50 protein-coding genes, 1 tRNA gene and 2 pseudogenes (2 of these 53 cut by a window edge) are annotated in these 56,156 nt (G+C 71.6%); 28 read left to right on the top strand and 25 right to left on the bottom strand.

All coding sequences use genetic code 11. From position 1 onward, the window contains the following. Positions 1–710 carry the 5' portion of an SURF1 family protein gene (locus ACWCRJ_RS15040; RefSeq protein ID WP_450939684.1) on the bottom strand. Its footprint begins 118 nt before the window's first position, so 710 of the gene's 828 nt are visible here — the first part of the coding sequence; its start codon is at positions 708–710; the stop codon falls past the left edge of the window. 75 nt (positions 711–785) lie between these two features. After that, on the bottom strand, positions 786–1,178 hold the full coding sequence (locus tag ACWCRJ_RS15035; RefSeq protein ID WP_450939683.1) for a nuclear transport factor 2 family protein: 393 nt from the start codon (positions 1,176–1,178) through the stop codon (positions 786–788). Between the two features lie 131 nt (positions 1,179–1,309). Here ACWCRJ_RS15035 and ACWCRJ_RS15030 point away from each other — a divergent pair, with 131 nt between their 5' ends. Further along, the gene (locus tag ACWCRJ_RS15030; RefSeq protein ID WP_450939682.1) at positions 1,310–3,139 is read left to right on the top strand and encodes a prolyl oligopeptidase family serine peptidase; all 1,830 of its coding nucleotides are present in this window, start codon (positions 1,310–1,312) and stop codon (positions 3,137–3,139) included. Positions 3,140–3,193: 54 nt separating this feature from the next. Here the strand turns inward: ACWCRJ_RS15030 and ACWCRJ_RS15025 are convergent, their stop codons facing one another. Together ACWCRJ_RS15025 and ACWCRJ_RS15020 are read right to left on the bottom strand one after the other, a co-directional pair. Further along, the gene (locus ACWCRJ_RS15025) at positions 3,194–3,850 is read right to left on the bottom strand and encodes a sigma-70 family RNA polymerase sigma factor (RefSeq protein WP_450939681.1); all 657 of its coding nucleotides are present in this window, start codon (positions 3,848–3,850) and stop codon (positions 3,194–3,196) included. Positions 3,851–4,135: 285 nt separating this feature from the next. After that, positions 4,136–4,885: a hypothetical protein gene (locus tag ACWCRJ_RS15020; RefSeq protein WP_450939680.1), complete on the bottom strand. Its 750-nt coding sequence runs from the start codon at positions 4,883–4,885 to the stop codon at positions 4,136–4,138. Between the two features lie 399 nt (positions 4,886–5,284). Here ACWCRJ_RS15020 and ACWCRJ_RS15015 point away from each other — a divergent pair, with 399 nt between their 5' ends. Beyond that, complete coding sequence (locus ACWCRJ_RS15015; RefSeq protein WP_450939786.1) at positions 5,285–7,204, top strand: NAD-binding protein; 1,920 nt, start codon at positions 5,285–5,287, stop codon at positions 7,202–7,204. Between the two features lie 174 nt (positions 7,205–7,378). On the opposite strand, the gene ACWCRJ_RS15010 is transcribed toward ACWCRJ_RS15015, so the two are convergent. Together ACWCRJ_RS15010 and rpmF are read right to left on the bottom strand one after the other, a co-directional pair. Then, positions 7,379–8,533 carry a GTP-binding protein gene (locus ACWCRJ_RS15010; RefSeq protein WP_450939679.1) on the bottom strand — a complete coding sequence of 385 codons (1,155 nt, stop codon included), beginning with the start codon at positions 8,531–8,533 and terminating at the stop codon, positions 7,379–7,381. Positions 8,534–8,543: 10 nt separating this feature from the next. After that, positions 8,544–8,714 carry a 50S ribosomal protein L32 gene (rpmF, locus tag ACWCRJ_RS15005; RefSeq protein ID WP_450939678.1) on the bottom strand — a complete coding sequence of 57 codons (171 nt, stop codon included), beginning with the start codon at positions 8,712–8,714 and terminating at the stop codon, positions 8,544–8,546. Between the two features lie 204 nt (positions 8,715–8,918). Between rpmF and ACWCRJ_RS15000 the strand changes: the two genes are divergently transcribed. Together ACWCRJ_RS15000 and ACWCRJ_RS14995 are read left to right on the top strand one after the other, a co-directional pair. Beyond that, on the top strand, positions 8,919–9,908 hold the full coding sequence (locus tag ACWCRJ_RS15000; protein WP_450939677.1) for a permease: 990 nt from the start codon (positions 8,919–8,921) through the stop codon (positions 9,906–9,908). Then, the gene (locus tag ACWCRJ_RS14995; protein WP_450939676.1) at positions 9,905–10,621 is read left to right on the top strand and encodes a TIGR03943 family putative permease subunit; all 717 of its coding nucleotides are present in this window, start codon (positions 9,905–9,907) and stop codon (positions 10,619–10,621) included. Before ACWCRJ_RS15000 ends, ACWCRJ_RS14995 begins: the two co-directional genes overlap by 4 nt. 219 nt (positions 10,622–10,840) lie before the next feature. Here ACWCRJ_RS14995 and ACWCRJ_RS14990 read toward each other — a convergent pair. After that, a pseudogene (locus ACWCRJ_RS14990) lies at positions 10,841–11,066 on the bottom strand (hypothetical protein); the annotation flags it as partial. A gap of 486 nt (positions 11,067–11,552) precedes the next feature. On the opposite strand from ACWCRJ_RS14990, the gene ACWCRJ_RS14985 reads away from it, so the two are divergent. After that, a complete protein-coding gene (locus ACWCRJ_RS14985; RefSeq protein ID WP_450939675.1) occupies positions 11,553–12,515 on the top strand; it encodes a hypothetical protein in 963 nt (320 codons plus the stop codon). Between the two features lie 34 nt (positions 12,516–12,549). Here the strand turns inward: ACWCRJ_RS14985 and ACWCRJ_RS14980 are convergent, their stop codons facing one another. Further along, complete coding sequence (locus ACWCRJ_RS14980; RefSeq protein WP_450939674.1) at positions 12,550–13,842, bottom strand: helix-turn-helix domain-containing protein; 1,293 nt, start codon at positions 13,840–13,842, stop codon at positions 12,550–12,552. Positions 13,843–14,486: 644 nt separating this feature from the next. Between ACWCRJ_RS14980 and ACWCRJ_RS14975 the strand changes: the two genes are divergently transcribed. From ACWCRJ_RS14975 to ACWCRJ_RS14965, 3 genes and pseudogenes are all read left to right on the top strand, one after another. Next, complete coding sequence (locus ACWCRJ_RS14975) at positions 14,487–15,080, top strand: RNA polymerase sigma factor (protein WP_450939673.1); 594 nt, start codon at positions 14,487–14,489, stop codon at positions 15,078–15,080. Position 15,081: 1 nt separating this feature from the next. Beyond that, positions 15,082–16,029: a CU044_5270 family protein gene (locus ACWCRJ_RS14970; RefSeq protein WP_450939672.1), complete on the top strand. Its 948-nt coding sequence runs from the start codon at positions 15,082–15,084 to the stop codon at positions 16,027–16,029. A gap of 412 nt (positions 16,030–16,441) precedes the next feature. Further along, a pseudogene (locus ACWCRJ_RS14965) lies at positions 16,442–16,729 on the top strand (replication initiator); the annotation flags it as partial. Positions 16,730–16,744: 15 nt separating this feature from the next. On the opposite strand, the gene ACWCRJ_RS14960 reads toward ACWCRJ_RS14965, so the two are convergent. The 3 genes from ACWCRJ_RS14960 to ACWCRJ_RS14950 form a co-directional block, all read right to left on the bottom strand. After that, positions 16,745–16,818, bottom strand: a tRNA-Pro gene (locus ACWCRJ_RS14960). A gap of 29 nt (positions 16,819–16,847) precedes the next feature. Then, positions 16,848–17,681, bottom strand: coding sequence for a Pr6Pr family membrane protein (locus ACWCRJ_RS14955; RefSeq protein WP_450939671.1), 834 nt, complete (start codon positions 17,679–17,681; stop codon positions 16,848–16,850). A 168-nt stretch (positions 17,682–17,849) separates the two neighbouring features. Continuing rightward, a complete protein-coding gene (locus tag ACWCRJ_RS14950; RefSeq protein WP_450939670.1) occupies positions 17,850–18,779 on the bottom strand; it encodes a metallophosphoesterase in 930 nt (309 codons plus the stop codon). Between the two features lie 369 nt (positions 18,780–19,148). On the opposite strand from ACWCRJ_RS14950, the gene ACWCRJ_RS14945 reads away from it, so the two are divergent. Then, positions 19,149–19,616 carry a GatB/YqeY domain-containing protein gene (locus ACWCRJ_RS14945; protein WP_046917968.1) on the top strand — a complete coding sequence of 156 codons (468 nt, stop codon included), beginning with the start codon at positions 19,149–19,151 and terminating at the stop codon, positions 19,614–19,616. A 239-nt stretch (positions 19,617–19,855) separates the two neighbouring features. Here ACWCRJ_RS14945 and ACWCRJ_RS14940 read toward each other — a convergent pair whose 3' ends face one another. Continuing rightward, complete coding sequence (locus ACWCRJ_RS14940; RefSeq protein ID WP_450939669.1) at positions 19,856–22,177, bottom strand: transglycosylase domain-containing protein; 2,322 nt, start codon at positions 22,175–22,177, stop codon at positions 19,856–19,858. A gap of 668 nt (positions 22,178–22,845) precedes the next feature. Here ACWCRJ_RS14940 and wblA point away from each other — a divergent pair. Beyond that, the gene (wblA, locus tag ACWCRJ_RS14935; RefSeq protein ID WP_013001830.1) at positions 22,846–23,184 is read left to right on the top strand and encodes a transcriptional regulator WblA; all 339 of its coding nucleotides are present in this window, start codon (positions 22,846–22,848) and stop codon (positions 23,182–23,184) included. Between the two features lie 543 nt (positions 23,185–23,727). Here wblA and ACWCRJ_RS14930 read toward each other — a convergent pair. Then, positions 23,728–25,092 carry an ArsA family ATPase gene (locus tag ACWCRJ_RS14930; protein WP_450939668.1) on the bottom strand — a complete coding sequence of 455 codons (1,365 nt, stop codon included), beginning with the start codon at positions 25,090–25,092 and terminating at the stop codon, positions 23,728–23,730. Next, positions 25,089–26,066: an ArsA family ATPase gene (locus ACWCRJ_RS14925; protein ID WP_450939667.1), complete on the bottom strand. Its 978-nt coding sequence runs from the start codon at positions 26,064–26,066 to the stop codon at positions 25,089–25,091. Before ACWCRJ_RS14925 ends, ACWCRJ_RS14930 begins: the two co-directional genes overlap by 4 nt. Positions 26,067–26,353: 287 nt before the next feature. Between ACWCRJ_RS14925 and ACWCRJ_RS14920 the strand changes: the two genes are divergently transcribed. From ACWCRJ_RS14920 to ACWCRJ_RS14900, 5 genes are all read left to right on the top strand, one after another. Continuing rightward, a complete protein-coding gene (locus tag ACWCRJ_RS14920) occupies positions 26,354–26,512 on the top strand; it encodes a DUF4177 domain-containing protein (protein ID WP_005476015.1) in 159 nt (52 codons plus the stop codon). Then, positions 26,509–26,976 carry a RidA family protein gene (locus ACWCRJ_RS14915; RefSeq protein ID WP_005476014.1) on the top strand — a complete coding sequence of 156 codons (468 nt, stop codon included), beginning with the start codon at positions 26,509–26,511 and terminating at the stop codon, positions 26,974–26,976. The genes ACWCRJ_RS14920 and ACWCRJ_RS14915 overlap by 4 nt, the downstream gene beginning before the upstream one ends. A 61-nt stretch (positions 26,977–27,037) precedes the next feature. Next, positions 27,038–27,907 carry an NUDIX hydrolase gene (locus tag ACWCRJ_RS14910; protein ID WP_450939666.1) on the top strand — a complete coding sequence of 290 codons (870 nt, stop codon included), beginning with the start codon at positions 27,038–27,040 and terminating at the stop codon, positions 27,905–27,907. Continuing rightward, positions 27,904–28,059 carry a hypothetical protein gene (locus ACWCRJ_RS14905; protein WP_450939665.1) on the top strand — a complete coding sequence of 52 codons (156 nt, stop codon included), beginning with the start codon at positions 27,904–27,906 and terminating at the stop codon, positions 28,057–28,059. The genes ACWCRJ_RS14910 and ACWCRJ_RS14905 overlap by 4 nt, the downstream gene beginning before the upstream one ends. Next, the gene (locus ACWCRJ_RS14900; RefSeq protein ID WP_450939664.1) at positions 28,056–28,886 is read left to right on the top strand and encodes an MBL fold metallo-hydrolase; all 831 of its coding nucleotides are present in this window, start codon (positions 28,056–28,058) and stop codon (positions 28,884–28,886) included. The genes ACWCRJ_RS14905 and ACWCRJ_RS14900 overlap by 4 nt, the downstream gene beginning before the upstream one ends. Positions 28,887–29,020: 134 nt before the next feature. Here the strand turns inward: ACWCRJ_RS14900 and ACWCRJ_RS14895 are convergent, their stop codons facing one another. Further along, positions 29,021–29,845, bottom strand: coding sequence for a nucleotidyltransferase domain-containing protein (locus tag ACWCRJ_RS14895; protein WP_450939663.1), 825 nt, complete (start codon positions 29,843–29,845; stop codon positions 29,021–29,023). Between the two features lie 245 nt (positions 29,846–30,090). Beyond that, positions 30,091–30,765 (bottom strand): Crp/Fnr family transcriptional regulator, encoded by a 675-nt coding sequence (locus ACWCRJ_RS14890; RefSeq protein ID WP_005476003.1) that lies wholly within the window; start codon positions 30,763–30,765, stop codon positions 30,091–30,093. 341 nt (positions 30,766–31,106) lie between these two features. On the opposite strand from ACWCRJ_RS14890, the gene nth reads away from it, so the two are divergent. From nth to ACWCRJ_RS14875, 3 genes are all read left to right on the top strand, one after another. Further along, the gene (gene nth, locus ACWCRJ_RS14885) at positions 31,107–32,198 is read left to right on the top strand and encodes an endonuclease III (RefSeq protein ID WP_450939662.1); all 1,092 of its coding nucleotides are present in this window, start codon (positions 31,107–31,109) and stop codon (positions 32,196–32,198) included. A 133-nt stretch (positions 32,199–32,331) separates the two neighbouring features. Continuing rightward, entirely contained in the window at positions 32,332–33,063 is a 732-nt protein-coding gene (locus ACWCRJ_RS14880; RefSeq protein ID WP_450939661.1) for an NUDIX hydrolase, read from the top strand. Positions 33,064–33,183: 120 nt separating this feature from the next. Further along, entirely contained in the window at positions 33,184–34,383 is a 1,200-nt protein-coding gene (locus tag ACWCRJ_RS14875; protein WP_450939660.1) for a MarP family serine protease, read from the top strand. Positions 34,384–34,434: 51 nt separating this feature from the next. Here ACWCRJ_RS14875 and ACWCRJ_RS14870 read toward each other — a convergent pair whose 3' ends face one another. From ACWCRJ_RS14870 to ACWCRJ_RS14845, 6 genes are all read right to left on the bottom strand, one after another. Continuing rightward, entirely contained in the window at positions 34,435–34,614 is a 180-nt protein-coding gene (locus tag ACWCRJ_RS14870; protein ID WP_005475995.1) for a hypothetical protein, read from the bottom strand. 175 nt (positions 34,615–34,789) lie between these two features. Then, entirely contained in the window at positions 34,790–35,752 is a 963-nt protein-coding gene (locus tag ACWCRJ_RS14865; protein WP_450939659.1) for an alpha/beta fold hydrolase, read from the bottom strand. Then, positions 35,749–36,228 carry a phage holin family protein gene (locus tag ACWCRJ_RS14860; RefSeq protein WP_450939658.1) on the bottom strand — a complete coding sequence of 160 codons (480 nt, stop codon included), beginning with the start codon at positions 36,226–36,228 and terminating at the stop codon, positions 35,749–35,751. Before ACWCRJ_RS14860 ends, ACWCRJ_RS14865 begins: the two co-directional genes overlap by 4 nt. 51 nt (positions 36,229–36,279) lie before the next feature. After that, positions 36,280–37,683 (bottom strand): Na+/H+ antiporter NhaA, encoded by a 1,404-nt coding sequence (gene nhaA, locus ACWCRJ_RS14855; RefSeq protein ID WP_450939657.1) that lies wholly within the window; start codon positions 37,681–37,683, stop codon positions 36,280–36,282. A 134-nt stretch (positions 37,684–37,817) separates the two neighbouring features. After that, positions 37,818–39,776, bottom strand: a complete 1,959-nt coding sequence (gene acs / locus ACWCRJ_RS14850) for an acetate--CoA ligase (RefSeq protein ID WP_450939656.1) — start codon at positions 39,774–39,776, stop codon at positions 37,818–37,820. A 170-nt stretch (positions 39,777–39,946) separates the two neighbouring features. Beyond that, positions 39,947–42,319 carry a SulP family inorganic anion transporter gene (locus ACWCRJ_RS14845; protein ID WP_450939655.1) on the bottom strand — a complete coding sequence of 791 codons (2,373 nt, stop codon included), beginning with the start codon at positions 42,317–42,319 and terminating at the stop codon, positions 39,947–39,949. A 264-nt stretch (positions 42,320–42,583) separates the two neighbouring features. Here ACWCRJ_RS14845 and ACWCRJ_RS14840 point away from each other — a divergent pair, with 264 nt between their 5' ends. Beyond that, the gene (locus ACWCRJ_RS14840) at positions 42,584–43,924 is read left to right on the top strand and encodes a hypothetical protein (protein ID WP_450939654.1); all 1,341 of its coding nucleotides are present in this window, start codon (positions 42,584–42,586) and stop codon (positions 43,922–43,924) included. A 90-nt stretch (positions 43,925–44,014) separates the two neighbouring features. Here the strand turns inward: ACWCRJ_RS14840 and ACWCRJ_RS14835 are convergent, their stop codons facing one another. Then, the gene (locus ACWCRJ_RS14835) at positions 44,015–44,995 is read right to left on the bottom strand and encodes an ATP-binding protein (RefSeq protein WP_450939653.1); all 981 of its coding nucleotides are present in this window, start codon (positions 44,993–44,995) and stop codon (positions 44,015–44,017) included. Positions 44,996–45,095: 100 nt separating this feature from the next. Here ACWCRJ_RS14835 and ACWCRJ_RS14830 point away from each other — a divergent pair, with 100 nt between their 5' ends. Continuing rightward, positions 45,096–45,929, top strand: coding sequence for an oxidoreductase (locus ACWCRJ_RS14830; protein ID WP_450939652.1), 834 nt, complete (start codon positions 45,096–45,098; stop codon positions 45,927–45,929). Positions 45,930–46,320: 391 nt separating this feature from the next. Here the strand turns inward: ACWCRJ_RS14830 and ACWCRJ_RS14825 are convergent, their stop codons facing one another. Further along, a complete protein-coding gene (locus tag ACWCRJ_RS14825; protein WP_450939651.1) occupies positions 46,321–47,157 on the bottom strand; it encodes an HAD family hydrolase in 837 nt (278 codons plus the stop codon). A 564-nt stretch (positions 47,158–47,721) separates the two neighbouring features. Between ACWCRJ_RS14825 and ssd the strand changes: the two genes are divergently transcribed. The 7 genes from ssd to ACWCRJ_RS14790 all read left to right on the top strand — a co-directional run bounded on the left by ssd (position 47,722) and on the right by ACWCRJ_RS14790 (position 53,205). Beyond that, positions 47,722–48,816 carry a septum site-determining protein Ssd gene (gene ssd, locus ACWCRJ_RS14820; RefSeq protein ID WP_450939650.1) on the top strand — a complete coding sequence of 365 codons (1,095 nt, stop codon included), beginning with the start codon at positions 47,722–47,724 and terminating at the stop codon, positions 48,814–48,816. 100 nt (positions 48,817–48,916) lie between these two features. Further along, a complete protein-coding gene (locus tag ACWCRJ_RS14815) occupies positions 48,917–50,131 on the top strand; it encodes a TadA family conjugal transfer-associated ATPase (RefSeq protein ID WP_450939649.1) in 1,215 nt (404 codons plus the stop codon). 14 nt (positions 50,132–50,145) lie between these two features. Next, on the top strand, positions 50,146–51,000 hold the full coding sequence (locus tag ACWCRJ_RS14810; RefSeq protein ID WP_450939785.1) for a type II secretion system F family protein: 855 nt from the start codon (positions 50,146–50,148) through the stop codon (positions 50,998–51,000). Then, on the top strand, positions 50,997–51,788 hold the full coding sequence (locus ACWCRJ_RS14805) for a type II secretion system F family protein (RefSeq protein WP_450939648.1): 792 nt from the start codon (positions 50,997–50,999) through the stop codon (positions 51,786–51,788). The genes ACWCRJ_RS14810 and ACWCRJ_RS14805 overlap by 4 nt, the downstream gene beginning before the upstream one ends. Positions 51,789–52,035: 247 nt before the next feature. After that, positions 52,036–52,209 (top strand): DUF4244 domain-containing protein, encoded by a 174-nt coding sequence (locus tag ACWCRJ_RS14800; RefSeq protein WP_199845522.1) that lies wholly within the window; start codon positions 52,036–52,038, stop codon positions 52,207–52,209. Continuing rightward, positions 52,196–52,627 carry a TadE family type IV pilus minor pilin gene (locus ACWCRJ_RS14795; protein ID WP_450939647.1) on the top strand — a complete coding sequence of 144 codons (432 nt, stop codon included), beginning with the start codon at positions 52,196–52,198 and terminating at the stop codon, positions 52,625–52,627. Before ACWCRJ_RS14800 ends, ACWCRJ_RS14795 begins: the two co-directional genes overlap by 14 nt. Then, entirely contained in the window at positions 52,624–53,205 is a 582-nt protein-coding gene (locus ACWCRJ_RS14790) for an Rv3654c family TadE-like protein (protein WP_450939646.1), read from the top strand. Before ACWCRJ_RS14795 ends, ACWCRJ_RS14790 begins: the two co-directional genes overlap by 4 nt. 117 nt (positions 53,206–53,322) lie before the next feature. Here the strand turns inward: ACWCRJ_RS14790 and ACWCRJ_RS14785 are convergent, their stop codons facing one another. Next, entirely contained in the window at positions 53,323–55,797 is a 2,475-nt protein-coding gene (locus ACWCRJ_RS14785; protein WP_450939645.1) for a DEAD/DEAH box helicase, read from the bottom strand. 83 nt (positions 55,798–55,880) lie between these two features. Here ACWCRJ_RS14785 and bldG point away from each other — a divergent pair, with 83 nt between their 5' ends. Beyond that, positions 55,881–56,156, top strand: partial view of an anti-sigma factor antagonist BldG gene (bldG, locus tag ACWCRJ_RS14780; RefSeq protein ID WP_005475923.1) — the 5' portion only. 66 nt of this gene lie beyond the right edge of the window; 276 of the gene's 342 nt are visible here — the first part of the coding sequence; it begins with the start codon at positions 55,881–55,883; its stop codon lies off the right edge, out of view.

Here is a 56,156-nt window from a genome sequence, read left to right as displayed (position 1 = left end):
CGGAGCAGCCGGAACCACATGAAGACGACGAAGCCGGCGAAGACGAACCACTCGCCGGTGTAACCGAGGTTCTGGAAGGCCTTGAGGTCGAGCCCGGTGTCCTGCGGGGCGGTCGCGGGCACGGCCTTCATGCCCGAGTCGGCCTTGTCGAGCGTGATCCAGGCGTCGTACAGGTCGTCCGGCACGAGGTTCACCAGCGCCGCCGCGCTGATCGCCGACGTCTGCCCGGCCGGGAGCCCGCCCTGCACGGGCACGCCGTTCGATCCCGGGGTCTCGGACGCCTGCAGCGAACCGGTGACGGTGACCTCCCCGGAGGGCGCGGCCGGGACGCGGCCGGCCTTCGCGGCGCCGGGCAGCCAGCCCCGTACGACGGGCAGGGCCTTGCCGTCGCCGGTGCGCAGCAGCGTCAGCACGTAGAAGCCGTTCCGGCCGTCCAGTTCACGGTTCGGCACGAGGAGCTGCTCGCCGTACCGTCCGGTGACGGTGGCCAAGGCGCCCGAGGTCTCCTTGTCCACCGGCAGCAGTTCCGTCAGCGGGCGTGCCGGGGCCCGGTCCGCCGGGTCGATCCGCTCGGTGGCCGCGCGATGGTCCTGCATCCGGTCCTCGAAGCGGCTCAGCTGCCACGACCCCATGAACACGCAGAAGGGGATGGCGAGCAGCACGAAGACGTTGATCCCCCACCATCGGGGCGTCAGCAGAAACCGGTACACGCCTTCCACCGTACGGTGCCCGCGCCGGTCGCCGGGCTGCGGGGTCGGCCCCCGCGGCCCGCGGTGTCACCCGCCTCAGTACCGCTCGACGAGGTGCTCACGCCCGGTCGGCGGCTCGTACGGCTCGGGCCAGAAGTCGGTGACGGCCGCTATCCGGCCGTCGTCGTCCCCGGTGAAGAAGGAGATCGCGTACATCTCCTCCAGCCCGACCGTGACGTGCGTCCAGCTGACGACCTGCCCCGGTTCCGCGACGATCCGATCGATCCTCGCGTGCCAGTCGCCCGGGTACTCCCGGTTGAACTCCACGTACCGCTCCCTGCCGCGTATCCGCTCCCGCGTCTGCGGCAGCTCGTACACGACGTCCTCGGCCAGCGTCTCGGCGAACGCGGCCCAGTCCCGGCCCTCGGCGGCGGCCCAGAAGCGCTCGACGGCCCGGCGCAGACCGGTGTCTGTGGTAGTTGAGGTCATGGGGCGAGTCTGCACCCGGCCACTGACAATCGGCCCGGCCGAACCGCTCCCGCGGCGGTCGCGGGCCGAAGTTATCCACAGGCTGGGGGCCTCGGCGGCACATTGTCGTGTGGGCGGGGCAATATGGGGCCATGACTGAGAGCAACGGGGCCACCCCGCAGCAGCAGAGCGGATCCATGCCCGACTGGGAGAAGCGGTTCCGGGCGCCGAGGGTGTCCCTGCCCGACTGGGCGGAGGACGCGCCGCACCGCTCGCTGTTCGTCTCCAACGCCACGGGCACGTACGAGTTGTACGCGTGGGACCGCGCCACCGGCGAGCAGCGCCAGGTCACGAACCGGGCCAACGGCACGACGGACGGCGTGCTCTCGCCCGACGGCGAGTGGATCTGGTGGTTCGACGACAAGGACGGCGACGAGTTCGGCGTCTGGCGCCGTCAGCCGTTCCACGGCGGCCCGGACGAGGAGGGTGCCCCGGGCCTGGACCCGTCGTACCCGGCGGGCCTGGCCCTCGGCCGCGACGGCCGCACGGCGATCGTCGGCCGCTCCACCGACGAGGAGGGCTCCACGATCCATCTGTCCCGGCAGGGCGAGGCCCCCGTCGAGATCTACCGCCACCGCGAGTCGGCCGGCGTCGGAGACCTCTCGCACGACGGCTCGCTGATCGCGATCGAGCACACCGAGCACGGCGACGCGATGCACTCTGCGCTGCGCGTGGTCCGGCCGGACGGCAGGACGGTCGCCGAGCTGGACGACACCAAGGGCGGCACGATCGAACTGGGCCTGGAGGTGCTGGGCTTCGCCCCCGTGCTCGGTGACACCCGGCTGCTCATCGGCCATCAGCGGGGCGGCCGTTGGGAACCCCTCGTGTGGGACGTGTCCTCGGGCGAGGAGACCGACCTCGGCCTCTCCGGCCGGCTGGAGGGCGACCTGAGCGCCGAGTGGTATCCGGACGGCTCCGCCCTGCTCGTCGCCCACAGCTTCGAGGCCCGCAGCGAGCTGTTCCGCTACGACCTGGCCTCCCGTGCCCTGGAGCGCGTGGACACGCCACGCGGCACCGTCTCCGGGGCCACGGCCCGCCCCGACGGCAGCGTCGAGTACCTGTGGTCCTCCGCCGCCGAGCCGCCGGTCGTCCGCTCCACCACGGGCGGGGTCGTCCTCGACCCGCCGGGTCTGAAGTCACCCGGCTCGGTGCCGGTGGAGGACGTCTGGGTGGACACACCCGGCGGCCGCGTCCACGCCCTGGTCCAGCGCCCGGCCGGGGTCGACGGCCCGTATCCGACCGTCTTCGACATCCACGGCGGCCCGACCTGGCACGACAGCGACGCCTTCGCGGCGGGCCCGGCCGCCTGGCTGGACCACGGATACGCGGTCGTCCGAATCAACTACCGGGGCTCCACCGGCTACGGCCGCGCCTGGACCGACGCCCTCAAGCACCGGGTCGGCCTGATCGAGCTGGAGGACATCGCCGCGGTCCGCGAGTGGGCGGTGACCTCCGGTTTCGCCGACCCGGACCGGCTCGTCCTCACCGGCGGTTCCTGGGGCGGTTACCTCACCCTCCTCGGTCTCGGCACCGAGCCGGACGCCTGGACCCTCGGCATCGCCGCCGTCCCCGTCGCGGACTACGTCACCGCGTACCACGACGAGATGGAGGCGCTCAAGGCCATGGACCGCACCCTCCTGGGCGGTACGCCCGAGGAGGTCCCCGAGCGCTTCGAGGCCTCGTCACCCCTGACGTACGTCGACGCGGTGAAGGCCCCCGTCTACATCTCCGCCGGTGTCAACGACCCCCGCTGCCCCATCCGCCAGATCGACAACTACGTCGACCGGCTGGCCGGGCGGGGCGCCGTCCACGAGGTCTACCGCTACGACGCCGGCCACGGCTCCCTGGTCGTCGACGAACGCATCAAACAGATCCGCCTGGAACTGGACTTCGCCGAACGCCACCTGGGGGCGCGCACCTGACGACCCCGGCACCTCGTGCCCCCGCGCCCCCGAAGGGCGCGGGGGCACGGCCCCTCACGCGGCCGCCAGTACCTCCTCCCTCTCCTCCCGCTGGACCTCCTCCGCTGCCGCCAGCAACGCCACGAGAGCGGCCCGGGCCCGGGCCACCCGTGAGCGCACCGTGCCGATGGGGCATCCCGTCAGGTCGGCCGCGTCCTCGTAGGACAGCCCCAGCATCTGGGTGAGGACGAACGCCTCCCGCCGCTCCTCGGGCAGCGCGCCCAGCAGATCGGTGAGCGCCACGCCGTCGTCGAAGCCGGGCAGTCCGCGCGGCTGGGCGTGCTCGACGGCGAGGCGCCAGTCCGGTACGTCGGACAGCCGGGGCCGGGCCGCCGCGTGCCGGAAGCTGTCGGTCACCGCCCGCCGGGCGATGGACAGCAGCCATGTACGGGCGGAGCAGCGCCCCTCGAACCGGTGCAGGCTGCCGAGCGCCCGCAGGAAGGTGTCCTGGGCGAGGTCGTCCACCGCCTGGGGATCGGCGCAGAGGTGGGCGACGAACCGCTGGACGTCACGGTGCAGCGCGCCCACGAACCGCTCGACGGCCTCCGGGTCCCCGCCGCGTGCGGCCAGCGCCCAGGCGGTTATGGACTCGTCGGTCGCGGACCGGGAGGCCTGCGGGACCGACGCGGGCAGGGGAGTAAGGGTGATCACCTGGTGTCCTTCTCGGGTCATCCGTGATCCGGACCACCGACACGGGCAGGGGCACGGGGGCGCACACGGTGAGACAGCCGTCCACGTCGTCGTCAGGGCAGCCGTTCCGTTCGGGAGGAGCGGGTGACGGTCGCCGAGCGTGTGGGAGAACGTGTCGGGGAGCGTGTGCGCGCGTACGTGGGCACGCGTCCGGCGGTCCGGTGAGGAAGGGGGCGGCCGTACGGCACGCGCGGAGGCGGGCGGTGTACGGCCGAAGCCCGAAGCGGGAGCCGTGTGTCGGCCGCTGCCTCGGGTCACCGGCTGTCGTCAGATGACAGCGGTCCCGGCGGGCGGACCCCGAGAGGTGATCGCGTGGACGAGAAGGAGGCGGCGCGGCGAACGGTCCGCACGCCCGCGCCGTACCCGCGGGCGCGGCCGCTCCGCGGCGAGGGGCAGAGCGAGCGACAGACGCAGGGGTGCGGCCAGCCGGCCGGCCACGGTCCGCAGCAGCCCGAAGGCCGCGCGTTCGCCGTACGCCAGCCACAGCCCGCACAGCAGCGCCGCGAGCAGGTGCGCGGCGAGCATGCCGGACGAGGACGCGTACAGGGACGCGAGCGAGGACATGAGCGACGAGGAGGACGCGGACGAGCCGTCCAGGAGGTACCCGGTGTGGTCCACATGACCCAGATGACCGGCCGCACCCATGGGGACCGTGTGAGTCAGGTGGGCGGAACCCATGTCCATGAGGTCCGCCGACCCCGTGGAGCCCCTCCCGCTCATCGAACTCATCGCGTCCGTACGGCCGTTGACGGCCGTCGTGGTGGGCGACTGTGCCAGTTCGAAGCCCTGGTGGAGGGCTGTCTGTGCGGCGACCACGACGGACGTGATCAAGGGGAGGCCGCGCTCACGCCCGGCCAGGCACCAGCCGACGGCCCCGGTCAGGACGGCCCCGGCGACCATCGCCCACCAGGGGACATGCCTGCCGGACATCAGCACGTGGCCGAGGGCGGCGAGCAGCACACAGACGGCCGCGAACATCGCGGCGCGTGTCGTGCGCGAACCCCACCCTGCGGTCATGGCGCCCCATCCTCGCATCCGGACACCGCCGTCACCCCGTCCCTCTTGAGTACGGATTTCCACCCGTCGTCGCACTCACACCGCCAACTGTGATCCGGATCACTGAGGAACCGGTCGTGTGCATGGGGCAGTCTTCTGGTCGTGGGGACCCCTTCGCAGCACAACAGCCGTACCGGGCCGGGCGGACAGGCAGGTCCGGCCGACCCGGCCGACCCGGCGGTGACCACCGGCCCGGCCGCGACGACGACCGGTCCGGGTGCGCCGCCCGGCCAGGGCAGGTCGTCCGCCCCGGGCAGGCCGTCCGCCCCTGGCACGCCGTCGGACCCGCCCGGTGCGGGCCGGCAACACGCCCCGGGCGGGAGCGCGCGGGGCCGGTCGACCGCCGGCTCCGGCGCGCACATGGTCGTCTGCGGGGACGACGGGCTGGCCCACCGGCTGGCCGCCGAACTGCGGACCGTGTACGGGGAACAGGTGACGCTCGTCGTGCCGCCCACGGCGCGGCTCGCGCGGCGGCCGGTCGTCGGGCGGGCCCGCACCGCCGCCGCCTTCCTCGACCGGATGACGGCGGCGGTCAACCGGGCCACGGGCGCCGCCGATCCGGCGGCCGGCGACCGCACCGGCGAGGCCCGCGCCCGCGACGGCGGCGAACACGTCCTGGAGGCGGGCGAGGCCACCGAGGCGGTGCTCGCCGAGGCCGGGGTGGAGCGGGCCGCCGCGCTGGCACTCGTCTACGACGACGACGAGACCAACATCCGCGCGGCCCTCACCGCCCGGCGCCTCAACCCGCGCCTGCGGCTGGTCCTGCGGCTCTACAACCGCCGCCTGGGGCAGTACATCGAAGAACTGCTGGACCAGGCCTCGGCGTTGGCGGCGGGCGACGGCGAGGCCGGCGGGGTCGACGGGTTCGGCGCCTCCACGACCGTCCTCTCCGACGCCGACACCGCCGCCCCCGCGCTGGCCGCGACCGCCGTCGCCGGGACCAGCAAGGTCGTACAGACGGACGGGCTGATGCTGCGGGCCGTGGAACGCCCGCCCGGCCGCGGCGGCCAGAGCCCGGGCGGCCTCTGCACGCTCGCCCTTCTGTCGGCCACCACCAACGACCCCGCCGGAACCGAGGGTTCCGAGGGCAGCGGGGCGCGCGGCCCCCAACTCCTGCCCGACGAGAGGGCGGTGGCGGAGGCGACGGGGCGCGGAACCGTCGTTCTCGACACCGTGCGCTACGCGGGACCCGCGCTGCCGCCCGGCCGGGCGGGCGGCGGGCCGCTCGGGGCCTTCGGGCCGCTGCTCTCGCGGCGGCTGCGGTTGTCCCTGGCGGGCATGATCGGGTGCGTCTTCGCGCTCGCCGTCGCGCAGATGGTGATCACCGGGGAGCATCCGCTCCAGGCGACGTACGCGACCCTCCTCGACCTCTTCGGGATCGCCGACCCGGCGACCGACCAGAGCGACTCCCGCCAGATCCTGCAACTCCTGTCCGGCCTCATGGGTTTACTCCTGCTGCCCGTGCTCCTTGCCGCCGTCCTGGAGGCCCTCGGCACCTTCCGCAGCGGCACCGCCCTGCGCAAGCCGCCGCGCGGCCTCTCCGGGCACGTCGTCCTCCTCGGCCTCGGCAAGATCGGCACCCGCGTCCTCGCCCGCCTGCGCGAACTGCACATCCCGGTCGTGTGCGTCGAGGAGGACCCGGAGGCGCGCGGGCTCGCGGAGGCCCGACGCCTACGAGTGCCGGTCATCCTCGGCGACGTGACCCAGGAGGGCGTCCTGGAGGCCGCCAAGATCCACCGCGCGCACGCCCTCCTCGCCGTGACCAGCTCCGACACGACGAACCTCGAAGCCGGCCTGTACGCCCGCTCCGTACGCCCCGACCTGCGTGTCGTCCTGCGCCTCTACGACGACGACTTCGCCACCGCCGTCTACCGCACCCTCCGCGCCGCCCACCCGGGCGCCCTCACCCGCAGCCGCAGCGTCTCCCACCTTGCCGCACCCGCCTTCGCCGGCGCGATGATGGGCCGCCAGATCCTGGGCGCGATCCCCGTGGAACGCCGCGTCCTCCTCTTCGCCGCCGTCGAGGTCCGCGGCCACCCCCGCCTGGAGGGCCGCACCGTCGCGGAGGCCTTCCGGGCGGGCGCCTGGCGCGTACTGGCCCTCGACACGGCCGCCCCCGGGGACCCGGACACCGAACGGACGCCGGGCGCGGCCGGATCGGGCCTGGTCTGGGACCTCCCGCCCACGTACGTCCTGCGCGCCGAGGACCGCGTGGTGCTGGCGGCGACGCGGCGGGGGCTGGCGGAGTTGCTGGGAAGGCGGGCGGGAGTGGGGGCGTAGGTTCTTGGGCCGTCGGCCGGGTGCGGGTCCGGTGGGGCTTCTCGCGCGGTTCCCCGCGCCCCTGAAAAGCAGGGTCCGCGCCCCGTGCTCCTCAGGCCCGCGGGGCCGTGGTCCTTCAGGCCCGCGGGGGCCTGGTCCTCCCGGGCGCGGGGAAACTGCGCGACCAGCCCCCACTCACCCGCAGACGACCCCGTGCGCATCCCCCACATCCCACGCCGGAAACGGATCGTCGAAGCCGAGCCCGGACAGAACCTCGCGCTCCGTCACCACGCACCCGTCGAGAGCCGACCGCAGCGCATCCCCCCGCAACCCCGTCCCGATGAACACCAACTCCTGGGCGAACGGAACCTCTTCGTCCTGCGCCGCAGTCGGTTCGAAGCGGGCCACCGACCCCGCCTGGGACCACAACCCGATGACCCCCGGCCGCCCGGCGAGCGTGAAGAACCCCTTGGACCGCAGCACCTGCCCGAACGCACCGCTGTCGAGCCCCTCGGTCACGAAGTCCCACAACCGCCCGGGGTGGAAGGGCCGTTCGGACCGGAAGACCGTCGACGAGATGCCGTACTCCTCGGTCTCCGGCACATGGTCCCCGTTCAGCTCCCGCACCCACCCCGGCGCCTGCTGCGCCCGTTCGAGGTCGAACGCCCCCGTGCCGAGCACCTCCGCGACCCGCACCCGGCCATGGCTGGCCGGCACGATCCGCGCGGCCGGATTGAGCCGGGCCAGCGTCGCCGCGAGCCGCTCGGCGGCCGCCGCGTCCACGAGGTCGAGCTTGTTCAGGACGATCACATCGGCGAACTCCACCTGGTCCATCAGCAGATCGCTCACGGTGCGCTCGTCGTCCTCGTACTGGTCGAGCCCCCGCGCCACCAGCTCGTCCCCACCCGCCAGCTCCGGCAGGAAGTTCACCGCGTCGACGACCGTGACCATGGTGTCGAGCCGCGCGAGATCCCCGAGCGTGGCCCCGTCGTCGCGTGCGAAGGCGAAGGTCGCGGCGACGGGCATCGGCTCGGAGATCCCCGAACTCTCGATGAGGAGATAGTCGAAGCGCCCCTCCCGCGCCAGCCGGTCCACCTCTTCCAGCAGATCGTCGCGCAGGGTGCAGCAGATGCACCCGTTGGTCATCTCGACCAGCCGCTCCTCCGTGCGCGACAGCGCCGCCGCGCCGCCGCGCACGAGGGCGGCGTCGATGTTGACCTCGCTCATGTCGTTGACGATGACCGCCACGCGGAGCCCTTCGCGATTGGCGAGGACATGGTTGAGCAGGGTGGTCTTGCCCGCCCCGAGGAACCCGGAGAGGACGGTGACGGGCAGCCGTTCGTACGCCATGGCCGTGCCCTCAGCCCTCGGGGTGCAGCAGCCCGCGCTCGTACGCCTTCAGCAGCCGCTGCGGTACGAGATGGGTGGCGCCGTCGACGGTGAACGGCACGAGCGACGGCGTGCTCGCCTTCCACTGGGCACGACGGTGACGGGTGTTGCTGCGGGACATCTTCCGCTTGGGTACGGCCATGGGGTCCTCCTCCACGGGCTTCACAGGTGACGGACCGGACGCTACATGAAAATGGATCCCATTACTAAAAGGGTCTTCGTGGTCTGCGCCACGGCCCCCGGTGCACAAGGCCGTGAGCAACCCCGCCGCGAGCGCCGTATGGGAGGAAGCGGGCCGAACCGGCCCCGCCCGGCCCAGCCGTCCCCTACGGAGGTACCGTCCCCCGTGGCCACCACCAAGGAAGAAGCCCGAGCCCCCCAGCGCGGCCGGCATCTCGACCCGCCGCTCGTCCTCACCATGCTGCTGGTCCTGGCGGTCGTGGCGCAGCGCCCTCTGCGTGGGCTGCTGTCCGCGCCCGTGACACAGAGCTGGATGACGGTCTTCGTGGCGGTGGTCGTGCAGGCCCTGCCGTTCCTGGTCGTCGGAGTGCTGCTCTCGGCGGCCATCGCGGTGTTCGTGCCGGCCTCGTTCTTCGCCCGCGCGCTGCCGAAACGGCCCGCGTTGGCGGTACCGGCGGCGGGCATGGCCGGTGTCGTCCTGCCGGGGTGCGAGTGCGCCTCCGTGCCGGTCGCGGGCGCCCTCGTACGCCGGGGCGTGACACCCGCGGCCGCGCTCGCCTTCCTCCTCTCCGCCCCCGCGATCAACCCGATCGTCCTGACCGCGACCGCCGTGGCCTTCCCGGGCAACCCCGAGATGGTGCTGGCCAGGTTCGTGGCGAGCCTGCTGGTGGCCTGCACCATGGGCTGGCTGTGGCAACGGCTGGGCCGCGGCGAGTGGATGCGCCCGCCCGAGCGGCCGTCCTACGAGGGCCAGAGCAAGGGCGCCGCCTTCTGGGGCTCGGTGCGGCACGACGTGATGCACGCCGGCGGGTTCCTGGTCGTCGGCGCGATGGTGGCGGCCACCCTCAAGGCGGTCGTCCCGGCGAGCTGGCTGAACGCCGCCGCCGACAACCCGGTCGTCGCGATCCTCGCCCTGGCGGTACTGGCCGTCCTGCTCTCCATCTGCTCCGAGGCGGACGCGTTCGTGGCGGCCTCCCTGACCCAGTTCTCCCTGACCTCCCGGCTGGCCTTCCTGGTCGTCGGCCCGATGATCGACCTGAAACTCTTCGCCATGCAGACCGCCACCTTCGGCCGCGCCTTCGCGCTCCGCTTCGCCCCCGCCACCTTCGCCCTCGCGATCCTGGTGTCGGCCCTCGTCGGGGCGGTGCTCCTGTGAACCGCCAGGCCCAGACCGTCATCCTCTTCCTCACCGGCGGCGCCCTCCTCCACGCGGGCTTCACCGACCTCTACCTCCGCTACGTCAAGGCCGGCCTGCGCCCCCTCCTCATCGGCGCCGGCGTCGTCCTCATAGCCGCCGCCGTCGCCACGGTCCTGTACGAACGCCGGGCCCGGCGCCAGGGCGGCGAGCAGCACACCCATCACGAACCCCGGGTGTCCTGGCTGCTGGTCCTGCCGCTCCTCGCCCTCGTCCTGGTGGCCCCGCCCGCCGCCGGGTCCTACACCGCGATGCGCACCGGCGCGGCACTCCAGCAGCAGCCCTGGGGCTACCCCGCCCTCCCCGCCGACGGCCCCCTCCGGCTGAGCGTCGCCGACTACGCCGGCCGCGCGGTCTACGACAAGGGCCGCGCCCTCTCCGGCCGCACGCTCAAGATCGCCGGGTTCCTCGCGCTCGACGGCTCCGGTCACCCGTATCTCGTCCGCATGGCCCTCAACTGCTGCGCCGCCGACGCCCAGCCGGTCAAGATCGCCCTCACCGGCCAGCTCCCGGCCGTCCTCCAGCCCGACACCTGGATCGAGGTCACCGGCACCTACACGCCGAAGCGGACCAGGGACCCCCTCAACGGCACCGCCGTCCCGTACCTCACCGTCACGGCCACCAGGCCGGTCAAGGCACCCCAGGACCCGTACGACGAGGCCTGGAACGGCTGACGCCGGCGGCACGCGGGCATGAAAGGGCCCGGTCGCTGGCGACGGGGGATGCACCAGCGACCGGGCTATGGCCAAGGCTAACAAGGCTGCTCGTCGGACGGGAGCAGACTGCTCGACTGGGTTGACGAGTTGTGATCGGTATCACGTGGGCAGCGTACCTGGCCAAACGTTCGTTAGGCGTCGAGAGCGCGCCGCCCATACGTGCGATCAACCACCCCACACGGTGTCGGCGCCGCCGGACACCCCGAGCATGTGACGGTCGGGGCTGAAGGAGAGGAAGTGGCCGGTTCTGGCGTTGGGGCTCATCGACTGGCCGATGGGGGAGGCGTCGGCGGGGCCGGTGACATCCCAGAGGCGGACGGTGCTGTCGTGGACTGAAGGCCACGGACCAGATGGGGCCGGTGTGCCCGGTGAGGGGCGCGCCGAGCGCGCTCGCCCGCCGGGGGGCATCCACCACTTACGGTCCTCTCCGCACCTTCTGCCCGACCGACTGCCGGTGTTCTGGGATCCCCGCGCTGTGCGCGTACGCCCTCTCCGTCCGGCCGAGACGGCACGGGACCGTCTCCGCATCCCAGAACGGCGTCTCAGGCAGTGCCTGTTCACGCAGCTCAGGGTGGGTGGGACGGTTGCGTCGTCGCGGGCTGGGCGACGGTGATTGCGGTGGGTCCCCGGTCTCTTCGAAGCTATGGGTGTCGCACCGGCCGGGGTGATCGAGGACTCCGGCAGCGCCTGGTGACGACTCCCGCCCTGTGCCTGCGTACCGGGCATCCGTGTGCCCTGGTGCCCGACGCGTGGCGTTCGGCATCCTGCGGCGCGGACGGGACGCGGACGGGATACGGACGGGTGGCGAGACACCGCGGACGTGTTCGGCGGGAGAGCCGGCGCGACGGGGAGCGACTCATACGGACCACGATGAGAAGGAAGACACGACATGAGCGGGAACAGCCGTAACAGCCGTAACAGTCGTAACAGCGGGAACACGTACGCACGCCGTCGTCCGGGCCGCCGTACGGCCGTCGCCGCCGGGCTCGTCCTCGCCCTCGGGCTCGGTGTCTCGACGCAGGCGGTGGCGCAGACCGCCGCCCTCGTCCCCGCCTCCGCCACGGCATCGGTGACGGCGTCCGCCCCGGTGCGGTCGATCACTGGCTTCAACGGTGACGTGGTGACCGAGGTCGCCGACTTCTACGGCGCGTACATCGACGCGAAGGACGCCCCCCGGGGCCCGGACAAGGCACTGGCCAAGGCGCTGCGCGCCCACTACCTGACGCCCGCCTTCGCCAAAAAGCTGACGGCCTGGGAGAAGAAGCACAAGGCGGACGGGCTCCTGCGTGCCCAGAACGTCCCGACGCGGTGGACGGTGAGCGAGGGCCGCAAGGACCTGGAGGTCGTCGTCACCCTGACCTTCGGCGGCGCCGGGGAATCGCCGACGACGAAGACCCGGTTCGTCGTGGAGCTGGAGCCGGTCGACGGCATCAAGGGCATCCGCACCACGACCACCGCCCCCGCGACGGCGTCCGCCGCGGTGCGGTCGGTCAGCGGCAGGACCGGTGACTCGGTGACCCAGGTCGCCGACTTCTACGGCGCGTACGTCGACGCGAAGGACGCCCCCCGGGGCCCGGACAAGGCACTGGCCAAGGCGCTGCGCGCGCACTACCTGACGCCCGCCTTCGCCAAGAAGGTGACGGCCTGGGAGAAGAAGCACAAGAGGGACGGTGTGCTCCGCGCCCGGAACGTGCCGGTGGACTGGACGGTGACCGGGGACGGTGAAAGCCGTGAGATCGCCGTCACCCACAGCTTCGGCGGCGGGGAGTCGCCGACGACGACCACCCACCTCGTCGTGAAGGCGGACGCGTTCAACGGCGTCAGCGACATCCGCACCACCAAAGCCCACTGACGACGCATCCGCTCGGCGAGGGTTCGTCGAGGCGTCAGCCGCCGCTCTCCGCCGCCAGGTTGGCGGCGGGGATCGGGACCCAGCGACCGGGTTGGTGGTAGACGCGGTCGTACCGGTAGCCCGGCAGCCCCTTCGTACCGGTGGTGCGGAAGGGCCGGCCGTCGTCGTCGATGCGGACCGTGCCGGTACGGCCCTGTGAGGACCAGGCGAGGTTGAGGTACCAGTCGCAGTCGCAGGACTTGTTCAGCGCGGAGACCACCAGGACTTCGGGTTCCTGCAAGGACACCTGGTAGGGGAAGCCGATCGCGGGGATCGGCTTGCCCGCCCCGTCGTCGCCGGGCATCGAACGGGCCCGGGGCTGCTGCGCGTCGAGGTCCACGTCGAAGAAGCGGGGGATGAGGGCGGCGCCGCAACCGTCGCTCAAGGAGTAGAGGCTGCCCTGGCCGGCGGCGGGGGCGGGGGCGGCGCGGCTGACCACGCGCACGTACAGGGCTTCCAGTACGACGGCGGCGGAGCCGCGTCCCTGCACCGTGATCCGCACGGTCGTGGAGCCCCCGTGCACCGCCCGCTGGGAGGTGGCCCACGCCGCGAGGTCCTCAGGGTGCGGGGGCGGCGGGACCTGTTGCGGAGGCTTGGCGAGGACATAGTCCTCGCCGCACCCGTTGAGTCCGCGTGTGTGCGAGTCGGCCGTCCAGGTCAGAGGGGCCACCGGCGGGGCCGCGCCGGCGCTCGCGCGGCTCGGCTCGCGGTTGCCCTGGTGCGTGGCGGAGGGGGGCCCGTCGGCGGAGGTGGTGAGACCGAGGAGGGCGGAGACGAGCGAGGCCGCCAGAGTCATCGATCGCCAGGCTCGCCGCCGTCCAGGGCGCCCGCCGTGCAGCCGAGACGAGGGTGGTGAGACCGGCCCGGGGCGCTGGCCGGCCGGTGAGATCGGCTCGGCAGCCTCCCCGGCCGACCCGCTGCCGCTCGTAGGAACGGCTGATGCGGCGACATCGCTCACCGGCGGGACCGAGGCCGCCGCGCTGGTGGTGGTGCGGGGCGCTGGTGCCTGCCGGGCAGGGGACGGGCGTGACCGTTGTCTCGGGGCGGAGGCCAGGATCCACAGGCGGTACAGCTCCATGCGTTCCGCGGAGGAGGCGCCGCAGAGCGCGGCGAACCGCTCGATGCCGGCGAAGTCCTGCGGGACCGCCTCTCCGGCGCAGTAGCGGTGCAAAGTGGAGGCGTGCATGCCCAGGGGGCGGGCCAGTGCCGCGTAGCTGCGGTCGGTGCGCTCCTTCAGACGCGTCAGGAGCGACGCGAACTCCGCTACGTCGTCGTGGATCGAAGCCATGTAATCCGTACTCGTATCCGCTCGTCGGCCCATGCAGGCCTGTCCCGATGGGGCACGACACCCACGCGCTTCCCCCTGTCTGCACGTCCATACGCCCGGGACGGTTCCAGCGCTGCGGGGCGTGACCTTCACCACGACCAGCCGCAGAAATCCGAGCCGCCCCCGCTACGATCATTCTGCCTGCGTCGGCCGGCGCGCTTCAGACCCGCAGCACAGGCCCGCAGTGGAGGGTGCCGGCCCGTTCGAACCGGGTGACGTGGGCTGACATCTGCTGGGCGGTCCGCTGCGAGATTTGGCATGTGCCGCACCCGAATTTGGCATGTGCCGCACCCGAGAACGGTCAGCCACGACGGCGGGCGTGCCGATCGGCAAGACGCGCGTGTGCCTTGCCGTACCCCGGCGACCTCAGCCACGCTGTCGGCCTGTGCTTGAGTGCTCTCCATCCAAGGACCATGGTGACCTGCGACGTTGTCGTGTCTCCATCCAGAGTGTCTGGCGGCGAGAGCTGGTGGGCTGTCCGGGCTCACGAACTGGCGCATCTCCGTGCGAGCGGTTCGACACCTGCGCGTGAACCCTCCGGGCCGCTTCGGACAACAGGGGGTGGAATGCACTCCACTCCTATTGCACGAAGAAGCGGGGGCCTCGTGGGGGATCCACCCACCGACGATGCGCTGGTCATCCAGGAATCCCTGGAGCGGCCGGAGATATTCGCCAGGCTTTACGACAGACACGCCGCCGAGATCCACCGGTATGTGATGCGCCGGCTGGGAGACAGTCACGCCGACGACATCACGGCGCAGACCTTCCTCATCGCCTTCCGCAACCGCGCCCGCTACGACATGACGCGCGCCAGTGCCCGGCCGTGGCTCTACGGCATCGCCGGCAACCTCATCGGCAGCCACCGCCGCTCCGAAGTGCGGGCGCTGCGGGCGCTGGCCCGGACCGGCGTCGACCCGGTGGCCGAGTCCTGGTCGGAACGGGCCGACGAGCGGGTGACGGCCGAGGCCTCGCAGCAGGCGCTGGCCGGGGCGATCGCGGCCTTGCCGGGGAAGGACCGGCATGTGCTGCTGCTGGTCGCCTGGGCGGACCTCACTTACCAGGAGTGTGCCGACGCCCTCGGGGTGCCGGTCGGCACGGTCCGATCCCGGCTGAACCGGGCGCGGCGCAAGATGCGTACGGCGCTCGGCGCCGACCCCACCCTCGTAAGCGACCACAACGGGGCGGTAACCCATGGATGACATGACCAAGATGCACGAGCTGCGCGCCGATGCGCCGACGCCGGACCGGATGCGGCTGCTTCCCGGCCGCCAGCAGTTGCTGGGAGCAGCACAGCAGGGCTCTGCCCGCAGGATGCGGCTGGACTGGCGCGTGACGGCTGCGGGGGTCGCCGCGACGGTGGTCACCATCGCGGTGCTGGTGACCATGCTCGTCGGTGGCGATGAACCCGAGCGTGGCGTGCAGCCTGCCGGCCCCGACCTGACGTCCGCGACGGCACTCCTGGAGCAGGCGGCCGAAGTGGTGTCGCAGCAGCCGGATCTGCATCCGCGCGACGGCCAGTGGATCTACCTGGAGACCGCACAGTGCCAGAACGGAGCGTCGGACGGGTCGCCCGCCGCCAAGCCCGAGGTGAGAGAGGAGTGGGTCCAGTACGACAGCCCCGTGAGGGAGGACGACAAGGACGGCGACACCGAGCCCTCGCAACGGCGGCTGTATCGCCTGCTCGCCTCGCTGCCGGACGACCCCGCCGAGATCCGGAAGAAGGCGGCGGACATGTTTCCCCTGGGCAAGGACACCGGCTTGACGCGCGAGCAGCGCGAGACCTTCGCGCTGCTCGCGACCCTCAACGAGGCCTATCCCGTGCATCCGCAGGGGATGGCCAGGCTGTACCGGGCCCTGGCCGCGGACCCCGGGATCGAGGTGGTCCCGCACCTGGTGAAGGACCCCCTGGGGCATGACGCCATCGCCATCTACCCGGACCTGGGCAGCAAGGCCGTTCAGCGCCGGGAGTACCTCCTCGACCCCGGCACCTTCCAGTACCGGGGGAACCAGTCGGTCGCGGTGCGCGACTACGAGGAGACGTATGAGGACGGCTCGTCGACCGGACGCTCGTACAAGAAGGGCGAGGCCACATCCTGCGAGATGAAGACGACCCAGTCCCTCGTCGACCGGGACGGCGAGAAGCCCTGAACCGGCCGGGCGGGACGGCCCACGGACCGCCCCGCCCGCCGACCGAGCAGCGATGTCACCGTGGGTTCGAATCCCCCACCCACTGCAGATGAACGACGGCCTCTGTCCAGGAAAATTGGTCAGAGGCCGTCGTGCAGGGCGGCGTCCGTGAGCGCCCGTCGTTCCCCGGAGCTTCCCGCCCGACCGGGCACGCACGGGGCACGAAGTCTTCTGGTCCGTAGCTCCCTGGAGAGCGGCGTCTGGCGCACTAGGAAGTGCCGTTCGGGCCTCCGGTCGGCGTTCCCTGGTGGTGGAACATCTGCCAGTGCATCGGAGTCACCATCTAGCCCACATCTAGCCCTCCCTCCAGCTCCCATCCCGCCTGCCGTCGACCCACACACCGTGGAGCGTGCGTGGTCACCCGCGAACGGCGCCCCCTCCATCTGGTCACGCCTACACCTTCCGCTTCGGCGTGCAGCTATACATCCGCCCCATCCGCTCGGCCGACTTCAAGGGCACGTCAGAGCTGACCAGTTACATCGCCAAGTACGCCACCAAGGGCCCTGAGACCGCGACAGGCACCCTGGACCACCCCATCCGCAACCCGATCACTGCCGGCCACAGCCGTAGTCACGCAGTACGCACTCAGGAATCGACAGTCACGCAGAGAGACACGCAGCAACGCCAGAGGGCCCTTACCGATCCGGTAAGGGCCCTCTGACCTGCTATCCAGCTGTCGGGGTGGCGGGATTTGAACCCACGACCTCTTCGTCCCGAACGAAGCGCGCTGCCAAGCTGCGCTACACCCCGATTGTCACTGCTTGTCGCGGCGACGTCGTTTACTTTAGCCCACCGGGGGCGGGAGACGAAATCCGGTTTTCGGGGCGTCGGTCGGGGCGGTCGGGGCGGCCCCGGCGTGGGTGTACGGGGTCGGGGCGGAGGTGGTCGACGACGATGAGGAGAAGGGCGAGGGCGTAGAAGGCGAGGCCCAGGAGCAGGGCGTTGCCGAGGACGCTCTTGTAGCCGTGGCGGTCGACGTCCAGGAAGGGGTAGAGGTACGGGGCCGGCCAGTCGGGGGTCACCAGGGCGGCTCGGCCGAGCGTGAACGCCAGGAACGCCAGCGGGTAGAGCAGCCAGGCCGCCGCAAGGCTGAGACGGGGCGGCGCCGGGCGGGTCAGGAACAGCCAGTCCACCACCACCGCGAGCGGGATCGCGGTGTGGAAGGCGATGTCCGTCAACGCGAGCCATCCGGTGGGGGCGGCCGGGGCGCCCGTCGACGTCATCGTCATGGAAAAGGCCGTGGCGTCCCGCGTCAGGATCAGATGGTGGACCAGCGCCGTGATCACGGCGTAGAGAACCGTGCCGACCGTCATCCAGGACGGCAGGGGGCGGCGGGCGGACCACGCGCCGCGGGCCGAGGCGGCGAAGACCAGCGCCACCAGTGCCGTGCTCTGGACGGCGAAGTGGCTGAACGCCCGCAGAGGGCTGCCCAGCGTCATCTCCATCACCACGGCCGCTGTCGCTGCCAGCGCGACCAGGGCGCGGTACACCGCCGCCGGCCGGCGGCGTGTCGGTGTCACCACCGCCGTCGCGGGCACGACGGATGTCACCGGTGCGGGGATGCCCGAGATCGCGGGCAGGTCGGGGATGTCCCTGGGTATCGGTGAGGTCATGCGCTCACGCTAGGACGCCCGGGCGAAACGGGCCATTCGTGATGATCCGTACGAGGTGGCGCCCCACCAGCGGTTTCGTCGCCGGGCCGCATCGCCTCTCGCACCGGCCCACCCGCCCCGCCCGGGAAGCCTCGCGGGCAGCCCCGGCAATCCTGCCCGCGGCTCCCCTTACTCCTTCCGCGCCACCAGCGTCAGCAGTGAAGCCTCCGGCGGGCACGCGAACCTCACCGGGGTGTAGCGACTCGTGCCACAGCCGGCCGAGACGTGCAGGTATGCCGTGCGGCCGTCCGCCGTGTGGGTGGAGAGGCCCTTCACGCGGTCCGTGTCGAGGTCGCAGTTGGTGACGAGGGCGCCGTAGAAGGGGATGCAGAGCTGGCCGCCGTGCGTGTGGCCGGCGAGGACGAGGGGGTAGCCGTCGGCGGTGAAAGCGTCGAGGGCGCGGAGATAGGGGGCGTGGACGACGGCCAGGGAGAGATCGGCCGAATCGGACGGGCCGCCTGCCACGCGGGCGTAGCGGTCCCGCTTGATGTGCGGGTCGTCGAGGCCGGTCAGCTCGACCGACATGCCCTCGATCTTCAGCGTGCCGCGGGTGTTGGTGAGGTTGAGCCAGCCCGCCCCGTCGAAGCCGTCCCGCAGGTCCTCCCACGGGTTGTGGACGGCGCCGACCACCGGCTTGTTGCCGTTCAGACCGTGGCGGCCCTGGACCTTCTCCAGCAGGTAGCGGGCGGGGTTGCGCAGCGTCGGGCCGTAGTAGTCGTTCGAGCCGAAGACGTACGCGCCCGGCAGCTCCATCAAGGGACCCAGAGCGTCCAGCACCTCGGGAACGCCCTCGGGGTCGGAGAGGTTGTCGCCGGTGTTGATCACGAAGTCCGGACGCAGCCCGGCCAGGGAACGCAACCAGCGCTGTTTCTTGCGCTGTCCGCTCACCATGTGGATGTCGGAGACCTGGAGTATGCGCAGCGGCCGCATGCCCGGTGGCAGCACCGGCACCGTCACCCGCCGCAGTCGGAAGGAGCGGGCCTCGATGCCCGCCGCATACACCACACCGGCGGCACCGACCGCCGCGATCCCCAGAGGTACTCCGTATCGCGCTTGCATGTGTCCATCGTGTCAGACCCCGCCGAACCCGAGCGCACGCCTGTGGACAACCGCCGACCACCCGCCATCGACAGTCAACTCCCCCTGTGGACAACTCACTCCGGACTGTCCACCGACCCGCACCCGACTACCCGCCCCGACCCGTAGCCGACCGTAGCCGGACTGCAGCCAGCCCGCACCCGACTACCCGCCCCGACCCGCCCCCGACCGCACCCGGCCACGGCCCCACCAAGCCCGACCCCGCCCGCCCTGCACGTCCACCCCGCACACCCACCCCGCACACCCGCCCCCACCGACCGCCCCACCGATCCGCACACACCAGCGAAATCAAGGCGCGCTCCCCACACCACACCTGCGACAATCGGCCCCATGACCACGCTCAAGTCGAAGCTGCAGGAAGACCTCAACGCCGCCATCAGGGAGCGCGACGAGCTCCGCTCCTCGACGCTCCGGCTGACCCTCACCGCGATCACCAAGGAAGAGGTCGCGGGCAAGGAGAAGCGCGAGCTGTCCGACGACGAGGTGCTCAAGGTGATCACCAAGGAGGCGAAGAAGCGCCGTGAGGCCGCGGACGCCTTCGCCCAGGGCGGTCGCCCCGAGTCGGCCGAGCGGGAGAAGGCGGAAGGCGCGTTTCTCGCCGAGTACCTGCCCAAGCAGCTGTCCGACGAGGAGCTGAAGCAGATCGTCGTCCAGGCCGTCGAGGAGGCCCGGGCCGCCGGTGCCGAGGGCCCGCGCGCGATGGGCCAGGTCATGAAGATCGTCAACCCGAAGGTGGCCGGACTCGCCGAGGGCGGCCGGGTCGCCGCCATCGTCAAGCAGCAGCTCACGGGCGCCTGAGCAACCCTCCGGCTCCAGCTCCACCTCCCGCTTCCGCGCCACAGCCCTCCGGACCCGGCTCCCGCTCCTGCGGCAACTCTCCGGACCCGGCTCCCGCGGCAGCCTCCGGACCCGGCTCCCGCTCCCGCGCGCCTCAGCACAACAACAACGGCGGTGGGGCGCCCCTTGAGAAGGGGCGCCCCACCGCCGTATTCATGTCAGCTTGCCGGTGACGTCACGCGCGCCGCCGCCGCGGCTCGTCAGCCGAACCCGCCGCCATTGCCGTTCCCGTTGTTCCCGCCGTTCGTCTGCCCCTGGATCCAGTTCTCCGGGATGCTGAACTCCGGCGTCGGGAACCTGGTGTCTCCGTCGATGCCACCGATGAAGCCGCCACCGTTGTCGCCGTTGTCACCGTTGCCGTTGTCGTCGTTGCCACCGTTGCCGTTGCCGTTCCCACGGCCGTCGTTGTCGTTGTCGTCGTCCCGCTCGCGGGGCCGGTCCTCGGGGAGGTAGACCTTGTTGAAGTCGGGACGGGGCTTGCCCTCCAGCGCACCGGACATCATGTCGCGCCAGATCGGGCCGGGGACCTTCCCGCCGAAGACCTTGCCGTAGCCCACACCGCCGATGGTGATGTTCACCATCTGGCGTTCGTGCGCGGGGTCGCCCACCCAGACGGCGCCGGCCATGTTCGGGGTGTAGCCCACGAACCAGGCCGCGTAACGGCCGTCCGTCGTACCGGTCTTACCGGCGCTGGGACGGCTGGGGCCGAGTCCGGCCTCCGTACCCGTACCGTCCTCGACCACGCCCTTGAGCAGGGCGCTGATGGTGTCGGCGGTGTTCTCGGACATGGCGCGCGAGCACGTCGACTTCGGGACCTCCAGCGACTTCGACTTGTCGCCGACCCGCTGGGTGATGGACTCGATGGCGACCGGCGTGCAGTACATACCGCGCGCGGCGAAGGTCGCGTACGCGTTCGCCATGGTCAGCGGGGACATCTCCTGCGTGCCGAGAGCTATCGACGGCGCCTGGTCGATCTTGCGGCCGTCGGCCCGCTCGACGCCCATCTTCTTGGCCATCTTCGTCACCGGGCAGATGCCGATGTCCGCGATCATCTGCACGAAGTAGGTGTTGACCGACAGCGCGGTCGCCTTCCTCAGGGAGTACGGGCCGACCTCGCTCGCGCTCTCGTTCTCGAGGTCCGCGGCGCTGCTGCCGGTTCCGTTGCGCCAGCTGCCGCCGCCGCAGACGGAGATCGGGCTCGGGTAGGCCATCTTGTACGGCGCGGAGTAGACCTTCCCCGGGGACATGCCGCCTTCGAGGGCCGCCGCGGCGACGATCGGCTTGAACGTCGAACCCGGCTGGTAGCCCGCTCCGCCGCCCATGGACTCGTCCACCGAGAGGTTTATCGACGTCTCGTTCTTCTTGGTGTCGAGACCGTACGGCCGCGACTGCCCCATGGCGAGGATCTTGCCGGTGCCGGGCTCCACGATGGTGGCGGCCGTGGCGACCTCGTCCTTCTGGTAGACGTGCCGCTTGACGGAAGCCTGGACCGACTTCTGGGCCTTCGGGTCCATCGTCGTCCGGATCGTCAGGCCGCCCTGGTTCCAGATCTTGGCCCGGGCCTCCTTGGACTTGCCGAAGATCGGGGTGTTCAGGAACACCTCACGCACGTAGTCGCAGAAGAAACCCGCGCCCTTGACCGCCGTGATGCAGCCGTTCTTCGGCTTCCTGATGTCGAGGCCGAGCGGCTTCTCGGCGGCCTTGTCCGCCTCCGCCTGCGAGATGTCGCCTAGGTCGGCCATGCGCTGCAGCACGGTGTTGCGCCGCTTGGTGGCTTCCTGCGGGTCGTTCACCGGGTCGTACCGGCTGGGCGACTGCACGATTCCGGCGAGGAGCGCGGCCTCCTCCACATCCAGGTCCTTGGCGGACTTGGAGAAGTAGCGCTGGGACGCGGCCTCGACGCCGTACGCCTGCTGGCCGAAGAACGTGATGTTCAGGTAGTTCTCGAGGATCTTCTTCTTGCCGAGTTCCTCTTCGAGCTGGATCGCCTTCTTCAGCTCGTTGATCTTCCGGCCGAGGGTCTGCTGGGTGGCCTGGGCGACCAGTGTCGGGTCGTCGCCCGCCTCCTCCACCGCCACGTTCTTCACCAGCTGCTGCGTCAGCGTGGACGCGCCCTGGGCGACGCCACCCTCCCGCGCGTTCCGGTTGAGCGCGCGCAGGACGCCCTTCAGGTCGATCGCGCCGTGCTGGTAGAACCGGGCGTCCTCGATGGCGATGATCGCCTGCTGCATGTACGGCGAGATCTCCTTGAGATCGACCACCGTACGGTCGCGGCTGTACACCGTGGCGATCGAGTCGCCCTTGCTGTCGAGGATCGTGGTGCGCTGGCTCAGCGGTGGCTGCTTGAGGTTGGCGGGGAGTTCGTCGAACCCCTCGACGGAACCCTTGGCCGCCAACCCCAGGGCGCCGACCGCGGGCAGGGCGATGCCCGCCATGACGGCACCGGCGAGCACGCTGACACCTAGGAACTTGGCGGCCTGCTGTGTGGGGGACAGACCACCACCCGAGCGCTTGTTTGGCATGAGGGCAGCCTAATCCGTAGCGAGGACCGTTCCGAAGGAGCAGGTGGGTCCAGAGGGGTACGGGTGCCGGATCGTGACATCCGGTGTTCGCGCGACGGCCACATGCGCGCCGTGACGGCTCCCGAAATCGAGCGCGACACGAGAAGCGCGACACGAAGCGCGACACGAGAAGCGCGACACGAAGCGCGACACGAGAAGTCCGTCACGAAGCACGGCACGAAGCACGACACGAAAGTCGACGCGAAGGCCGGGAGAACATGAACGGTTGTCTACGTTCCCATTCGCCGGACACGCGCGCAGGCGTTGGCCTAAGCTGCTCTCAACTGTCACAGCCGTAGGCCCTTGTATCAAGTACGTCCAGCGAGCCCGAATCGTTCTGATGTTCTTCCGATTTTTTTCGGGTGCCGTGTCCGAATACGCCTCGTGTGTCATTCGGTGTCCGTTGTGACACATGTCAACCGTCCCGATCTGCCGGGATGGTCACGTATGTCCTCAGGTCACTCCCGCGGGTGATCTGCCGCTTACGCATAGTCCGTTCGGGCCATTCAAGATTGGGCCCGAAGGGGGTGTTGCGCTGTGCCCACCTTCCGTAACGTCCTCAACTGGCGGCGGTGAATATGCCGCTGCCGCCGTGGGGGAGCCTCGATTCGGGAGAGGACGGCGCCGGTATGGGCTGGGTAACCGACTGGAGTGCGCAGGCTGCCTGCCGCACTACCGATCCGGATGAACTGTTCGTTCAAGGAGCAGCGCAGAACAGGGCCAAGGCGGTGTGCACCGGATGCCCGGTGCGTACGGAGTGCCTGGCGGACGCGTTGGACAACCGCGTCGAGTTCGGCGTGTGGGGAGGAATGACGGAGCGTGAGCGCCGCGCACTGCTGCGCAGGCGTCCGACCGTCACGTCGTGGCGCAGGCTGCTGGAGACCGCGCGCACGGAGTACGAGCGTGGCGCGGGCATTCTGCCCCTCGACGATGACGAGATCTACGAGAACTACGCGGCGGTGAGCTGAGGGCGACGGCCCCTTCCGGGCCACGTCGGTCGAGGGCGCCCTTGAGGTGTCGGCGCGTCGGGCAGGTGTGCCGGCTCTCGGGTGCCCCGAGGCGTGGATCAACGGACGGGCTACGGTCCGGGTTTGACCGATCGGAATCCGACGGGTGCGAGGCATCCGGCCGGTCCGTCGATCGGATCCGACCGATCGGTTCCGACCGACCGGTTCTGGCCGCGACGCGATCCCTGGCCGGGTCGCGACGACCGCCGCGGGGTCTCGACGGGATGTGCGGCCCTCGGGCAGTCGTCGTTCCCGCGATGAGCACCGGCCGGGCCCCGCAGTAGTACGGGTCTGCGGTAGTACAGGTCGGAAGTCGTCCATGTCTGCAGACGCGCGAGTCCGGCAGCGCGTGAGCCCGCAGGCGCACGAGTCTGCGGCCCTCGGGCCGGCAGTCGCTGGACGGCTGGGCGGTTGGACGACAGAGCTGGACGACTGGACGACGGAATCGGCCGGCGTCCGACCCTACGGCTGCCGCGGCTGAAGGCCGGTCGTCCCGGCAGCCGTTCAGTCGTCGGAGGTGGGCAGCTCCGGCCTTATGGCCGCGAGCCGGTTCCCGATGTCTCGCAGACCTACCAGGTCATGGACGTCACCGGGGAGCGCGGCCACCTCGGCCACGGCCACCTCGGGATGCAGCGCGGTGAAGCGGTCACGTGTGCGCTGTTCCCGGGAGAGCAGTCGCATCCGCTCGGCGTGCAGCCTGAGCAGGCCTGACGTGAGCTGTTCCACGGTCGGATCCGGGGCGGGGGAGCCGTCCTCGGTGCCGTTCGTGGTGGGAGAGCCCGAACTGGCTGGACTGTCTGAACTGGCTGGACTGTCTGAACTGCCTTGCGTGTCGGGAGAGTTACGGACTGCTTTCCCGTCCATCTGATCCACAATGCGGGGCTCGTCAAGATTTTCCGCGGCGGCGAGCGCGCGCTCGGCGGACAGCTGGGCCGCGCCGCTGCCGTGCACCCGGTTGAGCACCAGCCCGGCCAGCGGCATGTCCTCGGCCGCCAGCCGCTCCACGAAGTACGCCGCCTCGCGCAGCGCGTCCCGCTCCGGCGCGGCCACCACGAGGAAGGCCGTGCCGGGCGCCTGGAGCAGCTTGTACGTGGCGTCCGCGCGCGTACGGAAGCCGCCGAACATGGAGTCCATGGCGGCCACGAACGTCTGCACGTCCCTCAGCAGTTGACCGCCGAGGAGTTTGCCGAGGGCGCCCGTCATCATCGACATGCCGACGTTCAGGAACTTCATGCCGGCCCGCCCGCCGACCTTCGCCGGCGCCAGCAGGACACGGATCAGCTTGCCGTCGAGGAACGAGCCGAGCCGCTTCGGGGCGTCCAGGAAGTCCAGCGCCGAGCGGGACGGAGGCGTGTCGACGATGATCAGGTCCCACTCGTCCCGGGCGCGCAACTGGCCCAGCTTCTCCATCGCCATGTACTCCTGCGTGCCCGCGAAGCCCGCCGAGAGCGACTGGTAGAAGGGGTTGCCCAGAATCGCGGAGGCCCGGTCGGGGTCCGCGTGCGCCTCGACGATCTCGTCGAAGGTGCGCTTCATGTCGAGCATCATGGCGTGCAGTTCGCCGTCCCCGTCGATGCCCTTCACCCGCCGCGGGGTGTTGTCCAGCGAGTCGATCCCCATGGACTGGGCGAGCCGCCGGGCCGGGTCGATGGTCAGCACGACCACCTTGCGACCGCGCTCGGCGGCCCGTACCCCGAGCGCCGCGGCCGTGGTCGTCTTGCCCACCCCGCCGGCGCCGCAGCACACCACGATGCGGGTCCGCGGGTCGTCGAGCAGGGGGTCGACCGCGAGCGGGCGGGCCGAGCCGATCACCCGGTGTCCGTCGTGGGAGTGGGCCGCGTCGTGCGTGGTGGCCGGGTCCGGAGTCATGAGATCCCTTGCTGACGCAGTTCCGTGGCCAGTTCGTACAGGCCCGCCAGGTCCATTCCCTCGGCGAGCAACGGCAGTTCGTGCAGCGGCAGGCCCAGCTCGCCCAGTACGCCACGCTGTTCGTGCTCCAGGGTGTACCGCTCGGCGTACTCCTCGGCCTGCGCGAGCAGCGGCTCGACCAGGCGTTCGGCGGTGCCACCGCGCCGCGCGCCGCCCAGCCCCGCCGTGGACAGTGACTTGGCGACGGCCGTACGCGGCACCGCGCGCGCGAACTCCAGCTCGTCGGCGTCCAGCACCTCGGGCCGCACCATGTTGACGATGATCCGTCCCACCGGCAGCTTCGCGGCCCGCAGCTCGGCGATGCCGTCCGCCGTCTCCTGGACGGGCATCTCCTCCAGCAGCGTCACCAGATGGACGGCCGTGTCGGGGGATTTCAGGACCCGCATGACGGCCTGGGCCTGATTGTGTATCGGGCCGATCTTGGCCAGGCCCGCCACCTCGTCGTTGACGTTCAGGAAGCGGGTGATGCGTCCGGTGGGCGGCGCGTCCATCACCACGTGGTCGTACGTGAACCGCCCGCTCTTCTCCTTGCGGCGCACCGCCTCGCAGGCCTTGCCGGTCAGCAGCACGTCCCGGAGGCCGGGGGCGATGGTGGTGGCGAAGTCGATGGCGCCGAGCTTCTTCAGAGCCCGGCCCGCCCCGCCCAGCTTGTAGAACATCTGGAGGTAGTCCAGGAGGGCCAGTTCGGGGTCGATGGCCAGCGCGTACACCTCCCCGCCCCCGGGTGCCACCGCGATCTTCCGCTCCTCGTACGGCAGTGCCTCCGCCTCGAAGAGCTGCGCGATGCCCTGTCTGCCCTCGACCTCGACCAGGAGGGTGCGTTTCCCCTCGGTCGCGAGGGCGAGCGCGAGTGCGGCGGCGACCGTGGTCTTTCCGGTCCCGCCCTTGCCGCTGACGACCTGGAGCCTGCTCACGTATTCGAGCCTAACCAGTCGACGCTCGGCATACGCGGGAGGCTGTGGACAACTTGTGTTCTCCCTGCCTGTCGGTCCCGGTCCGTCCAGGCCGTCATGCCCCGGCGAGGCGGCGGCCGAACCCCACGCGGTCCGGGTCGGACCCACCGCACCGCCCCCGCGCGGTCCCAGGGCCGCCGGACCCCGCCCCTCCGGGACGAAACCGCTCCGGACCGAGGACGAAACCGCTCCGGACCGAGACGGAACCCGTGCCGGGCGGGGCCCGGACAGCGGATAAAGTCGGCCGCATGACCAAGTGGGAATACTCAACCGTGCCGCTGCTCGTCCACGCCACGAAGCAGATTCTGGACACCTGGGGCGAGGACGGCTGGGAGCTCGTCCAGGTCGTGCCCGGGCCGAACAACCCCGAGCAGCTCGTGGCCTACCTGAAGCGGCCCAAGCCGTGAGCGCCGTCGAGGCCAGGCTCGCGGAGCTGGGGCTGCGGCTGCCCGAGGTCGTCCCGCCGCTCGCCGCGTACCAGCCCGCGGTCCGGTCCGGCGTGTACGTGTACACCGCCGGGCAGCTCCCCATGGTGGACGGCAAGCTGCCCGTCACCGGCAAGGTCGGCGCCGAGGTCACGGCCGAGGAGGCCAAGGAACTCGCCCGGACCTGCGCGCTGAACGCCCTCGCCGCCGTGAAGTCCGTGGCGGGCGACCTGGACCTGGTCGCGCGCGTGGTCAAGGTCGTCGGCTTCGTGGCCTCGGCCTCCGACTTCACCGGTCAGCCCGCCGTGCTGAACGGCGCGAGCGAACTCCTGGGCGCCGTCTTCGGCGACCGGGGCGTGCACGCGCGCAGCGCGGTCGGCGTGGCGGTCCTCCCGCTGGACGCGCCGGTCGAGGTGGAACTCCAGGTGGAGCTCACCGTCGCCTAGGCACCGCCAGGATCGCGGAGGCTCACTCGAACATCCGCCCGTGACGAGTTAGCCTCCGCCCATGGCAAACGGGCAGTGGTACCCAGCCGAGTGGCCGGACCGCATCCGCGCACTCGCGGCCGGCACGCTGACACCGGTGACCCCCAGGCGGGCCGCCACCGTCATGCTGCTCAAGGACACGGCCGACACCCCGGTCGTGCACATGCTGCGCAGACGGGCCTCCATGGCCTTCGCCGGGGGCGCGTACGCCTATCCGGGCGGCGGTGTGGATCCCCGCGACGACGATCACCAGGTCCGTTGGGCGGGCCCCACGCGCGCGTGGTGGGCGTCCAGGCTCGGTGTCGACGAGAACGACGCCCAGGCCATCGTCTGCGCGGCCGTACGGGAGACGTACGAGGAGGCGGGCGTGCTGCTCGCCGGGCCCGGCCCCGACACCGTCGTCGGCGACACCACGGGCGACGACTGGGAGGCGGACCGTGCGGCGGTGGCCTCCCGGGCGCTGTCCTTCGCGGAGTTCCTGGAGCGCAGGGGGCTGGTCCTGCGGTCCGACCTGCTGGGCGCCTGGGCGCGCTGGATCACTCCCGAGTTCGAGTCCCGCCGCTACGACACCTGGTTCTTCGTGGCCGCCCTCCCGCAGGGCCAGCGCACCCGCAACGCCTCCACGGAGGCCGACCGCACGGTGTGGATCCGGCCCGGGGACGCGGCGGACGGCTACGACAAGGGCGAACTGCTGATGATGCCGCCCACCATCGCGACCCTGCGCCGGCTGGCGGAGTACGACTCGGCCGCCGCCGCGCTCGACGCCGCGCCCGCTCGCGATCTGACCCCCGTCCTCGCCGAGGCCCGCCTGGAGAACGACGACGTGGTCCTGTCCTGGCCCGGCCACGCCGAGTTCACCAAGCGCGTCCCCGCCGGCGAGGACTCGACATGACGGACGCGACAGCGCTCCGGGGCCGGCCGGGCGACGAGGCCCTGTCCCCGCTCTCGCCCCGCACCCCACGGGGCAGACGTCGCCGCACCGCGCGGGTCACCGCCCGACGCCGTGACACCCCGCCCGTTCCGCTGGAAGGCACCTCCGCATGACCGACGCAGCAGCCCTCCCCGGCCAGCCCAGGGGCGGCGTCCTGTCGGGGCCCGCCACCGCGCGCGCGGTCAACGTGCTCGCGCCGAACGCGTCCGTGATGACTCTGGACGGCACCAACACCTGGATCGTGTCGGAGCCGGACTCCGACCTGGCGGTCGTGATCGACCCGGGTCCCCTGGACGACGTCCACCTGCGCGGTGTCGTCGACACGGCGGAGAGCGCCGGCAAACGGGTCGCGCTGACCCTGCTCACACACGGCCACCCGGACCACGCCGAGGGCGCCGCCCGCTTCGCCGAGCTGACCAGGACGAACGTCCGGGCCCTCGACCCCGCGCTGCGGCTCGGCGACGAAGGGCTGGGCGCGGGTGACGTCATCTCGGTAGGCGGCCTGGAGCTCCGTGTCGTGCCCACCCCCGGGCACACCGCCGACTCGCTCTGCTTCCACCTCCCGGCCGACCGCGCCGTTCTGACGGGCGACACGGTCCTGGGGCGCGGTACGACGGTCGTGGCCCACCCCGACGGCCGCCTCGGTGACTATGTCGACTCCCTGCGCCGCCTCAGGTCCCTCACGGTCGACGACGGAGTGCACACCGTCCTGCCCGGCCACGGCCCCGTCCTGGACGACGCCCAGGGTGCCGTCGAGTTCTATCTCGCCCACCGCGCGCACCGGCTCGCGCAGGTCGAGACGGCCGTCGAGAACGGCTACCGCACCCCCGGCGAGGTCGTCACCCACGTCTACGCGGACGTCGACCGCTCCCTGTGGCCGGCCGCGGAACTCTCGGTGCGGGCACAACTGGAGTACCTGACCGAGCACGGCCTGATCTGACCCTCCCCGCGCGCCTGAGCGCCCGTCTCCGGCCCGGCACCCGGCGAGGAGCACTCCTGGGGCCTCGGGGACCTCCCGGGCCCCAGGAGCCCCTCCCAGGGCCTCCTAGACCCTCCGGTGCCAGGGACCACCCGCTACGGATCACCAGGACGCGGCGCCTTGAGACCGTGCACGCGCGCGTACTCCTGAGCCAGCCAGGGCCCGAGGTCGTCCAGGTACGACCGCAGAACGCCGACATCGGCCCCCGGCTCGTATCCGGCCACCGCCGCCGCGCGCATCTGGGCGGCGCGCTCGGGGTAGTACTCGCCGAACGCCTGCGCCATCTCGCGCAGATCGCTGGTCCAGCCGTTCCATCGCGGCATGACGAGGGTGAACCCGGTACGGACGAGCCGCCGGGACCAACCACGGACGAGCGTCCGCCGGGCGGCGTCGTCGTCGGCTGCCGCGAGCCGCGCGCGCCAGCGCGGCAGGTGCAGCGCGAGGTCGCCGTTCGTCTCGCGGGCGAGGAGGGAGTCCGGCCGGTAGCGGGGCAGTTCGCTTGCGAGGTCCTCGCCCAGCAGGGGAGTGCACAGACAGGCCAGGAACCAGCCCAGGTCGTACCTCTCCAGGTCGCTGAGCACCTGCGCCCGGCCGACCAGCAGCGTCCCGGCCCCGTCGATCTGCGGAAACCGCGCGTCCAGAGCCTCGTCCAACGACCGGGCCGCCGCCCGGTCGGCCTCTGTCGGCTCCCCGCACAACACCAGCAACAGATCGAGGTCACTGCGCCCCCGACGAGCCGTGCCCCGGGGGATCGACCCGTAGAGGTACGCACTGTCCAGCCGCCCCTCGAACAGCTCCGGAACCCGCTCCCGGGCTGCCACGACCACCGGCCGAAAGTCCTCGCCGACCCGCTCCAAAGCCCCTTCCCGCTCGATGTACCCCTGACTGTCCAGCCCTCTCGCACGCCCCGTTCCGGCCATACGGCCACTGTGCGCCGAGGCGGCGCGCGCGGGCAGCTTGTTTTCCAGGAGGCGGGAGGCGGGAGGCAGCAGGCGGGGAGCGGGGAGCGGGGGGCGAAACGAAAAGGGCCCGTCTCGCGAACGAGACGAACCCCATCGACGCACATACGAACAACGGTGCGACCAGACCGGCAAGCTACAAGCCCTGGCCGGTCATACGAGCCGCACCGGCCGGCACACCGCACCGGCCCGCGACCCGACCCGCGTCAACGTGACCGCTTGGCCAGCCGCTCCACGTCCAGCAGGATCACCGCGCGGGCCTCCAGGCGCAGCCACCCGCGCTGAGCGAAGTCCGCCAGAGCCTTGTTCACGGTCTCCCGGGACGCGCCCACGAGCTGCGCCAGCTCCTCCTGGGTGAGGTCGTGCACCACGTGGATGCCCTCCTCCGACTGCACACCGAACCGCCGGGAGAGGTCCAGCAGCGCGCGAGCGACCCGCCCGGGAACGTCCGAGAACACGAGGTCGGACATCTGGTCGTTGGTCTTGCGCAGCCGGCGCGCGACGGCCCGCAGCAGCGCCGCGGCCACCTCGGGCCGCGCGTTCAGCCACGGCTGGAGATCGCCGTGGCCGAGGCCGAGCAGCTTGACCTCGGTCAGTGCCGTGGCGGTCGCCGTACGCGGACCGGGGTCGAACAGCGACAGCTCGCCGATCAGCTCACCGGGACCGAGCACGGCCAGCATGTTCTCGCGGCCGTCGGGCGACGCGCGGTGCAGTTTGACCTTGCCTTCGGTGACCACATAGAGGCGGTCACCCGGGTCGCCCTCGTGGAAGAGAGCGTCACCCCGCGCGAGGGTCACCTCACTCATGGAGGCGCGGAGCTCCGCGGCCTGCTCGTCATCGAGCGCCGCGAAGAGCGGGGCGCGCCGCAGAACGTCGTCCACGAGTTCTCTCCTTGTCGACCTGCTCAGGGGATCTTGCTCCCCGTACTACCAGGGGACCGTGTTCCCCATCTTGCCGGACGGACCAAACAGTGTGATCTGTCACAAGGATGCCGCACACATGTCCCGGGGTAAGCGTCAGGGGTCCAATTGGGGGCCGATCTTCTGGGCCCGGGGCGGATGTCGGTGCCGGGCTTTAGGCTGGCCGGGTGTCCAAAACGCCGGTGAGAGCACAGGCCAAGGGGGCTGGGCGGGTGGTTGCACGTCGCGATTCCGCTGTGGGCGAACAGGGCTCCACGGGAGCGAACAAAACGGCAAAGGCGACGAAGGTGTCTGATCCATCAGTGGCGGATAAGTCCGCTCAGAAGACCACGGCCCCGACGGAAAAGGCCACCCCGGCGAAAGGGTCGGCAACCGACCAAAAGGCGGCGGCCGAAAAGAAAGCGGCTGTGAAGAAGGCCGCCGTGAAGAAGGTCGCGAAGAAGGCTGCCGTGAAGAAGACGGCCTCGACGCAAACCGCGGCCTCGGCCCGAAAGGCACCCTCGGCCCGAAAAGCCCCTTCAGCCCGAAAGGCGGCCTCGCCGAAAGCGGACACCGCCACCCCCGCAGTCCTGCCAGCCGCCCCCACCGGAACCTCCGACCCCGCCAAACCCTCCAAGCCCGAGACACGGACCGCCCTCGTCCGCCGTGCCCGCCGCATCAACCGCGAACTCGCCGAGGTGTACCCGTACGCGCACCCGGAGTTGGACTTCGAGAACTCCTTCCAGCTGATCGTGGCGACGGTCCTGTCCGCGCAGACGACCGACCTGCGGGTCAACCAGACGACCCCCGCGCTCTTCGCGAAGTACCCGACCCCCGAGGACCTGGCCGCGGCCGACCCGCAGGAGGTCGAGGAGATCCTGCGGCCCTGCGGATTCTTCCGGGCCAAGACGAGGTCGGTCATGGGGCTGTCGAAGGCCCTGGTGGAGACCCACGCCGGCGAGGTCCCCGGCCGGCTCGAAGACCTGGTCAAGCTGCCCGGTGTCGGCCGCAAGACCGCCTTCGTCGTGCTGGGCAACGCCTTCGGCCGGCCCGGCATCACCGTGGACACGCACTTCCAGCGGCTCGTACGGCGCTGGCGATGGACCGAGGCGACCGACCCCGACAAGATCGAGGCGGCCATCGGCGCGCTCTTCCCGAAGAGCGAGTGGACGATGCTGTCGCACCACGTGATCTTCCACGGCCGCCGTATCTGCCACGCCCGCAAACCGGCCTGCGGCGCCTGCCCCGTCGCCCCGCTCTGCCCGGCGTTCGGCGAGGGCGAGACGGACCCGGAGAAGGCCAGGAAGCTGCTGAAGTACGAGAAGGGCGGCTTCCCCGGCCAGCGCCTCAAGCCCCCGCAGTCCTATCTCGACGCGGGCGGCATCCCGGCCCCGCCCCTCGGAGCCGCCGGATGACGGACGCCACGACACGGTCCGGGACGCGCCCTCGCCGCCCCGGTGCCCGCCACCCACACGAGGGACATCGGGCACAGGCGGAACGATCAGCGCTCTCCCGGGCGTTGGGACCGGAAGAACGACGGGGGTGGCTATGACACGCGCGAGCCGGACGGACGGCGGCACGGACACCGACAGCGGGCACCGCACGAGGGGCGGGCACGTGGGCCTGGACAGAGCCGGCCTGCCCGCATGGCTGGACCCGGTCGTGCGCGCCGTCGACACGATCGAGCCGCTGCAGCTGAGCCGCTTCCTGCCGCCGGAGAACGGCTCGGGCCGGCAGTCGGCCGTCCTGATCCTTTTCGGCGAGGGTCCGGGCGGCCCCGAGCTGCTGCTCATGGAGCGCGCCGGCTCACTTCGGTCGCACGCCGGCCAGCCCTCGTTCCCGGGCGGCGCCCTCGACCCCGAGGACGGCGACCCGCAGACCGACGGCCCGCTGCGCGCCGCCCTGCGCGAGGCCGAGGAGGAGACCGGCCTCGACCCCGCGGGCGTCCAGATCTTCGGCGTGCTGCCCAAGCTGTACATCCCGGTCAGTGGCTTCGTCGTGACGCCCGTCCTCGGCTGGTGGCGCCGGCCCACCCCGGTCCGGGTCGTCGATCCGAACGAGACGGCCCGCGTCTTCACCGTCCCCGTGGCGGATCTCACGGATCCGGCCAACAGAGCCACCGCCGTCCACCCTCGGGGCTATGCGGGCCCGGCATTTCTGGTCGAATCGGCCCTCGTGTGGGGGTTCACGGCCGGCGTGATCGACCGTCTGCTGCACTACGCGGGCTGGGAGCGCCCCTGGGACCGTGAGAAGCAGGTCCCGCTCGACTGGCGCTCATGACAGGGTGGCTGCCGTGCTGCGTCTTCCGGGGCCTGTTGCGTCTCCCTGTCGCCGCGCGGCGGACCGGTCCCCCCGGTCGGCCTGTAGTGATGGCGAAGTGACGAGGCGAGGCTTGAAGCGGTGAACGTGCTGGACATCCTGTTGCTGGTCGCCGCCGTCTGGTTCGCGATCGTGGGCTATCGACAGGGCTTCGTCGTCGGCATCCTCTCGGTGATCGGCTTCCTGGGCGGCGGCCTCGTCGCGGTCTACGTCATGCCCGTCGTCTGGGACTGGATGACGGACGACTCCGAGGTCAGCACGGCCGCCGCCGTGGTCGCGGTGGTCATCGTGATCGTCTGCGCCTCCGTGGGCCAGGCACTGACCACCCACCTCGGCAACAAACTGCGCCGCTACATCACCTGGTCCCCGGCGCGCGCCCTGGACGCCACCGGCGGCGCGTTGGTCAACGTGGTGGCCATGCTCCTGGTCGCCTGGCTGATCGGTTCCGCACTCGCGGGGACGACGCTGCCGACCGTCGGCAAGGAGGTCCGCAACTCCAAGGTGCTGCAGGGCGTGGCGGGGGCCCTGCCCAACCAGGCGGACACCTGGTTCGCGGACTTCTCGTCGGTCCTCACGCAGAACGGCTTCCCGCAGGTCTTCAGCCCGTTCTCCAACGAGCCGATCACCGAGGTCCAGCCTCCCGACCCGGCACTGGCGAGCAGCCCGGTCGCCCAACGCGCCAAGCGGTCCATCGTCAAGGTCATGGGCACCGCCCAGAGTTGCGGCAAGGTCCTCGAAGGCACCGGCTTCGTCTTCGGCGAGCGCCGGGTGATGACCAACGCGCACGTGGTCGGCGGAGTGGACGAACCCACGGTCCAGATCGGTGGCGAGGGCCGCAAGTACGAGGCCAAGGTCGTCCTCTACGACTGGGAGCGCGACATCGCCGTACTGGACGTGCCGGGGCTGAAGGCGCCCGTGCTGGAGTTCACCACCAAGGACGCCGCTGGCAGCGACGACGCGATCGTCGCGGGCTTCCCGGAGAACGGCGCGTACGACATCCGCCCCGCGCGCGTGCGGGGTCGCATCACGGCCAACGGCGCCGACATCTACAAGCGCGGCACCGTCCACCGTGACGTCTACTCGCTGTACGCCACCGTCCGCCAGGGCAACTCGGGCGGCCCGCTGCTCACGCCCGAAGGCAAGGTCTACGGCGTGGTCTTCGCGAAGTCCCTCGACGACCCGGACACGGGCTACGCCCTCACCGCGGACGAGGTCGAGGAGGACATCGCCAAGGGCCGTACGGCCAACCAGCAGGTGGACAGCGACAGCTGCGCGCTCTGAGGCCGGGCGGAGCCGGTGTGGTGAGGTCCTGTGCGGGTCGCCCCGCGTGGGTCAGGGACGGGAATGGCGCAGCCGGGCCGAGACCCAGCGGGCCCGGCGGCGCAGGATGCGCGGAATTCCCAGCCGGGGATCCGTGCCCTGCAACTGCGGGGCGCCCCTCTGGTGGGAGCTCAGGCCCGCGGCCGAGCGGCGGTTGCGTGCTGCGTCACTGTAGTCGTGCGTCCAGCCCATACCCCGACGTCTGCCCCCGCCCCAAGGTCCATAACCGCCCCCACGCCCCCCAATTGGCCTATGCGCCGGGCAAGTAACTGTTCGTAGAACAGTTGTTCACGGCCGGACGGCGGACGGACCCGGAGGGGCTCGACGCACGGCCCCGGAGGGACTCAACGGACGGGCCCGGAGGGGCTCACCGGTCGGGCTCGGGGTCCTTCAGCCAGTTGATGAGTTCGGCCGAGAACGCCACCGGGTCCTCCTCGTGCGGGAAGTGCCCCAGACCGTCGAACAGCCGCCAACGGTACGGCGCTTCGACGTACTCCCCGGAGCCGGCCGCGCTGCGGGTACGCATCACCGGGTCGAGTGAACCGTGCAGGTGGAGGGTGGGCACCCGGACCGGGCGCTTCATCCGGCGGTTGAACTGGATGCCGTCCGGGCGGGCCAGGGACCGCACCATCCACCGGTAGGGCTCGATCGAGCAATGCGCCGTCGACGGGATGCACATCGCCCGCCGGTACGTCTCCACGGCCTCGTCGTCGGGCAGGCGCGGCCCCGACCAGTCGTGGATCAGCCGGCCGACCAGGGCGCCGTCGTCGGCGGTGAGTTGACGCTCCGGGATCCAGGGCCGCTGGAACCCCCAGATGTAGGAACCCGCGGACGTCTGCTTGACGTCCGAGATCATCGCCGACCGCCACCGCCGCGGGTGCGGCATCGAGGACACCGCGAGCCGTCGGACGAGCTTGGGGCGCATCACGGCCGCCGTCCACGCCAGATAGCCGCCCAGGTCGTGGCCGACCAGGGCGGCGTCGGGCTCGCCGAGCGACCGTACGACTCCGGTGATGTCCAGGGCGAGGTTCGCGGGGTCGTAACCCCGGGGTGTGCGGTCGCTGCCGCCGACCCCGCGCAGGTCCATCGCCACGGCCCGGAAGCCCGCGTCGGCGAGGGCGACCAGCTGGTGCCGCCAGGTCCACCAGAACTGCGGGAAGCCGTGCAGCAGCAGCACCAGCGGCCCGTCGCCCACCTCGGCGATGTGGAATCGCGCACCGTTTGCGGCCACGTCCCGGTGGATCAGCCCCTTGGCGCCGGGCACGTCGAGTCGTACGGGGGACGCGGGCTGATTCGAGAGGGCGGCCGGGGTGGTCGCGGGGTCGGTCATGACGTCGAGCGTGCCACAGCCTCGACGGTGTCGTCGGCCGGGGCGGGCCGACGGGGGTGCGGCTTGGCGTTCTGCAGCACGCCCGCCGTCTCCTTCATCGACGCGGCGACCTTCTGCGGGCCCTGGCCCTTCTTGGCCTTCTTCGAGAAGACGACGCCGATCAGCGTCAGCACGAGGGCGACCAGCACGTTCGCCGCGAACGAGAGCAGGAAGCAGATCGCCAGGTTCCACTCGCTCCAGGTGCGGATGCCGTACGCCAGGGCGAAACTCAGCATGGGCAGGGAGAAGATCAGCACCGTGCCGGCGGCGGTGAACGCCCCGCCGCCGATCACCCCTCGCTTGACGTCCTGCCTGAGCTGGGCCTTGGCCAGCGCGATCTCGTCGTGCACCAGCGCGGACATCTCGGCCGTCGCCGAGGCGAACAGCTGGCCGACACTGCGTTCGGCTCCGACCGGGCTGCCGTCGGGTGCGCTCATCGGGGTCTCCCTCATATGCGTTTGTACGGTCCTGTCTACGGTCTGGTCAGATCATGCCGGACCGTCGTCGCCGTCGCCTGCCCCGCCCGCCACTTCGGCACGCCTGCGATGCTCGGCGGCCTTGCGTTCGTAGATCGCGGCCATGCGCAGGTGGTACTCCGGGTCGTCCTGTTCGTAGATGTCGGGGATGCCGTCCTGGTCGTCGTCGCGCTCCTCCGCGGCCCACAGCGCCTGGTACTTCGCGTTCCTCATCTTCAGCAGCACGCTCGCGAGTACCGCCGCGACGAGCGAGCCGGTGAGGACGGCCGCCTTGACCCCGTCGGTGAGCACCCGGTCGCCCTCGAAGGCCAGTTCACCGATGAGCAGCGACACGGTGAAGCCGATCCCGGCCAGGGAGGAGACCGCGAAGACGTCCGGCCAGACCAGGTCCTCGGAGAGGGAGGCCCGGGTGAACCGGGCGGTCAGCCAGGTCCCGCCGAAGATCCCGACCGCCTTGCCGACGACCAGCCCGAGCACCACCCCGAGCGTCTCCGGCTGCGTGAACACCTTTCCCAGAGCATCCCCGGAGACCGCGACACCCGCACTGAACAGGGCGAACAGCGGCACCGCCACACCGGCGGACAGGGGGCGCACGAGGTGCTCGATGTGTTCGCCGGGAGAGCGCTCCTCGTCCTCACGCCGGGTGCACCGCAGCATCAGCCCCATGGCGACCCCGGCGATGGTGGCGTGTACGCCGCTGTTGTACATCAGTGCCCAGATGACGAGCGCGAGCGGAACGTACACGTACCACCCGCGCACGCCCTTCCTGAGCAGCAGCCAGAAGACGGCGAGAGCGGCGAACGCGCCGCCGAGGGCGGCGAAGTCGAGGTCGTCGGTGAAGAACACCGCGATGATCAGGATCGCGCACAGGTCGTCGACGACGGCGAGGGTGAGCAGGAAGGCGCGCAGCGCGTTCGGCAGGGAGGTGCCGATGACGGCGAGCACGGCCAGCGCGAAGGCGATGTCGGTCGCCGTGGGCACCGCCCACCCGGACAGGGAGCCGCCGCCGGTGAGGTTGGTGAGCGTGTAGACGAGCGCGGGTACGGCCATGCCGCACAGCGCGGCGACCACGGGCAGCACGGCCGTCCTGGGGTCCTTGAGGTCACCGGCCACGAGTTCGCGCTTGAGTTCGATGCCGGCGACGAAGAAGAAGACGGCGAGGAGGCCGTCGGCCGCCCAGTGCGCCACCGACAGGTCGAGGCCGAGCGCCGCGGGGCCGAAGTGGAAGTCGCTGACGCTCGCGTAGCTGTCGTGCAGGGCGGGGACGTTGACCCAGATCAGTGCGGTGACGGAGGCCAGCAGCAACAGACAGCCGCCCACGGTCTCGGTGCGCAGCGCGTCCGCCACGAAGGTCCGCTCGGGCAGAGAGAGCCGGCCGAGGACCTTGCGGGTGGGGGTGGTGCGGGACGCGGCCACGGCGGGGACCTCCGGTCGCTGGGCAGGACGGAACACTTGCCGACCAGACTTCCCGGCGCACCTGTTCTTTAGCTTAGCTAAAGGGCACCCCGCGCGCGCGTCGCGGGGTGCCCTTCGCGGTCGTACGGGGTGGGTCAGTCCTCGCTCGGCGCCGCCGGCAGCTTGGCCTGGATCAGGTCCATCACCGTGGAGTCGGTCAGCGTGGTGACGTCACCGAGCTGCCGGTTCTCCGCCACGTCCCGCAGCAGACGCCGCATGATCTTCCCGGAGCGGGTCTTCGGCAGTTCCTGCACCGGCAGGATCCGCTTCGGCTTGGCGATCGGCCCGAGGGTGGCGCCGACGTGGTTGCGCAGGTCGGCGACGAGGCCCTCGTCCTCGGCGTTTGCCGTGCCGCGCAGGATCACGAACGCCACGATCGCCTGACCGGTCGTCTCGTCGGCCGCGCCGACCACGGCCGCCTCGGCCACGGACGGATGGGAGACGAGCGCGGACTCCACCTCGGTCGTCGAGATGTTGTGGCCCGACACGAGCATCACGTCGTCGACGCGTCCGAGGAGCCAGATGTCCCCGTCGTCGTCCCTTTTCGCCCCGTCACCGGCGAAGTACTTGCCCTCGAACCGCGACCAGTACGTGTCGAGGAACCGCTGGTCGTCGCCCCAGATGGTGCGCAGCATCGACGGCCACGGCTCGGTCAGGACCAGGTAACCGCCACCGCCGTCCGGGACTTCCCGGGCCTCGTCGTCCACCACCGTGGCGGAGATGCCCGGCAGCGGCGTCTGCGCCGAGCCCGGCTTGGTCGCGGTCACGCCGGGCAGCGGCGAGATCATCATCGCGCCGGTCTCGGTCTGCCACCAGGTGTCCACGATCGGCGTGGCGTCGGCCCCGATGTGCTTGCGGTACCAGATCCACGCCTCGGGGTTGATGGGCTCACCGACCGAGCCCAGCACTCGCAGGCTGCTGAGGTCGAACTTCGCGGGGATGTCGTCGCCCCACTTCATGAACGTGCGGATGGCCGTGGGCGCCGTGTAGAGGATCGTCACCCCGTACTTCTGCACGATCTCCCAGAACCGCCCCTGGTGCGGGGTGTCCGGCGTGCCCTCGTACATGACCTGCGTCGCGCCGTTGGCCAGCGGCCCGTACACGATGTACGAGTGGCCGGTCACCCAGCCGACGTCGGCCGTGCACCAGTACACGTCCGTCTCCGGCTTGAGGTCGAAGACGGCGTGATGGGTGTACGACGTCTGGGTGAGATAGCCGCCGGAGGTGTGCAGGATGCCCTTGGGCTTACCCGTCGTGCCGGACGTGTACAGGATGAACAGCGGGTGCTCGGCCGCGAACGGCTGCGGGGTGTGCTCGGCGCTCTGCCGGTCGACGATCTCGTGCCACCACACGTCACGCGAGTCGTTCCAGGCGACGTCCTGGCCGGTGCGGCGGACGACGAGGATGTGCTCGACATTGCCGGCGCGGTCGGCCGCGTCGTCCACGGCGGGCTTGAGCGCGGAGGGCTTGCCGCGCCGGTAGCCGCCGTCGGAGGTGATGACCACACGCGCGTCCGCGTCCTGGATACGGGTCGCGAGCGCGTCGGCGGAGAAGCCGCCGAACACGACGGAGTGCGCGGCGCCGATCCGTGCGCAGGCGAGCATGGCCACGGCCGTCTCCGGGATCATCGGCATGTACACCGCGACCCGGTCTCCGGCCTGGACCCCCAGCTCCAGCAGGGCATTCGCCGCCTTGCTCACCTCGTCCTTGAGCTGGGCGTAGGTGAGGGCCCGGCTGTCGCCGGGCTCGCCCTCGAAGTGGATGGCGACCCGGTCGCCGTTGCCCGCCTCGACATGCCGGTCGACGCAGTTGTACGCGACGTTGAGCTCGCCGTCCGCGAACCACTTGGCGAACGGCGGGTTCGACCAGTCCAGCGTCTCGGTCGGCTCCTTGGCCCAGGCCAGCCGCCGGGCCTGCGCCGCCCAGAAGCCGAGCCGGTCCTCCCTGGCCCGCTCGTACGCCTCGGCCGTGACGTTGGCGTTCTCCGCCAGGTCAGCGGGCGGCGCGAAGCGTCGCTCCTCCTTCAAGAGGTTGGCCAGGCTTTCGTTGCTCACGACATCTCCCTTACGGTGCTTTGCCGGGCGACCGTTGTGTCCCAGGCCACAGCTCATCAGACCCGGACCCCCGATGACAAGGGCCTTCCTCAGATTGGTTTAGACCTGTGGGCGGTTGGCTCCCGCGGTCAGGACGCCACCCGTTCCCACGGACCCCGACGGAGATCGGTTCACGCGCGCGTGTCGTGCAGAACCGTCTCGGCCGGGTCGGTCGTGCCGGCCGTTCCGGCGACCTGGTCGAAGACTCCGCCGTCCGAAGCCTCCTCGGTGAGCAGATACGCCTGCGCCTCGCCCACGTGGAAGTACATCCCGTGCAGTTCGAGCGCGCCCTCGCGCAGCGCGCGGGCGACGGAGTCGTGGGCTCTGAGATGTTCCAGCTGCTGGATGACGTTGGTCAGGCAGAGCTGTTCGACGGCGTCGGCCGGTTCGCGGCCTGCCAGGCGGGCCCAGGGGCGGTTCTTGTCGGTCGCGCGGTCCAGGCTGGGCCGGCCGTGCCGCAGCCAGCGCTTGAGGGGGGTCTGGGCGCCGTGCGGGTCGGTCTTGAGCAGGGCCTGCATCGCGCCGCAGCCGGAGTGCCCGCAGACCGTGATGGACCGCACGTTCAGCACGTCCACCGCGTACTCGATCGCCGCCGCCACCGAGTCGTCGCTCTCCTCGCCGGGCGGCGGCACGAGGTTGCCGACATTGCGTACGACGAAGAGGTCGCCGGGGCCGCTGGCGGTGATCATCGAGGTGATGAGCCGGGAGTCGGCGCAGGTCAGGAAGAGCTGCGAGGGCTGCTGCCCCTCCCGCGCGAGCCGGGCCAGCTCACCGCGGACCAGGGGAGCGGTGTTGCGCTGGAACGCGCTGATGCCGCGCGCCAGTTGATGGCCGTTCGGCCCCTCGGCCGCCTCCTCCTGCGGTGTCCCCCGCGTCGGGGTGGCCGGGGCCTCGCACTGGTGGTTGCGCCACGGTGTCCAGGGCCTGCAGCGGCAACCGGCCGCCGAGGTGCCGGCGGGTTCGGCGATGCGGATGCCGGCGCGGCCGGTGATCTCGACGGAGCCCCCGTGCGCCTGGTGCGCGTGCTGCCAGTCCTGCAGCGACTCGTACGCCGCGTGGTCCATGAACGACCCGTCCAGCTCCACGACGGCGGCGGCCCCTTGCGGGACCTGGTGCAGGGCCCGGCTGAGGCGGGGCACGGCGAGGAACGTCAACTGCCCGCGCACATGGACGTGATGGGCCCCCTCCCGCTCCTCGTGGGTGATGCGCGTGCGGGTGAGGCGGTGCAGGGCGACGCCGACGGCCACGGCGATGCCCAGCGCGACGCCTTCCAGGACACCGAGGACGACGACGCCGAAGGTGGTGACGGCGTAGACCAGCACCTCGCGGTGACGGGTGACCGTGCGGATGTGGTGCAGGGAGACCATCTGGACCCCGACGGCCATCACCAGGGCGGCGAGCGAGGCGAGGGGGATCATTTCCAGGCAGGGGACCAGGAACAGCGCGGCCGCCACCACCCAGACGCCGTGCAGCATCGTGGAGTTCCGGCTGGTGGCGCCGGCCCGGACGTTGGCCGTGCTGCGGACGGCGACGCCGGCGATGGGCAGGCCGCCGAGGATGCCGGAGACGACATTGGCCGCGCCCTGGCCGCGCAGCTCGCGGTCGAGGTCCGAGCGCCCCACGTCCGTCCGTCCCGCCGCCAGTTTGTCCATGGCGACGGCGCCGAGCAGCGACTGCACGCTGCACACCAGGGTGGTGGTCAGGACGGCGGCGACGATGCCGAGCACCGGCCCGTCGGGCACTCCGGCCAGGGCGTGACTCCGCCACGACGGCAGGTCGACCTTGGGCAGGCTCAGGGCGGCGAGCGTGGCCGTCGCCGTGGCGCCCGCGACGGCGACGAGGGCGGCCGGGACGATGCGCAGCCGCCGGCCGACGCGGCCGGGCAGATGGGGCCAGGCGAGCAGCAGGACGAGGGTGAGGACGCTCACGGAGACCGCGGCGGGGTGCAGGTGCGCCAACTGGGCGGGAAGGGCGCCGATGTTGGCGCTGACCGAGCTCTGCGGGGTGCCGCCGAGCACGATGTGGAGCTGGGCGACGGCGATGGTGACGCCGATGCCGGCGAGCATGCCGTGCACGATCGCGGGGCTGACGGCGAGCGCCGAGCGGGCCACGCGCAGCTGGGCCAGGCCCAGTTGGGAGAGACCGGCGAGGACGGTGATGGCGCAGGTGGTGCGCCAGCCGTACTGGTGGATGAGGTCGGCGGTGACGACGGTGAGGCCGGCCGCGGGGCCGCTGACCTGGAGAGGCGAGCCGCCCAGGCGTCCGGCGACGAGACCGCCGACGGCGGCGGCCACCAGGCCTGCCTGGAGCGGGGCGTCGGTGGCCAGGGCGATGCCCAGCGACAGGGGTAGCGCGATCAGGAAGACCGCGATGGAGGCCGACAGGTCGGCCGCCGAGACACGGAACCGGCGGCGCGGTCCCTGCGGGGGGCTGTGCGGTTGGTGATCACGCTCCGTCCGGTTCGAGTCCGGGTCGGTGGCGTGGGTGGGGACGCAGGCGGACATGGTCTCCCGTCTCCTCCGGGTCTGCGCGGCCGCGTGAGTCGCGGCCGTGGGGCACGGCGTATCAGTGGCGGGAATTCTCAACGCTCAGTAAACGAATCGTAATGCAGAGTAAAGGATGTGCAAGAACATTAGCCGCAAATAGGTCATTAGATCACTCGTGAGGATGAATGCGGCATTTCATCGGCTTGTCGTATTAATCATGATCGGAACTCTGTGTGACCTTGGCCGCTCTGCTCCCGAGCGAAGGAAGAAGGTGGGCGGAACATGGCCGTCACCCTGAGGATCGCCGCCGGTGTCACGCTCGCCGCCACCTGTGCCGCGGCGCTCGCCGGATGCGGATTCGGTGAGCCGACAGGCACCACCGGCTCGACCGGTCCCGGAAGAACCGAGAAGGAGGGGCGCCAGGGTGTTCCCCCCACGAAGGAGGGTGTTCCGGCGCCGCCGAAGACGGCGGTCCGTCTCATCGGCGACGGCTCCACCGCGTACACCGGTGTGCAGCCGCATCTCCCCAGGCCCGAGCGGCTGAAGCCCGGTCAGAAGCCGCCGCAGTTCGTCGTGTTCTCCTGGGACGGCGCGGGGGAGGACGGCCAGCGGCTCTTCTCGCACTTCCGCAAGGTGGCGCGCGCCAACGACGCGACCATGACGTACTTCCTGAGCGGCGTGTACATGCTGCCCGAGGAGAAGCGGGATCTGTACCGCCCGCCCCAACACTCGCCGGGCCGGTCGGACATCGGCTTCAACGACGTCCGCGGAATCAAGGACACCGTGGACCAGCTGCGCGGCGCGTGGCTGGAGGGCAATGAGATCGGCACGCACTTCAACGGCCACTTCTGCGGTGCCGGCGGTGGGGTCGGCGAATGGTCGGTCGAGGAGTGGAAGAGCGAGATCGCCCAGGCCAAGTCGTTCGTGAAGGCGTGGAAGACCAACACCGGGGCGCAGAAGGCCGAGCCGTTGCCCTTCGACTACGACAAGGAGCTGATCGGTGCCCGCACGCCCTGTCTGGAGGGCAGGACGAACTTCATGCGGGCCGCCCGGGAACTGGGTTTCCGCTACGACACCAGCGGCGTCAAAAGCCAGGTCTGGCCCGAGAAGAAGGACGGGCTGTGGGACCTGTCGATGCAGCTCGTCCCCGTCCCGGGCCGCGCCTTCGAGACGCTGACCATGGACTACAACTTCTACGTGAACCAGTCCGGGGCCCGCGCCGGGGCGGCGGGCCGACAGAAGCAGTGGGGCGACCAGTTCCGCGACGGTCTGCTCGCGGGCTTCGAGCGCGCCTACGAGGGCAACCGTGCGCCCCTGATCATCGGCAACCACTTCGAATCCTGGAACGGCGGCGTCTACATGCGTGCCGTCGAGGAGACCATCGAGGCGGTCTGCGGCAAGGCCGACGTGCGCTGCGTCTCCTTCCGGCAGCTCGCCGACTGGCTCGACGCCCAGGACCCGGAGGTCCTGGACAGGCTGAGTACCTTGGGGGTCGGTCAGGCGCCGAAGAAGGGCTGGGAGAGATTCCTGTCCGCCGGATCGGCACCGGCCCCGAAGGGCGTCCCCGGGGCTCCGGCGGCCAAGCCGGAGGGGCGCGGGGTGGGAGCCGATCCGAAGCGGTGAGCGGAGCCGGGGCCGCAGTCGCCGCCGTGGCCGGAGTCGCAGCCGGAGTCGGAATCGAGGCCGAGGGCCGGGTCGGTGCTGCCGTGCGGGTCAGACCCGGGCCGCGACTCCCTCGGTGAGTACGAACTCGGGGTCGATCTGCGAGGCCAGGTCGGCCCCGGTCCTCTCGTTGCCCCAACTGGTCGCGTTCTTCAGGTGGAAGTGCGCCATCTGCCGGGTGTAGCGCTCCCAGTCGCGCAGCTCGTACGTGGAGTCGGCGGCTTCGTGCAGAGTGCGCAGGGACTGACGGTTGGCCTCCTCCAGGCGCTCGAAACGGGGCGGGCGCCCCTTCTCCAACGCGCGCACCCAGTCCGAGTGCCCGAAGGTCACCAGCAGGTCGTCCCCGACCTCGGCGCGGAGGAAGTCGAGGTCGTCGTCGGCGCGGACCTTGTTGCCGACGACTTTCAGGGCGACGCCGTAGTCACTGGCGTACTCCTTGTACTGGCGGTAGACGGAGACTCCTCGCCGTGTCGGCTCGGCGACGAGGAACGTCATGTCGAAGCGGGTGAACATGCCGGACGCGAAGGAGTCCGAACCGGCCGTCATGTCGACCACCACGTACTCGTCGCGGCCGTCCACCAGGTGGTTCAGGAACAGCTCCACCGCACCCGTCTTGGAGTGGTAGCAGGCGACCCCCAGGTCGGCGTCGGTGAAGGGGCCGGTGACCATCAAACGGACGGCCCCGCCGTCGAGTTCCACCGGGCGGGCGCAGGCGTCGTAGATGGCGTTGGGCTCACAGATCCGCACCAGACGGGAGCCGTCGCCCGGCGGGCTGGTCTTGATCATCGTCTCGGCGGAGGCGATCCGCGGATTGGAGCCGCGCAGATGGTTCTTGATCAGCGCCAGCCGGTCGCCCATCGCGGGCAGTTCGGCGGCCTCCGACTCGTCGAGACCGAGAGCGGCGCCCAGGTGCTGGTTGATGTCGGCGTCGACGGCGACGACCGGGGCTCCGGAGGCTGCGAGGTGGCGGATGAACAGGGAGGACAGCGTGGTCTTGCCACTCCCGCCCTTCCCGACGAAAGCAATTTTCATGTTCACTAACGGTAGTGGGGTGAGTGCCAGGGGTGTCCGCGCGGCGACGGAAGACCACTCCTTCGAGGGGTGGGCCGCCGGTGCGCGTAGGGTCGTACTCATGAGTACGACAGGTGCGGCCGCCGATCCGCTCGCGGCCCTGGGAGAGCTTCCCGGCGTGGCCGAGTCCGTGGAGTCCGTACGCAAGGCCGTCGACCGCGTCTACGGCCACCGCGTCATGCGGCGCCGGAGCAACGCCGTCACCTCCGAGGCGGCCCTGCGCGGCGCACGCGGCTCGGCGGCGCTGTCCGGCGCCGACTGGGCCCTCGAAGAGGTGCGCCGTCGCACGGACTTCAGCGGCCAGGACGGTGACGACGAGGCCCGCGCCATGGGTGCCGCGTTGCGGCTGACCGCCGAGGCGGGCCAGCTGCTGTCCATCTGGCGGCAGTCGCCCCTGCGTGTGCTGGCGCGGCTGCATCTGGTGGCGGCCGGCCACGACGACGCGCGCGTGGGGCGGCCACGGCAGGACGGGGAGCCGGTCGACGAGCCCCTCGTCGAACTGGCCCTGCCGGGTGCGGCCGAGGTCGCCGGGCGCCTCGACGGCCTCTCCGGGCTGATCATCCAGGGCGGTTCGGCCCCCGCTCTGGTGACCGCCGCCGTCGTCCACGGTGAACTGCTCGCCCTGCGGCCCTTCGGCTCCCACAACGGCCTCGTCGCGCGCGCGGCCGAGCGGATCGTCCTGATCGGCAGCGGCCTGGACCCCAAGTCGGTCTGCCCGGCGGAGGTCGGCCACGCGGAACTCGGCCGCGCCGCCTACCTGGCCGCCCTCGACGGTTACGTCTCCGGTACCCCGCAGGGCATGGCCGCCTGGATCGCCCACTGCGGCAGGGCCGTCGAACTGGGCGCGCGCGAGTCGACGGCGGTGTGCGAGGCGCTGCAGCGCGGAGCGGCATAGACATCCGCGAAGTCGGCGAGCGGAGAACCCCGGAAGGCGAGCGGAGAACCCCCGGAAAAGGGTTGCGGCGGTACGAGAATTCGTACCGCCGCTGGCATGTTCACCTGGTTACCAAGCGTCCTCGATATATGCCCATCAGGCCGGGAACTTCGCCCGTGACCTGGTGCGGCTGGCCCGTAATCGACGGGTCGACGTCGCGTGGGTGCCTGGTGTTCATGCTAGGTCCGTGGGGCCAAAATGAGTTTTAAAGGTGATCCTCTCGGATGTCCTTTGGTCTCGCGGGCCTTGAATCCTTTCTACTCCAGGATCCGAGCAAGCGGAACCCCTTGATGTGCTTCTTTACTTTTAGGTTCAAACAGGGTGAATCGGCCGGGGTGACGCCGTCCGCAGGTCAGGCGGTCGCCACCCGGCGTCGGCTGGCGTACCAGACGAGCCCCGCCGTGGCCGCCGCGGCGCCTATGGCCGCCGCCGCGAGCAGGGCGGGGCGGGGCGGCACGGCCAGGCGCTGCTTGAGGCGCACCGGGCGGTGGAAGTCGAGAATGGGCCACCCGCGCGCGAGGGCCTCCCTGCGCAGCGTCCGGTCCGGGTTCACCGCGTGCGGGTGCCCCACGGCCTCCAGCATCGGCAGGTCGGTCGCCGAGTCGCTGTACGCGTAGCAGTGGGCGAGGTCGTACTCCTCGGATTCGGCCAGGTCCCGGACGGCCTGGGCCTTGGTCGGACCGTAGGCGTAGTACTCCACCTCGCCGGTGAAGCAGCCGTCGTCGCCGACGACCATCCGGGTGGCGACCACCCGGTCCGCGCCGAGAAGTTCGCCGATCGGCTCGACCACCTCGGCGCCGGAGGTGGACACGATGACGACGTCCCGCCCGGCGGTGTGGTGCTCCTCGATGAGGGAGGCGGCCTCGTCGTAGATGATCGGGTCGATCAGGTCGTGCAGGGTCTCGGCGACGATGTCCTTCACCTGCTGGACGTTCCAGCCGCGGCACAGCGCGGACAGGTACTTCCGCATCCGCTCCATCTGGTCGTGGTCGGCGCCGCCCGCGAGGAACACGAACTGGGTGTAGGCCGTCCGCAGGGCGGCCCGGCGGTTGATCAGGCCGCCTTGGTAGAACGACTTGCTGAAGGTGAGCGTGCTCGACTTCGCAATGACCGTCTTGTCCAGGTCAAAGAAGGCCGCTGTGCGGGGCAAGGAGTGGTTTTCCACGGGCCGAGCATATGCGCCCGCCATTCGGGCTAGTGTGGGGCGTGTGGGTTTGCCTGAGAAGGCTCTCGGGTACACCATGGAAGTCACGGATCGTTCGCGACCGTGCTAACGCGGCCCGGCTCCTCCCCCCCCGAGTCGGCCGTGAAGACGACCCCCACTCTCCCCCCCGGTGGGGGTCGTCGCATGTCCGCATGCATTTCTCCCTCCCCGCCCCAGCCCGCGAGGCCCGCATCTGCCCTCGTGGGCTTTCCTGTGTACCAGCACAGGATATGTCACCGTCCGTAGTCGGTGGGCTGCACTGTGGAAGTCTTTCCGGAGTCGCCTGTTCGGGTGACGGCGATATTCACAGACATCCGGTTGTCCACAGAAATCGACCAAGATCCACATGATTTCCGGGATCGCCGCACCGTGATTGCAGCGCGTCCCGACGGCGGCCTCTTCATGGTCCGTTCCGTTTCCGGGATTGCGTGGGTCCGGTATCCGTCGGTCGCCCGAATGGCGGCCGATCGCCGTTCCCTGCACAGGACTTGACCATGTGCGCCCGGAAGCGGAGCGCACGGGTCGACGCAGCGAAGGGGGCTGGGAATCGTGGCGGGAGCCATCACCGACGACAGGCCGTCCGCCGCCGAGGGGCGGCAGGGCAGGCCGTTGATCGTCACCGAGGATGTGGAACTGCTGGACGACCTGTTGCGCCTGTGCGCGGCGGCGGGCGCCCGGCCGGAGGTCCACCACGGGGTGCCCGAGGGCCGCGGCCGGTGGGAGACGGCGCCGCTCGTGCTCGTCGGGGACGACGCGGCACGGCGGCTGCGGGGGGCCGCGCGCAGACGAGGAGTGGTTCTCGTCGGCAAGGACCAGGACGACTCCGGGGTCTGGCAACGCGCCGTGGAGATCGGCGCCGACCACGTCCTGATGCTGCCCGACGGCGAGCAGTGGCTCGTCGACCGCATCGCCGACGTGGCGGAGGGCGTCGGCAGGCCCGCGCTCACCGTCGGCGTGATCGGCGGCCGGGGCGGCGCCGGCGCGTCCACGCTGGCCTGCGCTCTCGCCGTCACCTCGGCGCGGCAGGGCACCCGCACGCTCCTCGTGGACGCCGATCCGCTGGGCGGCGGCCTGGACGTGCTGCTCGGCGGTGAGAGTGCCGACGGACTGCGCTGGCCCGCCTTCGCCGCCTCGCGGGGCCGGGTCGGTGGCGGAGCCCTGGAGGAGTCGCTGCCCGAACTGCACTCCCTGCGCGTGTTGAGCTGGGACCGCGGCGACGCCGTCGCCGTCCCGCCCCAGGCCGTACGGGCGGTCCTCGCCGCGGGCAGGCGGCGCGGCGGAGCGGTCGTCGTCGACCTGCCGCGCCGCATCGACGAGGGTGTAGCCGAGGCCCTCGCCCAGCTCGACCTGGCCCTCCTGGTGGTCCCCGCCGAACTGCGCGCCGTCGCCGCCGCCTCCCGCGTGGCCTCCGCCTTCGGCATGGTGCTGCGCGACCTCCGCGTCGCGGTCCGCGGGCCGTACGCCCCCGGCCTCGGCGACCACGAGGTGGCCCGCCTGCTGGGGCTTCCGCTCGCGGGCGAGGTGCCCACCGAGGCCGGGCTGTCGGACGGCGCGAAACCGCCGGGAGGTACCCCGCGCGGACCGCTCGCGCGGTTCTGTGAGGGCTTCTGGGAGCGGGTCGCGGTCAGGGGTGAGGCGGCGTGACACGGATGCCTGAACACGCGCCGGGGCTGCCACCGCCGGGCGGCGGAGACCAGCTGGTGGCCGGCACGCGGCCGTGGCTGTCGATCGGAGGTGAGGGCGTATGAGCGGGATGCCCGACGACGGTCTGCTGGACGGAGTGCGTCAGTGGCTCGTCGAGAGCGGCGCCGAACCGACGCCGGCGCGGGTCGCGCAGGCGCTGCGGGAGCGGGGGCGGGTGCTCGGGGACGCCGAAGTGCTCGGAGCGGCCGAGCGGCTGCGGTCGGAGCTGGTCGGGAGCGGCCCGCTGGAACCGCTGCTCGCCGACGCGTCGGTCACCGATGTGCTGGTGTCCGCGCCGGACCGGGTGTGGGTGGACCGGGGCGGCGGGCTCGAACTGACCGGGATCTCCTTCCCGGACGCGGCCGCCGTACGACGTCTCGCGCAGCGCCTGGCGGCCGTCGCCGGACGTCGGCTGGACGACGCCCGACCGTGGGTGGACGCCCGGCTCCCGGACGGCACCCGGCTCCACGCGGTGCTCCCACCGGTGGCCGTCGGCTCCACCTGCCTGTCCCTGCGGGTCGTACGACCCCGCGCCTTCACCCTCGCCGAGCTGGCGACGGCGGGCACGGTGCCACCCGGCGGCGACCGCGTCCTCAGTGCGCTGATCCGCTCCCGGTTGTCGTACGTCATCAGCGGCGGGACCGGGACAGGCAAGACCACGCTCCTGAGCGCGTTGCTCGGCCTGGTCGACCCCGGTGAGCGGATCGTGCTGGCCGAGGACTCGGCGGAGCTGCGGCCCGACCATCCGCACGTGGTGCGGCTGGAGGGCAGACCGGCCAACCAGGAGGGCGTGGGTCTGGTCGAACTGCAGGACCTCGTGCGTCAGGCGCTGCGGATGCGCCCGGACCGGCTGGTGGTCGGCGAGGTGCGCGGAGCGGAGGTGGTGGCCCTGCTGGCCGCGCTCAACACCGGCCACGAGGGTGGCTGCGGGACGGTCCACGCCAATGCCGCGGGCCAGGTACCGGCCCGGCTGGAGGCGCTCGGTACGGCCGCCGGGCTCGACCGGGCGGCGCTGCACAGCCAGTTGGCGGCCGCGCTGTCGGTGGTCCTGCACCTCGTACGGGACCGGGACGGGCGACGGCGGATCGCCGAGGTGCATGTGCTGGAGCGGGACGGGTCGGGACTGGTGGTGACCGTGCCGGCGCTCCGCTGGGGCGAGGAGGCGTTCGTGTACGAGCGGGGCTGGGAGCGGCTGCAGGGGCTGCTTCGGGACGGGCTGCGGGGCGGCGCGGGCTCGGACGGGGTGGACGGACCGGAGGGGAGCGGGCGGTGGTGACGGAGGTCGGGGAGATGGCGGTCGGGGAGATGGCGGTCGGGGTGGTGGCCGTCGCCTGTGCCGGGGCGGCGGGCTGGATGTCGGGTGAACAGGGTGGCGCCGGGGGCCGGCGGGCGCGGTTGCTGCTGGCGGGAGGCGGGCCGGTGGGTCCGCCGCCCTGGGCACGGGCGATCGGCCGGGTGCGGCGGCTGGGGGCCGAGTGGTGGGCCCCGGTGGCCGGACTGGCGATCGCGGTTCTGGGGGCCTCGGTACTGCCGGTTCTCGCGGGGGCCGCCGCTGTGCCCGTGCTGCGGCGGGTGCGCCGGGCGGCGGAGGACAGCCGGGCCCGGCATCGGCGGGGCGATGCGGTGGTCGTGCTGTGCTCGGCGGTCGCCGGTGAGGTGCGGGCCGGGCGGCAGCCGGGTGAGGCGTTGGCGCGGGCCGCGCGGGACTCCGGAGGGCTGGGGGACGCCGAAGCGGTGGTGCTGGCGGCGGCACGGTTCGGCGGCGACGTACCGGGGGCCTTGACGGACGCGGCACGGCAGCCGGGCGCCGACGGGCTGCTGGGACTCGCCGCGTGCTGGCGGGTGGCCGTCGACCGGGGCGCGGGCCTCGCCGCCGGGCTCGACCGGCTGGAGGGCGCCCTGCGCGCCGAGCGGGACCAGCGGGCCGACCTGCGCGCCCAGTTGGCCGGCGCCCGCTCTACGGCGGTGATGCTCGCCGGGCTGCCGGTCCTGGGCCTTCTGCTGGGGACCGCGCTCGGCGCCGATCCCCTGCGCGTGGTGCTGCACAGCACGGCCGGGCTGGGCTGTCTGCTCGTCGGCGCGGTGCTGGAGGGCGCGGGGCTGTGGTGGGCGCTGCGGATCGTGCGGGGAGCTGAGGCGGCGTGAGCGGCGAGGGCGTCCACAGGCTGGGGATGGCCGTCTGCGTGATCGGGGGGCTGTGGTGGCTGGCCCGGTCGCTCGACACCGCACGGCGTGAACGCAGGCTGCGCGCCCGGCTGGCCGTGGTGCTCACCCTCGCCGCCGGGCCGCCCCGGCGGAGCCTCGTGCGCCGGGGTGCCGTACGGCGGTGGCTGCCGGTCGCCGGAACCGTCTGCGCCGGATGGGTGCTCGTCGGTGGGGTCCTCGGGCTGGTCCTCGGTCCGGCGGCAGGAGTCGGGGCGTGGCTGTGGCTGCGGAGGGCACGACGCGCGGGCGGCGAAGTGGCGGACGCGTACGACGCGGCGGAGGCTTCTCGCCAACTGCCGCTCGCCGCGGACCTGCTGGCCGCCTGCATCACCGCCGGGGCCAGCCCTGTGAGGGCCGCGCAGGCTGTGGGGGAGGCCCTCGGCGGACCGGTGGGCGAGCGGTTGGCCAGGGGCGCGGCACAGGCACGGCTCGGAGGTGAACCGGCCGAGGCGTGGCGTGCGTTGGCGTCGCTGCCGGGCGCCGCAGCACTGGCGAGGCTGCTGGAACGCGCCGACGAGTCCGGCGTACCGGCGGCTGCCCCTGTGGCCCGTCTCGCCGCCGAGACCCGTGCCGATCGGGGCCGTTCGGCGACGGAGCGGGCTCGCCGGGCAGCCGTGATGGTCACCGCGCCGGTGGGTCTGTGCTTTCTGCCGGCCTTCATCACCGTGGGCGTGCTGCCGGTCGTCATCGGGCTCGCGGACGGGTTGTTGGGAGGGGGTGGGCCATGACGGGGCGGGCGTGAACAGGCGGCTTCGCGGAAGCGGCGACCGGTGTCGGCCGGCGTCTCGGCAGTGACAGCGATCAGCCCCATTCAGCAGCGATCAACAGCAGTCAGCGGCCAACAACAGCAGTCAGCAGCCATCAGTAATCAAGGAACAGAGCCTCACGGGGGTTGAGATGAACAAGTCGATCAAGTCGGGCAAGTCGGAGAAGGGGGTAGCGGAAAGGGGCTGCGCCAAGCTGGTGCGTGCCGTGATGTGCCGGGTGCGGGCGGCGCGGCGGGACGCGGGGATGGTGACCTCCGAGTACGCGGTCGGGATCATCGCTGCGGTGGCCTTCGCCGCGGTGCTCTACAAGGTCGTGACCAGCGGGCAGGTCCAGGAGGAACTGCAGCAGATCGTCGGGCGGGCCCTCAATGGCGGCGCGTGAGCGGCGTGGACCCAGGCGGCGCGGATCGCGGCGTCGAGGCGGGGCGCTGGGCGGCGACGGCGGGTTCGTGACGGCCGAGGCGGCCATGGTCCTGCCGGGGATGCTGCTGGTCGCGACGGCGCTCGTGTGGGGACTGTTCGCCGCCTGCGCGCAGATCCAGGTCGTGGACGCCGCTCGGGCCGGTGCCCGGGCGGCAGCCCGGCAGGACCCGTCGGCCACGGTCGTGGCGACGGCCCGGAACACGGCGCCGGACGGGGCGGAGGTGACCGTGAGCAGAAAGGGCGACCTCGTGCGTGTCGTCGTCTCGGCCCCGGCGCCGGGGCCGGACGGACTGGGCCTCGACCTGAGCCACGCGGCCGTGGCCCTGGCGGAGGAGACGGTGGGGGCAGCCATGACGGAGGGGGTGAGGGCCGAGTGAGCGCGGCCTTGTGGCCCCTGTGCTCCGGCCTGCGGCCGCGAGCAGCCAGGTCGGCCCGCTCGGCGCACTCGGCCCGCTCGGCGCACTCGGCCCGCTCGGCGCACTCGGCCCGCTCCGCGCACTCGGTCCTCGAAGCACTCGCGCAGCCCCAACTCAACCCGGCCAGGTCGGACAGGGGCTCCGCGACCGTCTGGGCCGTCGGTGCGATCGTCGCGCTGTGCGCCCTGTTCGGCGGCGTACTCGTCCTGGGGCAGGCCGTCGTGATCCGGCATCAGGCTGCCGCGGCGGCGGACCTCGCGGCGCTGGCGGCCGCCGACCACTGGATGAAGGGCGGTGCGGGGGCCTGTGCGACGGCGGAACGGGTGGTGCGGGCTCAGGGCGGCAGACTCGTGCGCTGCGAGGTCGAGGGAGAGATCTCGGAGGTCACGGCGGCTGCGGACATAGGACCACTCACCGCCGAGGTCAGGGCGAGGGCGGGCCCACCCGGCTCACCCGGCTCACCCGGCTCACCCGGCTCACCCGGCTCACCCGGCTCACCCGGCTCACCCGGCTCACCCGGCCCACCCGCCCCGGGATAGGGGCTGGAGAGCCGCTGAGGAGCCGTACAGATTCGCCGCGAGGCGCGCGGGGAACGGTGCGATCAGCGCCCGGTACCCGCCCGCTGCCCGCGCGGTCGCCCGACGTGCCCCGGTCCCTCAAGGCGCCCGGTCTTCCGGTGGAGCGTCGGGTGCTGCGCGGAGCAGTTCGGTCAGCAGCCGTACGGCGCCCCGTTTGTGCAACGGGTCGTTGCCGTTGCCGCACTTGGGGGACTGGATGCAGGACGGGCAGCCGGCGTCGCACTCGCAGGAGGCGATGGCCTGGCGGGTGGCGGTGAGCCAGGCGCGCGCGGTGTGGAAGGCGCGCTCGGCGAAGCCCGCGCCGCCCGGGTGGCCGTCGTAGACGAAGACGGTCGGGAGCAGGGTGTCCGGGTGGAGCGGGACCGAGACGCCGCCGATGTCCCAGCGGTCGCAGGTCGCGAACAGGGGCAGCATGCCGATCGAGGCGTGTTCGGCGGCGTGCAGGGCGCCGCCGAGGATCTCGGGATCGATCCGGGCCGCGTCCAGCTGGTCCTCGGTGACGGTCCACCAGACCGCCCGGGTGCGCAGCGTACGGGGAGGGAGGTCGAGTTTGGACTCGCCGAGCACCTCGCCGGTGATGAGGCGGCGACGGAGGAAGGAGACGACCTGGTTGGTGACTTCGACGGAGCCGAAGCACAACCGGCCGTCACCCCAGGGGATTTCGGTGTCGGTCTCCAGGACGGAGATGGAGGTGGTGTCGCGGGCGACGGTCGAATAGGGCGGGTCGGCCTGCTGGACGAGGGCGACGGAGTCGTCCAGGTCCAGTTCGCGCACCAGGTAGGTGCGGCCCTGGTGGAGGTGGACCGCGCCCTCGTGGACGGTGGTGTGGGCGGCGCCCGCGTCGACCGTGCCGAGGAGCCGGCCCGTGCCGGTCTCGACGATCTGGACGGGGCGGCCGCCCTGGCCCCGGATGTCGGTCAGGTCGGCGGCCCGCTCGCGGCGGGTCCAGTGCCAGGCCTTCGCGCGGCGGCGGAGCAGCTTCGCGGCCTCCAGCTGCGGCAGCAGTTCCTCGCAGGCGGGTCCGAACAGGGGGAGGTCCTCGTCGGTGAGGGGCAGCTCCGCGGCGGCGGCGCAGAGATGGGGGGCGAGTACGTACGGGTTGTCGGGGTCGAGGACCGTCGATTCCACCGGTTGGTCGAACAGGGCCTCGGGATGGTGGACCAGGAAGGTGTCCAGGGGGTCGTCGCGGGCGACGAGGACGGCGAGGGCGCCCTGGCCGGAGCGTCCGGCGCGGCCGGCCTGTTGCCAGAGGGAGGCGCGGGTGCCCGGGTAGCCGGCGATGAGGACGGCGTCCAGGCCGGAGATGTCGATGCCGAGTTCCAGGGCGGTGGTGGCGGCGAGGCCGAGGAGTTCGCCGGAGTGAAGGGCGCGTTCGAGGGCGCGGCGCTCCTCGGGGAGGTAACCGCCGCGGTAGGCGGCGACGCGCCGGGCGAGGGAGCGGTCGACCTCCGCGAGGCGCTCCTGGGCGATCACCGAGATCAGCTCCGCGCCCCGCCGGGAGCGTACGAACGCGACCGAGCGCACGCCCTGCACGACCAGGTCGGTCAGCAGGTCCGCCGTCTCCGCGGTCGCCGTGCGCCGTACCGGCGCGCCCTTCTCACCGTGGAGTTCGGTGAGCGGGGGCTCCCAGAGGGCGAACACCAGTTCACCGCGGGGCGAGGCGTCGTCCGCGACCTCGGTGACCGGGACACCGGTGAGGCGGCGGGCGGCGACCGAGGGTTCGGCGGCGGTGGCGGAGGCCAGCAGGAAGACGGGTTCGGCGCCGTAGCGGGCGCACAGGCGACGCAGGCGGCGCAGGACGTGGGCGACGTGGGAGCCGAAGACGCCGCGGTAGGTGTGGCACTCGTCGATGACCACGTACTTGAGAGCGCGCAGGAAGGAGGACCAGCGGGGGTGGGAGGGGAGGATGCCGCGGTGCAGCATGTCGGGGTTGGTGAGGACGTAGTTGGCGTACTGGCGCACCCATTCGCGTTCCTCGACGGGAGTGTCGCCGTCGTACACGGCCGGGCGTACGGCGTTTCCCAGAGGTTGTGAAAATTCCTTCACAGAACGTCGCTGATCGGCCGCGAGAGCCTTGGTGGGGGCCAGGTAGAGCGCGGTCGCCCCACGCCCGTTGGGGGCTTCGGAGCCCTCCAGGAGGCGCGAGAGGACCGGGACGAGGTAGGCGAGCGACTTGCCGGAGGCGGTGCCGGTGGCGACGACGACCGACTCGCCGTCCAGCGCGTGCTCGGCGACGCGTGCCTGGTGGGCCCAGGGATGTTCGATTCCCGCGGCCTGCACGGCGGCGAGCACTTCCGGTCGGATCCGGTCGGGCCAGACTGCATGGCGGCCCGCACGTGGGGGCACATGCTCCGTATGAGTGATGCGCGAAGCCCGGCTCGGCCCCGAGGCGAGCCGGTCCAGGACCGTGCCCGGCGAGGGGCTGGAAGCGGTGTCCGTCGGGGATCGATCGGATCGGTGATTCTTGGCCATCGGCATCGAGTGTGTCACCGGCGTGACGGACAATGGAGCCAAGGCGTCGTGCACGCCTGCCGGTAAGTGATTGAATGCCATCGCGGCTGGCGAACCGTCCCGGGGGCTTTCAAGCCGAGGTGTCCCGAGGGGCGAACGCTCGATAGCAAGGTGCTGGAGGATCCGTGGACCTGTCCCTGTCGACCCGTACTGTCGGCGATCGTACGGTCGTCGAGGTCGGTGGCGAAATCGACGTTTATACCGCGCCCAAGCTGCGTGAGCAGCTGGTCGAGCTGGTCAACGACGGGAGTTTCCACCTCGTCGTCGACATGGAGGGCGTCGACTTCCTCGACTCCACCGGGCTCGGCGTGCTGGTGGGCGGCCTGAAGCGCGTACGGGCCCATGAGGGCTCGCTGCGCCTGGTGTGCAACCAGGAGCGGATTTTGAAGATCTTCCGCATC

This window comes from Streptomyces sp. NPDC002324 (assembly GCF_053593335.1).
This window is presented reverse-complemented; position numbering and strand designations above follow the sequence as displayed.

Coding starts and splice junctions, on each gene's coding strand:
- ACWCRJ_RS15035 (WP_450939683.1), bottom strand. CDS start 1,178: ATGACCTCAACTACCACAGACACCGGTCTGCGCCGGGCCGTCGAGCGC.
- ACWCRJ_RS15030 (WP_450939682.1), top strand. CDS start 1,310: ATGACTGAGAGCAACGGGGCCACCCCGCAGCAGCAGAGCGGATCCATG.
- ACWCRJ_RS15025 (WP_450939681.1), bottom strand. CDS start 3,850: ATGACCCGAGAAGGACACCAGGTGATCACCCTTACTCCCCTGCCCGCG.
- ACWCRJ_RS15020 (WP_450939680.1), bottom strand. CDS start 4,885: ATGACCGCAGGGTGGGGTTCGCGCACGACACGCGCCGCGATGTTCGCG.
- ACWCRJ_RS15015 (WP_450939786.1), top strand. CDS start 5,285: ATGGTCGTCTGCGGGGACGACGGGCTGGCCCACCGGCTGGCCGCCGAA.
- ACWCRJ_RS15010 (WP_450939679.1), bottom strand. CDS start 8,533: ATGGCGTACGAACGGCTGCCCGTCACCGTCCTCTCCGGGTTCCTCGGG.
- rpmF (WP_450939678.1), bottom strand. CDS start 8,714: ATGGCCGTACCCAAGCGGAAGATGTCCCGCAGCAACACCCGTCACCGT.
- ACWCRJ_RS14985 (WP_450939675.1), top strand. CDS start 11,553: ATGAGCGGGAACAGCCGTAACAGCCGTAACAGTCGTAACAGCGGGAAC.
- ACWCRJ_RS14980 (WP_450939674.1), bottom strand. CDS start 13,842: ATGGCTTCGATCCACGACGACGTAGCGGAGTTCGCGTCGCTCCTGACG.
- ACWCRJ_RS14970 (WP_450939672.1), top strand. CDS start 15,082: ATGACCAAGATGCACGAGCTGCGCGCCGATGCGCCGACGCCGGACCGG.
- ACWCRJ_RS14955 (WP_450939671.1), bottom strand. CDS start 17,681: ATGACCTCACCGATACCCAGGGACATCCCCGACCTGCCCGCGATCTCG.
- ACWCRJ_RS14950 (WP_450939670.1), bottom strand. CDS start 18,779: ATGCAAGCGCGATACGGAGTACCTCTGGGGATCGCGGCGGTCGGTGCC.
- ACWCRJ_RS14945 (WP_046917968.1), top strand. CDS start 19,149: ATGACCACGCTCAAGTCGAAGCTGCAGGAAGACCTCAACGCCGCCATC.
- ACWCRJ_RS14940 (WP_450939669.1), bottom strand. CDS start 22,177: ATGCCAAACAAGCGCTCGGGTGGTGGTCTGTCCCCCACACAGCAGGCC.
- wblA (WP_013001830.1), top strand. CDS start 22,846: ATGGGCTGGGTAACCGACTGGAGTGCGCAGGCTGCCTGCCGCACTACC.
- ACWCRJ_RS14930 (WP_450939668.1), bottom strand. CDS start 25,092: ATGACTCCGGACCCGGCCACCACGCACGACGCGGCCCACTCCCACGAC.
- ACWCRJ_RS14920 (WP_005476015.1), top strand. CDS start 26,354: ATGACCAAGTGGGAATACTCAACCGTGCCGCTGCTCGTCCACGCCACG.
- ACWCRJ_RS14910 (WP_450939666.1), top strand. CDS start 27,038: ATGGCAAACGGGCAGTGGTACCCAGCCGAGTGGCCGGACCGCATCCGC.
- ACWCRJ_RS14905 (WP_450939665.1), top strand. CDS start 27,904: ATGACGGACGCGACAGCGCTCCGGGGCCGGCCGGGCGACGAGGCCCTG.
- ACWCRJ_RS14900 (WP_450939664.1), top strand. CDS start 28,056: ATGACCGACGCAGCAGCCCTCCCCGGCCAGCCCAGGGGCGGCGTCCTG.
- ACWCRJ_RS14895 (WP_450939663.1), bottom strand. CDS start 29,845: ATGGCCGGAACGGGGCGTGCGAGAGGGCTGGACAGTCAGGGGTACATC.
- ACWCRJ_RS14880 (WP_450939661.1), top strand. CDS start 32,332: ATGACACGCGCGAGCCGGACGGACGGCGGCACGGACACCGACAGCGGG.
- ACWCRJ_RS14870 (WP_005475995.1), bottom strand. CDS start 34,614: ATGGGCTGGACGCACGACTACAGTGACGCAGCACGCAACCGCCGCTCG.
- ACWCRJ_RS14865 (WP_450939659.1), bottom strand. CDS start 35,752: ATGACCGACCCCGCGACCACCCCGGCCGCCCTCTCGAATCAGCCCGCG.
- ACWCRJ_RS14860 (WP_450939658.1), bottom strand. CDS start 36,228: ATGAGCGCACCCGACGGCAGCCCGGTCGGAGCCGAACGCAGTGTCGGC.
- ACWCRJ_RS14845 (WP_450939655.1), bottom strand. CDS start 42,319: ATGTCCGCCTGCGTCCCCACCCACGCCACCGACCCGGACTCGAACCGG.
- ACWCRJ_RS14840 (WP_450939654.1), top strand. CDS start 42,584: ATGGCCGTCACCCTGAGGATCGCCGCCGGTGTCACGCTCGCCGCCACC.
- ACWCRJ_RS14835 (WP_450939653.1), bottom strand. CDS start 44,995: ATGAAAATTGCTTTCGTCGGGAAGGGCGGGAGTGGCAAGACCACGCTG.
- ACWCRJ_RS14830 (WP_450939652.1), top strand. CDS start 45,096: ATGAGTACGACAGGTGCGGCCGCCGATCCGCTCGCGGCCCTGGGAGAG.
- ACWCRJ_RS14825 (WP_450939651.1), bottom strand. CDS start 47,157: ATGGCGGGCGCATATGCTCGGCCCGTGGAAAACCACTCCTTGCCCCGC.
- ACWCRJ_RS14815 (WP_450939649.1), top strand. CDS start 48,917: ATGAGCGGGATGCCCGACGACGGTCTGCTGGACGGAGTGCGTCAGTGG.
- ACWCRJ_RS14810 (WP_450939785.1), top strand. CDS start 50,146: ATGGCGGTCGGGGAGATGGCGGTCGGGGTGGTGGCCGTCGCCTGTGCC.
- ACWCRJ_RS14800 (WP_199845522.1), top strand. CDS start 52,036: ATGTGCCGGGTGCGGGCGGCGCGGCGGGACGCGGGGATGGTGACCTCC.
- ACWCRJ_RS14795 (WP_450939647.1), top strand. CDS start 52,196: ATGGCGGCGCGTGAGCGGCGTGGACCCAGGCGGCGCGGATCGCGGCGT.
- ACWCRJ_RS14785 (WP_450939645.1), bottom strand. CDS start 55,797: ATGGCATTCAATCACTTACCGGCAGGCGTGCACGACGCCTTGGCTCCA.